Origin of the sequence: Methanobacterium sp., from assembly GCF_016217785.1 — an archaeon.
Taxonomy (GTDB): Archaea; Methanobacteriota; Methanobacteria; order Methanobacteriales; family Methanobacteriaceae; genus Methanobacterium.
Window position 1 is genome coordinate 1 of sequence record NZ_JACRGA010000009.1, and the last position, 57,671, is coordinate 57,671.

General features: G+C 36.1%; 49 protein-coding genes. 27 read left to right on the forward strand and 22 right to left on the reverse strand.

Features of this window, described 5'->3' with window-relative positions:
* From mer to HY987_RS04265, 7 genes are all read left to right on the forward strand, one after another.
* The coding region (mer, locus tag HY987_RS04235; RefSeq protein WP_292755831.1) for a 5,10-methylenetetrahydromethanopterin reductase at positions 1-757 on the forward strand (757 nt) is incomplete at its 5' end.
* A gap of 346 nt (positions 758-1,103) precedes the next feature.
* Positions 1,104-1,250 (forward strand): ribbon-helix-helix protein, CopG family, encoded by a 147-nt coding sequence (locus HY987_RS04240; RefSeq protein ID WP_292755977.1) that lies wholly within the window; start codon positions 1,104-1,106, stop codon positions 1,248-1,250.
* A 155-nt stretch (positions 1,251-1,405) separates the two neighbouring features.
* On the forward strand, positions 1,406-3,133 hold the full coding sequence (locus HY987_RS04245) for an NAD-dependent malic enzyme (protein ID WP_292755978.1): 1,728 nt from the start codon (positions 1,406-1,408) through the stop codon (positions 3,131-3,133).
* A 228-nt stretch (positions 3,134-3,361) separates the two neighbouring features.
* A complete protein-coding gene (locus tag HY987_RS04250) occupies positions 3,362-3,583 on the forward strand; it encodes a TRAM domain-containing protein (protein ID WP_048200383.1) in 222 nt (73 codons plus the stop codon).
* Positions 3,584-3,968: 385 nt separating this feature from the next.
* Entirely contained in the window at positions 3,969-4,283 is a 315-nt protein-coding gene (locus HY987_RS04255; RefSeq protein WP_292755979.1) for a DUF2769 domain-containing protein, read from the forward strand.
* 69 nt (positions 4,284-4,352) lie between these two features.
* Complete coding sequence (locus HY987_RS04260) at positions 4,353-4,889, forward strand: DUF1697 domain-containing protein (RefSeq protein ID WP_292755980.1); 537 nt, start codon at positions 4,353-4,355, stop codon at positions 4,887-4,889.
* 264 nt (positions 4,890-5,153) lie between these two features.
* Entirely contained in the window at positions 5,154-6,491 is a 1,338-nt protein-coding gene (locus HY987_RS04265) for an ATP-binding protein (RefSeq protein WP_292755981.1), read from the forward strand.
* 639 nt (positions 6,492-7,130) lie between these two features.
* Here HY987_RS04265 and HY987_RS04270 read toward each other — a convergent pair.
* From HY987_RS04270 to HY987_RS04300, 7 genes are all read right to left on the reverse strand, one after another.
* Positions 7,131-7,934, reverse strand: a complete 804-nt coding sequence (locus tag HY987_RS04270; protein WP_292755982.1) for a hypothetical protein — start codon at positions 7,932-7,934, stop codon at positions 7,131-7,133.
* A 482-nt stretch (positions 7,935-8,416) separates the two neighbouring features.
* Positions 8,417-12,187: a hypothetical protein gene (locus HY987_RS04275; protein WP_292755983.1), complete on the reverse strand. Its 3,771-nt coding sequence runs from the start codon at positions 12,185-12,187 to the stop codon at positions 8,417-8,419.
* 23 nt (positions 12,188-12,210) lie between these two features.
* Positions 12,211-15,270 (reverse strand): type I restriction endonuclease subunit R, encoded by a 3,060-nt coding sequence (locus HY987_RS04280; protein WP_292755984.1) that lies wholly within the window; start codon positions 15,268-15,270, stop codon positions 12,211-12,213.
* A complete protein-coding gene (locus HY987_RS04285; RefSeq protein WP_292755985.1) occupies positions 15,263-16,348 on the reverse strand; it encodes a DUF3644 domain-containing protein in 1,086 nt (361 codons plus the stop codon). Before HY987_RS04285 ends, HY987_RS04280 begins: the two co-directional genes overlap by 8 nt.
* Before the next feature lie 7 nt (positions 16,349-16,355).
* Entirely contained in the window at positions 16,356-17,594 is a 1,239-nt protein-coding gene (locus HY987_RS04290) for a restriction endonuclease subunit S (RefSeq protein ID WP_292755986.1), read from the reverse strand.
* Position 17,595: 1 nt separating this feature from the next.
* Positions 17,596-18,462 (reverse strand): hypothetical protein, encoded by an 867-nt coding sequence (locus tag HY987_RS04295; RefSeq protein ID WP_292755987.1) that lies wholly within the window; start codon positions 18,460-18,462, stop codon positions 17,596-17,598.
* A complete protein-coding gene (locus HY987_RS04300; RefSeq protein ID WP_292755988.1) occupies positions 18,452-19,972 on the reverse strand; it encodes a class I SAM-dependent DNA methyltransferase in 1,521 nt (506 codons plus the stop codon). Before HY987_RS04300 ends, HY987_RS04295 begins: the two co-directional genes overlap by 11 nt.
* A 767-nt stretch (positions 19,973-20,739) precedes the next feature.
* Here HY987_RS04300 and HY987_RS04305 point away from each other — a divergent pair.
* The 4 genes from HY987_RS04305 to HY987_RS04320 all read left to right on the forward strand — a co-directional run bounded on the left by HY987_RS04305 (position 20,740) and on the right by HY987_RS04320 (position 23,537).
* Positions 20,740-20,952 (forward strand): hypothetical protein, encoded by a 213-nt coding sequence (locus HY987_RS04305; protein ID WP_292755989.1) that lies wholly within the window; start codon positions 20,740-20,742, stop codon positions 20,950-20,952.
* A 4-nt stretch (positions 20,953-20,956) separates the two neighbouring features.
* Positions 20,957-21,154 carry a hypothetical protein gene (locus HY987_RS04310; protein ID WP_292755990.1) on the forward strand — a complete coding sequence of 66 codons (198 nt, stop codon included), beginning with the start codon at positions 20,957-20,959 and terminating at the stop codon, positions 21,152-21,154.
* Positions 21,155-21,313: 159 nt separating this feature from the next.
* Entirely contained in the window at positions 21,314-21,526 is a 213-nt protein-coding gene (locus HY987_RS04315) for a hypothetical protein (protein WP_292755991.1), read from the forward strand.
* Entirely contained in the window at positions 21,471-23,537 is a 2,067-nt protein-coding gene (locus tag HY987_RS04320; protein WP_292755992.1) for a hypothetical protein, read from the forward strand. The genes HY987_RS04315 and HY987_RS04320 overlap by 56 nt, the downstream gene beginning before the upstream one ends.
* 458 nt (positions 23,538-23,995) lie before the next feature.
* On the opposite strand, the gene HY987_RS04325 is transcribed toward HY987_RS04320, so the two are convergent.
* The 5 genes from HY987_RS04325 to HY987_RS04345 form a co-directional block, all read right to left on the reverse strand.
* Entirely contained in the window at positions 23,996-24,721 is a 726-nt protein-coding gene (locus tag HY987_RS04325) for a hypothetical protein (RefSeq protein ID WP_292755994.1), read from the reverse strand.
* A gap of 25 nt (positions 24,722-24,746) precedes the next feature.
* A complete protein-coding gene (locus HY987_RS04330; RefSeq protein ID WP_292755996.1) occupies positions 24,747-25,172 on the reverse strand; it encodes an SHOCT domain-containing protein in 426 nt (141 codons plus the stop codon).
* 36 nt (positions 25,173-25,208) lie between these two features.
* Positions 25,209-25,529 (reverse strand): B-box zinc finger protein, encoded by a 321-nt coding sequence (locus HY987_RS04335; protein ID WP_292755997.1) that lies wholly within the window; start codon positions 25,527-25,529, stop codon positions 25,209-25,211.
* 277 nt (positions 25,530-25,806) lie between these two features.
* The gene (locus HY987_RS04340) at positions 25,807-26,631 is read right to left on the reverse strand and encodes an ArdC family protein (protein WP_292755999.1); all 825 of its coding nucleotides are present in this window, start codon (positions 26,629-26,631) and stop codon (positions 25,807-25,809) included.
* A 446-nt stretch (positions 26,632-27,077) separates the two neighbouring features.
* A complete protein-coding gene (locus HY987_RS04345; RefSeq protein WP_292756001.1) occupies positions 27,078-28,376 on the reverse strand; it encodes a tyrosine-type recombinase/integrase in 1,299 nt (432 codons plus the stop codon).
* A gap of 232 nt (positions 28,377-28,608) precedes the next feature.
* On the opposite strand from HY987_RS04345, the gene uppS reads away from it, so the two are divergent.
* From uppS to HY987_RS04385, 8 genes are all read left to right on the forward strand, one after another.
* On the forward strand, positions 28,609-29,376 hold the full coding sequence (gene uppS, locus HY987_RS04350) for a polyprenyl diphosphate synthase (protein ID WP_292756003.1): 768 nt from the start codon (positions 28,609-28,611) through the stop codon (positions 29,374-29,376).
* Between the two features lie 177 nt (positions 29,377-29,553).
* A complete protein-coding gene (rnc, locus tag HY987_RS04355; RefSeq protein WP_292756004.1) occupies positions 29,554-30,207 on the forward strand; it encodes a ribonuclease III in 654 nt (217 codons plus the stop codon).
* Between the two features lie 228 nt (positions 30,208-30,435).
* Positions 30,436-31,068 (forward strand): hypothetical protein, encoded by a 633-nt coding sequence (locus HY987_RS04360; RefSeq protein ID WP_292756006.1) that lies wholly within the window; start codon positions 30,436-30,438, stop codon positions 31,066-31,068.
* Positions 31,069-31,082: 14 nt separating this feature from the next.
* Entirely contained in the window at positions 31,083-31,475 is a 393-nt protein-coding gene (locus tag HY987_RS04365) for a hypothetical protein (protein WP_292756008.1), read from the forward strand.
* Positions 31,476-31,983: 508 nt separating this feature from the next.
* Entirely contained in the window at positions 31,984-32,472 is a 489-nt protein-coding gene (locus HY987_RS04370; protein ID WP_292756009.1) for a DUF2115 family protein, read from the forward strand.
* A 258-nt stretch (positions 32,473-32,730) separates the two neighbouring features.
* Complete coding sequence (locus HY987_RS04375; RefSeq protein WP_292756011.1) at positions 32,731-34,179, forward strand: glutamate decarboxylase; 1,449 nt, start codon at positions 32,731-32,733, stop codon at positions 34,177-34,179.
* Positions 34,180-34,853: 674 nt separating this feature from the next.
* Positions 34,854-34,976 (forward strand): hypothetical protein, encoded by a 123-nt coding sequence (locus tag HY987_RS04380; RefSeq protein ID WP_292756013.1) that lies wholly within the window; start codon positions 34,854-34,856, stop codon positions 34,974-34,976.
* Positions 34,977-35,000: 24 nt separating this feature from the next.
* The gene (locus HY987_RS04385; RefSeq protein ID WP_292756015.1) at positions 35,001-35,195 is read left to right on the forward strand and encodes a hypothetical protein; all 195 of its coding nucleotides are present in this window, start codon (positions 35,001-35,003) and stop codon (positions 35,193-35,195) included.
* Positions 35,196-35,302: 107 nt separating this feature from the next.
* On the opposite strand, the gene HY987_RS04390 is transcribed toward HY987_RS04385, so the two are convergent.
* Positions 35,303-36,298 (reverse strand): magnesium transporter, encoded by a 996-nt coding sequence (locus tag HY987_RS04390; RefSeq protein ID WP_292756016.1) that lies wholly within the window; start codon positions 36,296-36,298, stop codon positions 35,303-35,305.
* 467 nt (positions 36,299-36,765) lie between these two features.
* Between HY987_RS04390 and HY987_RS04395 the strand changes: the two genes are divergently transcribed.
* On the forward strand, positions 36,766-37,191 hold the full coding sequence (locus HY987_RS04395) for a hypothetical protein (RefSeq protein ID WP_292756018.1): 426 nt from the start codon (positions 36,766-36,768) through the stop codon (positions 37,189-37,191).
* 81 nt (positions 37,192-37,272) lie between these two features.
* Here HY987_RS04395 and HY987_RS04400 read toward each other — a convergent pair whose 3' ends face one another.
* The 6 genes from HY987_RS04400 to HY987_RS04425 all read right to left on the reverse strand — a co-directional run bounded on the left by HY987_RS04400 (position 37,273) and on the right by HY987_RS04425 (position 44,231).
* Entirely contained in the window at positions 37,273-40,089 is a 2,817-nt protein-coding gene (locus HY987_RS04400) for a DEAD/DEAH box helicase (protein WP_292756019.1), read from the reverse strand.
* A gap of 116 nt (positions 40,090-40,205) precedes the next feature.
* On the reverse strand, positions 40,206-40,688 hold the full coding sequence (locus HY987_RS04405) for a DUF488 family protein (RefSeq protein ID WP_292756020.1): 483 nt from the start codon (positions 40,686-40,688) through the stop codon (positions 40,206-40,208).
* 124 nt (positions 40,689-40,812) lie between these two features.
* On the reverse strand, positions 40,813-41,127 hold the full coding sequence (locus HY987_RS04410; protein ID WP_292756022.1) for a hypothetical protein: 315 nt from the start codon (positions 41,125-41,127) through the stop codon (positions 40,813-40,815).
* 421 nt (positions 41,128-41,548) lie between these two features.
* The gene (locus HY987_RS04415) at positions 41,549-42,229 is read right to left on the reverse strand and encodes an ABC transporter ATP-binding protein (RefSeq protein ID WP_292756024.1); all 681 of its coding nucleotides are present in this window, start codon (positions 42,227-42,229) and stop codon (positions 41,549-41,551) included.
* Between the two features lie 42 nt (positions 42,230-42,271).
* Positions 42,272-43,411, reverse strand: a complete 1,140-nt coding sequence (locus HY987_RS04420) for an FtsX-like permease family protein (protein ID WP_292756026.1) — start codon at positions 43,409-43,411, stop codon at positions 42,272-42,274.
* A 295-nt stretch (positions 43,412-43,706) separates the two neighbouring features.
* Positions 43,707-44,231, reverse strand: a complete 525-nt coding sequence (locus HY987_RS04425) for a phospholipase D-like domain-containing protein (protein WP_292756028.1) — start codon at positions 44,229-44,231, stop codon at positions 43,707-43,709.
* 469 nt (positions 44,232-44,700) lie between these two features.
* Here HY987_RS04425 and HY987_RS04430 point away from each other — a divergent pair, with 469 nt between their 5' ends.
* Positions 44,701-46,137: an MFS transporter gene (locus HY987_RS04430; protein WP_292756030.1), complete on the forward strand. Its 1,437-nt coding sequence runs from the start codon at positions 44,701-44,703 to the stop codon at positions 46,135-46,137.
* Positions 46,138-46,256: 119 nt separating this feature from the next.
* Here HY987_RS04430 and HY987_RS04435 read toward each other — a convergent pair whose 3' ends face one another.
* Complete coding sequence (locus HY987_RS04435) at positions 46,257-47,444, reverse strand: ATP-binding protein (RefSeq protein ID WP_292756032.1); 1,188 nt, start codon at positions 47,442-47,444, stop codon at positions 46,257-46,259.
* Positions 47,445-47,770: 326 nt separating this feature from the next.
* Between HY987_RS04435 and HY987_RS04440 the strand changes: the two genes are divergently transcribed.
* Positions 47,771-48,133, forward strand: a complete 363-nt coding sequence (locus HY987_RS04440; RefSeq protein ID WP_292756034.1) for a DUF2085 domain-containing protein — start codon at positions 47,771-47,773, stop codon at positions 48,131-48,133.
* A gap of 51 nt (positions 48,134-48,184) precedes the next feature.
* Positions 48,185-48,373, forward strand: a complete 189-nt coding sequence (locus HY987_RS04445) for a zinc-ribbon domain-containing protein (protein ID WP_292756036.1) — start codon at positions 48,185-48,187, stop codon at positions 48,371-48,373.
* A gap of 298 nt (positions 48,374-48,671) precedes the next feature.
* Here the strand turns inward: HY987_RS04445 and HY987_RS04450 are convergent, their stop codons facing one another.
* A complete protein-coding gene (locus HY987_RS04450; RefSeq protein ID WP_292756037.1) occupies positions 48,672-49,112 on the reverse strand; it encodes an Hsp20/alpha crystallin family protein in 441 nt (146 codons plus the stop codon).
* Between the two features lie 221 nt (positions 49,113-49,333).
* On the opposite strand from HY987_RS04450, the gene HY987_RS04455 reads away from it, so the two are divergent.
* The 3 genes from HY987_RS04455 to HY987_RS04465 all read left to right on the forward strand — a co-directional run bounded on the left by HY987_RS04455 (position 49,334) and on the right by HY987_RS04465 (position 52,986).
* On the forward strand, positions 49,334-49,684 hold the full coding sequence (locus HY987_RS04455) for a hypothetical protein (protein WP_292756039.1): 351 nt from the start codon (positions 49,334-49,336) through the stop codon (positions 49,682-49,684).
* Between the two features lie 207 nt (positions 49,685-49,891).
* The gene (locus HY987_RS04460; protein WP_292756041.1) at positions 49,892-51,676 is read left to right on the forward strand and encodes a UvrD-helicase domain-containing protein; all 1,785 of its coding nucleotides are present in this window, start codon (positions 49,892-49,894) and stop codon (positions 51,674-51,676) included.
* A gap of 545 nt (positions 51,677-52,221) precedes the next feature.
* The gene (locus HY987_RS04465) at positions 52,222-52,986 is read left to right on the forward strand and encodes a peptidoglycan-binding domain-containing protein (protein ID WP_292756043.1); all 765 of its coding nucleotides are present in this window, start codon (positions 52,222-52,224) and stop codon (positions 52,984-52,986) included.
* 219 nt (positions 52,987-53,205) lie between these two features.
* On the opposite strand, the gene HY987_RS04470 is transcribed toward HY987_RS04465, so the two are convergent.
* Complete coding sequence (locus tag HY987_RS04470; protein WP_292756045.1) at positions 53,206-53,781, reverse strand: PsbP-related protein; 576 nt, start codon at positions 53,779-53,781, stop codon at positions 53,206-53,208.
* Positions 53,782-54,173: 392 nt separating this feature from the next.
* Here HY987_RS04470 and HY987_RS04475 point away from each other — a divergent pair, with 392 nt between their 5' ends.
* Entirely contained in the window at positions 54,174-57,224 is a 3,051-nt protein-coding gene (locus HY987_RS04475; RefSeq protein ID WP_292756047.1) for a carboxypeptidase regulatory-like domain-containing protein, read from the forward strand.
* The last annotated feature ends 447 nt before the right edge of the window (positions 57,225-57,671 follow it).

Here is a 57,671-nt window from a genome sequence, read left to right on the forward strand (position 1 = left end):
AGCTATAACTGCTTCCGCAATCACAACCTTAGATGAACTATCCAACGGAAGAGCAACCCTAGGTATTGGCCCTGGAGACAAGGCAACCTTCGATGCTTTAGGAATTGAATGGACCAAACCTGTGTCCACCATCAAAGACGCAATCACTATGATGAGTACCTTAATGTCCGGCGGAAAAACTGAAAGCGGCGCAAACCTAATGGGTACCAAAGCAGTCCAGGAAAAAATCCCAATCTACATGGGAGCACAAGGACCAATGATGCTCAAAACCGCCGGAGGATTCTCAGACGGAGCATTAATTAACGCATCAAACCCCAAAGACTTTGAAGCAGCTGTACCTCTCATAAAAGAAGGAGCAGCAGCAGAAGGTAAATCCATCTCTGACGTGGACGTTGCAGCATACACTTGCTGTTCCATAGATGATGACGCTGGTAAAGCATTAGGCGCAGCAAAAATCGTTGTAGCCTTCATCGCAGCCGGATCACCACCACCAGTCTTCGAAAGACACGGACTAGCACCTGACACAGGAGCTAAATTCGGTGCATTTTTAGGTAAAGGTGACTTCGGTGGAGCAATCGGAGCTGTTACCGACGAACTCATGGACGCATTCTCTGTCGTAGGAACACCCGCAGACTTCGTACCCAAAATCGAAGCTCTCGGAGAAATGGGCGTAACCCAATACGTAGCAGGTTCCCCAATCGGACCAGACAAAGAAAAATCCATCAAACTGTTAGGAGAAGTCATAGACAACTTCTAAACACACTTTTTTCTTTTTATTGACAAGGTTTCACTAATTAGAGTCTAATTACTATTTTAAGATCCATTTATCTTCAATATAAAAAGAGGTTTTTACATGGAAACTTACTATTACTTGTTTTTCATGAGTTTAACAGTAGCTGCCATTGTTGGTGGTTTATTATTCCAAATTTATCGATCAAGTGATTATCATCAGGTATGTGTATTAAAATGAGGATTTCCCAACTGGCAGTTTATTATCTAAATCTTGAATAAACCAATTTGTTTTTAAAAGCTATATTTAGTATAACATTATAGAACATTTTATATACTATGAGTTACATATAATTATTAAGTGTGATGTTCTTATGTCTAAAAAAATTCCCATCGGTTTAAAATTAGATGAAAAACAACTAGAACACCTTAGGGAGTATGCTAAGCGTAAAGGCGGAAGCCCTATTAGTCACCATATAAGAATAGCTATTGCTGAATATCTTGAGAAATACGACCAATAATAGCTTAGCGGATAGATCTATAGAAAATACAAACTATTAATGTGTTTATTGTCTTTATTTGCATTCTAAGATTTGATTAATTTTATTATTTTATTTAGTATTCCATTTGCATCCAAATTTTTACACATATTTTTAGTTTTAGGGGGTAGTTTCTTGTGTTTAGATCTAAAGAATTTAGAGTTGAAAATGGGGAGAAATACATTGAAACAGACCTTAATGGGATCGAACTTCTGGAATCAGCCCAGCTTAATAAAGGAACTGCATTTAACACTGAAGAAAGGGAAAAATTTTCTTTGAAGGGACTTCTACCTCCATCAGTAGAAACCATCGAGGATCAATTGCTAAGAGTTTACAGACAGTACTCCTTAAACTGTGATCCTTTGCAAAAGAACATATTTCTTAATAACCTGTACAACACCAACGAAACACTCTTTTTCAGGCTCATTTCAGACCATGTCAAAGAAATGATGCCTATAATTTACACTCCCACTGCGGGGCTAGCGATCCAGGAGTATAGTAACGAGTTTCGACGACCACGCGGGATTTACATTGCTTATCCAGACCTAGATAATGTTAGTGAGATTTTAGACAACCGGATTAACCCGGAAATTGATCTTATAGTTCTGACAGATTCAGAGCAGATACTGGGAATAGGTGACCAGGGAGCCAATGGAATCGGAATTTCAGTGGCTAAATTAGTGATTTATACCATTGGTGCTGGTATTAATCCCCGTAGAATGCTCCCCATCATGATTGATGTGGGCACCAACAACACTAAACTTCTCAACGACCCCCTGTACATTGGCTGGCGCCATCAAAGGATCAGCAGGAAAGAATACGACCACTTTGTAAGTAAAGTGATTGAGGTAATTAAGCAAAAGTTTCCAGGTGTGTTCCTGCAGTGGGAGGACTTTGGAAAGGAAAAGGCCAGATGTAACCTAGATCATTACCAAAATAAAATTTGCACATTCAATGATGATATACAGGGCACTGGGGCCGTTACAATGGCTGCAATTCTTAATGCATCAAAATTGACCCGGACTAAAATATCTGATCATCGAGTGGTGATTTTTGGTGCCGGAACAGCAGGCTGTGGAATTGCTGATGAGATCAGAGACTGGATGATAAAAGACGGACTCACTCCACAGGAAGCGCGTTCCCGTTTCTGGCTTATGGATAGTGAAGGGCTGATAACAGAAGATAGAACGAACTTAGATTATTCCAAAAACACTTACGCTCGACCTTCTGATGAAATAGATCACTGGGACATAGTCAGTATGCATGTAAGCCTTTTAGATGTAGTACGCAACGCAAAGCCCACTATTCTAATTGGAACATCCGCTGTAAAAGGTGCCTTTTCCAGAGAAGTAGTAAAAACTATGGCTTCGGGTGTGGAGAGGCCAATAATTTTCCCCCTATCCAATCCCATTAGCATGGCTGAGGCCAGTCCTAAAGATATACTTAACTGGACAGGTGGAATGGCACTGGTTGCCGCCGGAAGTCCCTACGATAATGTTATTATCAATGGGGAAAAAATATCAGTCGCTCAATGTAACAATGCTTTCATCTTCCCGGGATTAGGGTTGGGTATAATTTGTTCGGAAGCTGAGAAAGTGACCTCAGGAATGATTGACATTAGTATTGAAGTATTAAGTCGTTCTGTTAAGATTGGGGATGATCCCCATGCACGTTTACTTCCGGAAGTTTCTCAGATGCAGCAAGTGAGCAAAAATATAGCAATCGCTGTATCCAAACAGGCAGTGAAAGAGAAAATTGCAAGAATCGGGCAGGAAGAAGATATTGAGAAACTGGTTAACTCCAACATCTGGAAGCCTGTTTATAGACCCTACAAAAGAGTTGATCATCTACAAGTTAATGTATAACTTAATCAAACAGGCTATTTAAGAAAACTAGAAAAGAAGAAAATTAATATATTTTGGGAATAAAAAAGCACCAACAGGATGTGGGATATTTTAACTTGTTTGAAGCAGCAAAATCTGAAAATTTCAATGATGAAAATCAATAAAATAAAAATTGGTTTTAAATAACTTTATATGCTCTTAAACTCAATAGTAAATTGCCTAATTGGCAAAAAATTGGAAGTGATAAGTTTGTTTGGAAGTAGTAACAGTAATGATAGAGGAAATTCGTCTCCTATTACAGAAGGCGGAGAATACGATGTGAAGATTGAAGATACAGGTAGGGACGGAGACGGAATTGCCCGTATTGAAGGATTTGTAGTTTTTGTTTCAGGCGCCAAAGTCGGCGAAGAAGTTAAAATTCGAGTTAATTCTACCAGAAGAAATTTCGCTTTTGCTGAAGTAGTAGAATAAATATTATTTGATAAAATAAAGGGATATTATTAACCAATTGGTTAAAACATCCAATTTATCTTTTAATCTTTTATAACTTTAGAGTTTATACCTCCCAATTTCACATACATCCTGCATAATAAAATTAAATCAATTTAAAAATTAATTATCTCTTTTTTATTATTACCACTTTAACTAAAGAAATTATTACCAATAACTAAATAATTTACCCATAACTAAACAATTATTTTTATTGTACTCATTTTTCTAATTCAATTCATTAAAAATCCAAAGTTATGATTATGGGCATGGATATAGAATATAAACACAGATTTAAAAATTCAAGAATTTATTTTAACACGCATCATCTTTTTTTTTTAATCGAGTTTATGGAAATGTTGGTAACATGAGTAAAATCGACTTTTCAATGGAAAACATTAACCATTGTCTTTGTAGTAAGTGTGCTGTACAAATAGAAAGTCAATGTGTTAAAGATAAACAAAAGATCATGTTGTTGATAACCCAACAAGATCTGGACAGTCCCATGCGGATGGATGCTGAACGTGTTCCAGGAGTTTATTGTACTACTGGAAAAGCTATTTGTAAAGATATTGACACTAAAAAGGTCTGTAAATGTAATGAATGTTATATTTGGAAAGAATATGGATTAAAAGACTCTTCTCCCGGACGGTATTTTTGCAAAGATGGTGAAGCAATATAAATCATTTAATATAATCTATATATTCCATGATTGAAATAAACAAATGAAGAATTGATAGGAGGGAGTTACATGACCACTTATGTGGCTTTACTCCGTGGGATTACCCCTTCAAATCCCAATATGCGTAATGAAATGTTGCGAGGTGTCTTTGAAGATATTGGGTTTGAAAATGTGCAATCGGTAATTTCCAGCGGTAACATCCTGTTTGAAACTGGATCCCGAAACTTGGAGGAACTGGAATCCACTATCGAAAAAGCACTTCTAAAACAACTGGATTTTAAAAGTACTACCATTGTTTACAGCAAAGACGAACTGCAGTCTTTTATTAATGAAAAGCCTTTTAAAAATCTGAAAGACACACCCCAAAGTAAATTGAATGTTACTTTCCTAAAAAACAAACCGAATACTGATGTTGAATTTCCTTATCAATCAGAAAATAAAGGATTTACCGTAGTAGGGATCTATAACCGTGCTATCTGCAGCGTAGTTGATTTATCAAAGGGAAAAACACCTGATCTAATGCGCTGGATGGAAAAAGAATTTGGAAAGAATTTAACCACCAGAACATGGAAAACAGTGGATAGAATCATGAAACGTCTAGATTGACTCTAGTTATAACTCTTTTTTTATAGGCAGATTATAGGGGATTAAGATAATCATATTCCTGGCGTAAACTCCTTAAAATAATAATTGTTCCATTTAAGTATTTGAGGAAACTTATACTCCTTTAAGGTAACTTCCTATTCTCTGGTCTAATAATGGTATTTGCGTTTCTAGTAACATGCCCCAGAAATTTTGAAGAGATTATAATTATCAACAAAAGCATAAATAAGATCTTGAATAATATATAAAGAAAATTGGAGCTTTCAAATGAATTTTATCAGAATATTAAAAGAAGGAGAAGGAACCACAGTAGAATTTAATGAATCTATGGGTGAAAATGGATTCAAAACTGTATCAGCATTTTCCAACACTCAGGGTGGTACCTTGTTCTGTGGGGTCTCCAATACTCGCGATATCGTCGGTTTCAATAGTAGTGAGGAACCAGTCCACACCATCACCAATAAAATAATTAATAAAATGGGGATTAACCCGTCTATTTCCTGCTTTGACTGGGATGGGAAGAAGATTTTAAGGATAGATGTTGAAAAAAGCCCCAATCCAATTTCATACAATGGAAAATATTATAAAAAAGTAGGAAGCACAACTACCGTAATATTAGGGGATGAACTACGGGATTTCTTTTTAAAGGGAAGTAACTGGGATGGCCTGGTCAATGATTACAGTCTGGAGGAAATAGATGAGGAATCTCTTAGGAAATTCACTCAAAGAGCTGTAAAAAAAGGCAGACTGGTTGCAGATGATACGGATGACATATCGGAAATACTCCTTAAACTGAACCTTTTAGTTGATGGCAAGCTCACCAATGCTGCTATTATTTTATTTGGTCGGGATCCTCAGAAGTATTTCACCAATGCCTTAGTTAGGGTGTTAAGATTCAAAGACGAAGTCAGTGTTTCTGATAGGCGAGTTACCGGTAACCTGTTCCAACAAGTTGAAGAAGCTGGTGAAGCTATAAAAAATTCTATAAATGTGAAATTTGAAATAAAAGGTAAATTAACCCGGGATGAAGTATGGGATTATCCTCTTAAAGCCATACGTGAAGCTCTTATAAACTCCATTGTCCACAGGGATTATTTCAAATACGGAATTCAGACTCAGATTAAGATATTTGACGATAAGATATGGTTCTTTAACCCTGGCGAACTCTTCGGGGGAATGACCATTCAAAAACTCAAACAATTACATCCTTCATCAACCCGAAATCCACTAATTGCAGAAATGTTTTTCAAGGCTGGTTTGGTTGAAGTCCATGGATCAGGCATACACCAGATAATGAAATCTTTAAAAAATGCAGGACTCCCTGAACCTGAATTCAAAGAAGAGTTCGCTGGATTTTCAGTTTACATGATGAAAAACGTATATGATAAGGAATATCTGAAAGTTTTAGGTCTTAATCGTAGCCAAATCCAGGCAGTATCATTTATGCAGGAACATGGTTCTTTAACCATGTCTGATTTCATGCGTATTTCTTCAGGGATAAATGAACGCACACTTCGGCGATATTTGGCAGATTTAGTTGATAAAAAACTTATCATAGCAATCGGAGAGAAAAAAGGAAGAAGATATAAACTTTCAGGGTATTAAAACATAAACTGATAACGGACATATAACGGACATATCGGACATTATTAAAAGAAACGTTCTAAAACATCAGTATCAATACTACTATTTTGTTATGAATTCTAAAGAATCAATTTTGTAATGAATTCTAAAGAATCAAACAATGAGTATGAATGTGGGATACACTGGATAGGAATATCTTTGAGGTAGACATGAAGTACACCAGTGTATCCTATCTTAATATTCATCCCTTTCTATTATATAATGTTGGTATCTTTGGTATCACAGGATTCTAAATATCTATATAAAATGCATGTCTGTTAGCCCAACTCTTTTGCAACCAATCTATAAAATTCACTGTACAAATTTGTGGTGTGATAACTCCACAGACAAGTAACATATTAGTGGAATTGTGGAGAATGGCCACCTGTTTATGGACACAAAATGATACTCCCAACTAACCGAAAATAAAAAATTGAGAAAACTGTGTAAATGATCCACAACATATAGCCTCAACAACCTAAATAAGGTAATTTCAATGATTTTTGTTTTAGTAGTATACAAAATAGGATTATTAACTAATAGTATAAAGTTTAATAAATTTACTTCGTTAAACCCTGATATATTTAGCCATAAGTTCGATATATAGGATAGCTAGAAATCCTAATATAATCTAATCTTAATGTCATTTCCCACCATAAATTTTCCAGCAATTGTTGCTTTACGATGCTTAAATTTTTTAGGAGTAAATATCAGTTCACCACCTAACATTTTCCCGAAAATTTCTACTACTGTTATTGGGAATATAACCCTATTATCCCAACAGTTATTATGTACATCTACATGAGGAAATTTTCTTTTTAATTCTTGTTTGTTTTTAAATTCTCGAAATTGTATTTTAAGATTATCTCCATTTTTATATTTTATATTTAATAGTTTTCCTGATGGAGGAGACTCAATATCCACAGGAGGATAATTATTCGTACACCAATAATTATCTTTAACTATTACTTGTGGTTCACCTGATTCTTTAAGCATTGAAACATTAAGAAGCATATATCCATTTTCATCACGATTGTACCAAATAAGGGGTCTTCCATTAAATTTAAAAAGAATATTTTGATCATAAAATACTAAACCACCAACAACTGCCAAAATATGATTTCTCATCCAATCGAATCGGCCAATAATTTTTTTATTTTGCATAGTTCCTAATAATTTTAATTTTCTAAGCTGTTTTTTTGTATATGCTCCATTGTCTGCCTTATTATGATGTTCAGCACATAATGCAATCATTCCTTCTGGATTATGGTGATGTCTTTCACTCCAAGGTGGATCAAAGTGATGCCAGGATAAATATGGATTTCCACAATCTTTTATTGGGCAACCAAATCCTACTTCTTTTCTTAATTGGCGACGAACAGAAGCAGGGGGATTTCTATTGAGTTCACCATTTTTTTCTTTCATAATATATCATTATATATTTATTATCAATAAAATTATTTGTAGGATTAAAGTGAACTTCGTAATAGACAGGTATAGTCAAGGGATCGTTTTTATGTCAAATTTTTGTCTACTTCGTAATATAACGGTTTAGCGAAGTAAATTTATTAAACTTTTTATCTTTTTTAATAACAACATTTCTGTGTATCACTATAACAAAACCATGACAAATTAGCGTATTTCAATGGATTAGGGTATATGTGACGATCCTTTTGTACTGGTTTTGTAAATTTAGGTTTATTAATCCCATATATTAGGGCCCTGTTGCTGCAAATATATGACTAGATGCATTCTTTAAGTTCAATGATAGTTTTTTGTAATTGTTTGTTTCGTTTAATTAGTTGATGAGTTCGATGAATGTTTAAAGAAAAATGGGTTTACATCTAGAAGTAAAGGAATGTATGAAACTATGAATGAATATATTGAGCGACATAAGTAGCTTTGATTTATTGGTCAGTTTTATATCTTAAATTACGGAACTTAATATTAAGTAAACGCACTGAAAATCGGATGATTTCTGTGAGAAGTTGATTTCCATCTTCTTTTAGGGATATTAAATAAAATAAATTATGTATTAGGACATTATTTTTTTCAGTAGATATTGATTCTTGGTTCAATTTCCTTAAAAAGTCTACCAAAACTCTAGCTACGGAAGATTGATCATAATTTATCAAAGTTTCAATAACTGAGATATAAGGTTGTGAAAGCAACCAATTAGATTCCTTTAAAGCCTCTAAAACAGTATCTGCATCAATAGTCATGGACTTATAGTTGAAACGTATCAATCTAATAATAGCTTTATTATAATCCGATTTTTCCAAGTTATTCCTTTCCAAACATTCGTCTAAAACAGCCTGTGTCCAAACTCCATGGAGATTGAACTCAGAATAAGCTAAACGGCGGAATGGAGCATCATCAGAGAAAAGTAGGTTACCTTCTTTAGTAGCAATTAAAATCGTGTCAACAAATGATTTACATAACAGGTCATTGTATTTAAATCTCTTTTTTCGATTGATTTTTAATGCAGCCTCACAAGGAAGAATTTCACAGTTAGATCTTACCAATTTAATTATATTTTCAACATACTCAATCCTTCTTTCAGTATCTTCAGGAGTAACATCTTGGTATACGGGTTCACCATTATTCCAAGAGGTTGTGATATATTCTCTACCTTTATTAGCCAAAGATTCGTATAAAATTTGATTTAAAACATCCACTGAAGATTGTGCAATACCTAGCTTTCCAAAGGTATTGACTATTACTTCACCAATCCCCAACTCTTTAATAGTTAACAAAGAAACAAGATCCACTATTAACCTAACATCATTCTTTAGAAGTACACGAGAAGATTTTTCAACTCTACTCCCAGTATAACACTTCAATGACAAATTAAATTTGTTCACAATATTAAGCCATACATCTAACACATTTGAATTCATAATTTTAGAATAGGTTCCTAGGGGAATCCATTTCTTCATAAATAAATTTTCTATGTTTTGATCTCTTTCCGCTTTATCTTTTAAGATCTTGAATAATGGTTCAAATTTATTCTCTTCGTCTTCTTCCAGTGTAAACGAACTCATACCTAAATTTTCAGGAGAATAATCAATTTTATGCATACTCTCATGGAGAGCGTGAACATATTTATTTTTGATTTCAATAATCTTTCCTTTAATAGGGGCTACAGAATTTTCATTTATTACAATTTCATCATCAACCTCTTTATCCTTCAATTTTTCAAAAAGGGGATGTGTGGAATTGATTTCATTAATTTTCAAGTTAATATCTTCATTTCTTTCTAAAACAAACCATTCATTCTGACCACGGATTTCAAGACAAACGGCAGTTCCTAAATCTACTTTTTGAGGATTAGTTTCTATATTTTTTTCTTTAGAGAAAAAATTTTGGATGTATTCTGCATGGGCTTGATATTCATCAAAATATTTTCTTCTCATCTCGTATAACAAATCAAGTAGAACTTCTTCATTGTAATCTCTAATGTTACAAAGCCTTATCAATGCACTAAATTGTTGCAGAGTCATCGCATTTGATGATATATGGGAATCGATAAATGAATCAACCATTTCTAAGTTATTAGAACGTAGATCAACAAAAGCTTGGTTGATTTTCATTTCAAGATTATTTGAGTAGATTTTAAGATAATCATCAATCAGATTTTTAGCTGAATCCAAATCATCTATCTCATTGTAAATTGAAATTTCTATCTCTGAAAAGAATTTTAGGGGTTTATTATACACTTCCCTTAATTTTTTGCATATTGTGAACGCTTTGCCGATCTCGCCAGACCGGTAATAACAATCAACTAATTTACAAGTTAAATCTGTATTTATTTCTTTATCAACAAACCTTTCATAGACTGAAGCGGCTTCTTTTAGCCTTTCGAGGTTGAAAAGTTCATCAGCAAGAAGAAGTAACTCACGAATTGAAGTGTCGTTATCTAATCTTTCTATAGCTTCATCTAAATAAGAATTTGATTCTGGTTCTTCACTTAATGTTGAGATGCGGGAAGCATATATTAAGGATGAAATATCATTTCCAGCTTTTAGTAGTGGTTTGATAACTCTTCTGGCATTTTTAAGATCCTCATTGGCAATATATAATTGTGCTAATAGATCTCGCGCGTCGTGAGTTAATTTAGCATCATGTCCTGTTTCTAAAAAGGTTTCTAAGATTTGAATTGCCTTAGTGTAATCTTCATTATCACTAATAACTTTTGCCAAAAATATAGGTTTTTCAGGAACTTCTTTTTCATCTAAATTCTCTAATAATATTTTAGCATCGGTATATAGGCCAATTTCATCTAATATAAATGATTTTTTAACAATTAAGTCTGGAGAATTATCTAATTCTAAAGCAAGGTTAATATCATTCAAAGCACCATCCAAATCTCCTAAAATACGTTTAGTTGTACTTTTATTCACGATCCATGATAATCTTGATTTTTTAGCATCTGAAGAAGATAGTTCGTCCCAAGCTTCTTGTAATAAACTACAAACTTCTTTCAATTTTTTGCTTTCTTCGATACTAACCTGATTAGAGTATACTAACAAAGGGTTTATCAGATTTTCGAGAATAACTTCACCCAGATTAGCTTTAAAATCAGGGGAACATTTAGAGCTATTTTTAGCTGCGATTCTAAGCCATTTTTCAGATTCTTTAAATTGTTTTCTTTCTCTTGAAATAATTCCAAGAGAATAAGCAATATCTTTGGAGTCTAATATATGATCAGGAATTTTAGATATTATCTCATTTAGATCTTGATCAGAAGAAAATATGAATATCTGATTAGCAGTAATATCTTCAGGGTTATCGTTTAAGATTTCTTCAGCTATTTCTTCAGCTTCTTCTGATTTATTTAAAAATAAATGACCCCATCCTTTATTATACTTAGCATTTATATCATCCTTGTTATATTCATACGCCTGAACTAGCAAGTTCCCTGCTTCTTCATTTTTCAACAATCTATGCTTTGCCAATCCTTTAAACTTTAGGAATTCATATTTAGCAATCTTCGGTGTCTGATCATCAAGTATATTATTCTCAATGTTATCCAAGAAAATTAGGGCCTCTTTGGGTTTGAAATTTTCCAATAATGACTTGACATAATTAAAGTTACTCTGATAGATTTCGGGTAAATCTTCAGAAATTTCAGATGATGAGATTAAATTCTGTTCTATCCTTGAATTAGATGCTAATAATTTATCAATTTTTGATTCTAAGACTTCAGTTTTGTTTATGGTTAATCCGAGTTCATAATACTCTACTAACTCCGGAAACTTCTTCAATTCGTGGCTAATATCTTCCCAAAAAAATACAGTTACAGAAAACAAACCTTTCTTTTGATGTTCTTTTGTTATTTTTCTTGCTAGTTTCTGGATTTCTGGATCTCTGAGTGCAGTAGTAGCAATAATATATTTTGCAAGCGGTGGTTCGAAGGATTTAGCTTCTTCTACTTCTTTTAATACTTCTCTTTCCATCAGTCGATTCTTTACAAGCAAGTCTTTCTTTTTTGCTTGTATCCCAATTAAATTGCCTTTTTCATCGTGCCCATAGATATCTACACCGTTCTGCTTATGTCCTCGTCTTCCGTTCCTTTGAGCTTCTGAATCTCCAAGTAATTTCTTCCATAAATCTAAACAGATGTCTTCAAAAATATCATCATTTTTAGGAAAATTCAAGTCTGTACCCGTTGACATAAAACCCCTTCAGTTTGTTTAATTTAAGTTGCAACCCACTCTTCACAAACACGGTTAGCTTGTTCCAATACTGTTTTAACTGCTAATTTTTGTTTGTCTGGCGGATAACCATATTGTTTAAGTATTCTCTTAACTGCAACCCTCATTTTGGCCTGTACACTTTCTCTTAATGTCCAATCAATGGTTATATTACTTTTTATAGCTTTGACTAATTCCATAGCTATTTCACGTAGTGTATCATCTCCAAGGACATGCACGGCACTATCATTCACTCCGAGAGCATCATAAAAAGCTAATTCATATTCAGTTAATCCTAAATCGTCTCCTCTATTCTGTGCTTCCTTCATTTTCTTTGCAAGCGCGATGAGTTCCTCAATAACTGCTACAGCTTCGATATTTCGATTGTGGTATTGATTTATGGTTTTTTCTAACATATCCGCAAATGAACGCGCTTCGATAACATTTTTACGAGAAATACTATTTATTTCATCATTAAGAAGTCGTTTAAGAAGTTCAGCAGCAGTATTCTTGTGTTCCATGTCCTTAACTTCCAGAAGGAACTCATCGGATAATATGGATATGTCTGGTTTTTTTAGTCCAGCTAATTGGAAGAGATCCAATACTTCATCTGATATTAATGCCGTGGATAAGATCTGTTGGATAGCTAAATCCACATCTTCTACTTCTCCTCCGGGTGGATTTGTAATCTTTACGATGTAGTTTTTCACGGCTTTGAAGAATGCTAAATCGTCCCTAATTCGCATAGCCTGAGGGTGAGGTACTGCTAAGGAGAAAGCTTTAGAAAGTTCATTTACATATTTTAGGCAGCGTTTTTTACCGTCCTCTTGACCTAAAACAAAGTCCGCCCCATCCCGCATGAGCTTTAATTTCTCGCTAGTGTTTGCTTTATGGAAACCTTGGTATCGGAATCCATAGAAGAGACCTATCACTATCTCATATTTTTCCATCAATATTGCAACAGCCTGCTCTTGGTCAAATGCAATCTCTCCACGCCCACCACCATCAGTGTACTGAGACAAAGCCTTTTTTAGTTCGGTAGCGATTCCAAGATAATCAACAATGAGTCCACCTTCTTTGTCCTTGTAGACTCGGTTTACACGAGCTATTGTCTGCATTAATCCATGGCCTTGCATAGGTTTGTCAATGTACATGGTATTTAAACTGGGAACATCAAATCCAGTGAGCCACATGTCTCTAACAATTACCAATTTAATTGGTGAGTTGGGATCCCTGAAAGTATCTCCTAATTGCTTTCTTCGTGGCTTGTTGCGAATATGTGGTTGCCAGTCTAATGGATCAGTGGCACTCCCTGTCATGACCACTTTTAAAAAGCCGTGCATATCGTCATCGTTGTGCCATTCAGGTCTGAGCTTGACAATTTCTTTGTATAATTCTATGCATATGCGTCGACTCATGCACACAACCATACCTTTACCATCCATGGCATCGAGTCTTTCTTCAAAATGGCGTATTAAATCCTTAGCTACTCGTTTTATTCGTGTTTGACTACCAACAACGGCTTCCATTCTAGCCCATTTACTTTTGAGCTTTTCTTGCCTTTCCATCTCTTGTCCTTCGGTAATGAAATCAAATTGAGGATCAATATGTTGTTTCTCCTCTTCCTTAAGATCCAACTTAACCAGACGGTTCTCATAATAGATGCGGACTGTTGCTCCATCTTCTACGGCCTGTTCAATATCATAAATGTCTATGTAGTTACCAAATACTGCAACTGTATTTTTATCCCCACGTTCAAGTGGGGTGCCTGTAAAACCAATAAATGAGGCATTTGGTAGAGCATCTCGCATGTGCCTGGCGAATCCATCGATGAAGTCATATTGTGAACGGTGGGCCTCATCAGCAATAACTACAATATTTCTCCTTTCGGAAAGAGTAGGATATTCAGTCCCTTTTTCTGGAAGGAATTTTTGAATAGTTGTAAATACAATTCCACCACTAGAAACTTGCAATAGTTCCTGAAGGTGGTCCCGGTTTTCTGCCTGCACTGGTTCCTGCCTTAATATATTTTGAGAAGCTTTGAAAGTGCCAAATAATTGGTCATCCAAATCGTTACGATCAGTTAAAACAACTAAAGTGGGATTATCCATTTCTAGTACTAACTTTCCAGCATAAAATGCCATAATTAGGCTCTTACCTGATCCTTGAGTATGCCAAACAACACCGCACCTATGATCCCCTTCAGGACCAGCTGCCTCTATCGTGGCATCTACAGCTTTATTCACGGCATGGTACTGATGATAAGCTGCAAGTTTTTTCTTTATTATAGCATCTGAATCATCGTAGACAATAAAATGATGAATTAAATCCAATAAGACTTTTTTATTGAACATGCCTCTTATGAGAACTTCCATCTCCAACATAGTAAGCAATGCATCCTTTTCTCCACTGATGGTTTTCCATGGCATAAAACGTTGATAATCACTGGTTAAGGTACCTGCACGAGCTTCCATACCATCTGAAATCATTAAAATCTCATTAAAATGGAATAGAGACGGAATCTGAGATTTGTATGTTTGCAGTTGTTGGTATGCTTTATTGAGTGTAGCTTTTTCATCTGCGGGATTTTTAAGCTCAATAACAACTAAAGGTAGACCATTAACAAAAAGAATTATATCTGGACGGCGATTATTGTCATTTTCTATGATTGTAAACTGGTTAATAGCTGTAAAGATGTTGTTTTCAGGTTTTTGGAAGTCAAAAAGCCATACTTTATCATATACTATTCTACCATCTTGACGGTATTCAACAGTGATTCCATCCGTTAAAAACTGATGGAATTGAAGGTTGTTAGTTATAATGTCAGGACTGTTAGAACGAATTACTTTTTTCACAGCTTCTTCCTTGGCTGTGGGGGGAATATCTGGATTCAAAAGATAAATAGCATCTCTCAGCCTTTCAGTTATAACCACATCACTGTAGAGCTCCCGCATGGGGGTGGGGCTATCAGGCGAGATGTCAGGGCCATGGAGGATTTCGTATCCCATTTCAGAGAGGATATTAAGGGCCATTTGTTCAATTGAATCCTCGTTGAGATTATTCATATTTTCTCCGTTTGCTCATGTCATTATAACATTCTGGTCGGTTTTTTAACCAAATTTCATCCATATCTACATTTAATAATTCTTCCTTTATTTTTTTGATAGCCTTATGAGAATATTGTGGATGTTTTGCTTTTCCAAAAGTAAATTCTTTATAACATTCTGGGTCCTTTTTTAAGTTCATATGTTTTAGAAGAGCTGTTAATTTAGGTGATGTGAGTCCTACCCGCTTTGCAAGCTTTTTATGGGGTAAATTATAGAATCCGGAATGATCGACTGTCTTTAAAGCTACTGTTGTAGCTCCGGGTGTTCCTTCAGGGACTACTTGTACCGGAATACCTTCTTTTTTGGTGAATCTCAACGAAATGTTGTGACCAGTACCATCTGTTGTAAAATTTATAGCTGCAGCTCCTGGAAATAAATCTTTCCAGCTAATGCCGTCTTTTAGTTGATCAGCCATTTTATTTAAATAACTTTCACTAGGTTGGAGAGTTTCACCCCTTAATGTTTTATCGAAAATCGTTAGTGCTCTTAATTTAACAGTTGCTTCCGTTTTTCTCCTAGAGCCCGGATACAGAAGTTTTTTCACTTCTTCTAGTTCTGTTTCAAAAAAAGTATCAATATCAAGAGGAGGGGTAGTTGAGATGGGTAAAACTCTTTCAGGTAGTTCTTCTGTAAGATCTTTTTGAAAAACATCATTTAAAATGTCCTTAAACAGAGTTAAACCGGCCTGAGAGTGTAAATATAGTTGTTGTTCCGATACTTCTATCATATAATGTTGAGCTGCATCTCTTAAAGCGTTGATAGCTTGAATGGTAAGAGCTTGTTCATCTGTAATGATTTTATTGGATATACTTGTTCTCACGCATTTATCAAAACCATATGTCTCTCTTTGCCTCTTTTTTCGTATTTTACCTCCTTTATGAAGAATAGAAGCTTTCATTAAAAGTTCAAAAGAATGATCAAGTAAAATTAAGACAGCTTCGACTCTACCTCTATCCCATGGCCTATTAAAATGATCTATACTTAGAATTAATGAATTTATGGCCCTTTCTAGAAGTAAACGGACTTCTTTTTTCATATTTTATTCATCTCACAACTCTAATTTTTCCTGTCATTAATTTAGGTAGGAGTGAATCACGGATTTTTGTTAGATTATCATTTTCTAATATTAAATTTTCAATTTTTTTTTCCATAGGGCTAACAAAATCATTGAACTGTTTATCAACCTCTTCGTTAGGAACTAAAACTTTTAAATCATCTAAATCTTTACGAGTTATGGCATTAAATACCGTTCCACTACCCATAGAATCTTCTTCGGTGAAAATATTCTTTAATTGATATAATAAAAATGATTGAAAGTCCTTTTCATGCCTGATTGCACTGAGACCCCTCCCGATTACTATTTTGGACTTAGCAATATTTATTCTACCTACAGGAGCTCTTACACTAAATAAAATATCTCCATATTCTGCAATTTTATTTTCAACTGTACAGAACATCTTGTCAGTTGGAAATCTTTTTCCAAAATTGGTAACTCCTTGGTGGAATGGCAAACCTTTTCCTTCTTCATTGTAGAATTCAGATTTAGGAGATTGGCCCATTGTGATATTACAAATATTTTTCAACTTTTTTACTTTCCATCCCACAGGAATTTCACCCACCTCAGAATCTACCATTTCCCCATCGCTGGACTTGTAGGGTTGTCCGTTCTTATCGGGAAATTCGAAGTGGATGAACCAGTGCCGGAAGAGAGTTTGTGCGATTTCTTCGAGAGTTCTGTTCATCTCATGGTTGAGTTCAATTTTTTGGTCAAGAGCAGCAAGGAAGTTACTGATGGCTTTTTGTTCATTTAAATTTGGAAAAGAAAATTCTAGATCAGAAAGGTAATTCCAAGAGGCCCTTGGCATTCTAGTGCCTTCTGAAGACTGTGTAGCTATATCAATGATAATAGGATTAGCAAAGAAGTAAAATAAAAACCCATTATCATTATTGTCCTTTTTGTCAATCACAAAAATGTCGGTGGAACATACACCATCAAAATTAGGTCTATAAACTTTTCTAAAATATGGTCTTAATTTCCCAAATAAAATTTGCCCTTTATTAAAAACTAACTTACCACTTTTAACATCAGATGAACTGCCTATTCCATTTAGTTTGAGTATTCCTTCGGCGATATGTTCTAAACCTAAGTAGGGCCTAACATCATTTTCATTAGGGTAAAAAGATTTTCTTACCAGTTTGCACACATCTTTAATCCTTTTTACTTCCCAATCTTCAGGAATCAATCCTATTTCGGTTTTTTTAAAATTATGTAGGTACATCATTTCACATACCATTAATCGTTTGGAAATGATTCAAAAGTGCTTCTTCATAAATTTCAAATAAATCATAGAGATTTAAACTGTAACTAATCCCCACAAGTTTTTTTTGAGCACTATAACAGCACACATCACCAATACTACCATTAACTGGGTGAGAGTATATTCTACCATCATGAACAAAATTGCTTCTTTTCTGATATAAATAATCTAAAACAAAATTTAATTGATCATTGATTTTATCTGGGTTTGATTTTAAATAACATCCATGTTTAGGGTAGCATTTACCGGTATCCAAAAAACATTGCTTTAATTTATAACAAGATGGAACAATAGAGTTCCCTTTAGTCTTTCTTAAACTAGTTTTTCCAGCTTTATATAGTAAAAGATTTTGACTTTTGACGGTGTTTATAACATTTTTACTTTTAAAATGAGATATCATTCTTAGTTTAGTATCTTCTGCCAAGTTTTCTTTGAAAAATGCTTTGAAAAGGCGGTTTTTTTCTTTGCCTCGATTTGATTTAAATTGCATTGCAGCTTCTATGGAAATGCAAAGATAAAGAAATTTATCTGGTGGGTCATTGAAATTTTCTGTTCTCATATAAATTAAAACTGATGCTAAAAAACGGTGATATGCCTCTAAGTCCTCGAAATTTTCAATTAAATTTACAAACTCTTGTTCATATGTATCATTTTGCAAAAAATCCAAAAAATTTTGTAAAACTTCTTTATCTCCATCTATTTCCTGTTTAGGATCTAAAAATGGACTTAAAATTCGTATTTGGGATGGACTAAGTTTCTTCTTTCTTTCTTTATAATCATCCTCAATTTTGGTGCGTATTACCTCTGGAAATATTAAATTATTAGACATCATATCCCAACCCTTTGAGATTAATTTTAATAGATTTTTCTAGTTCTTCAGATTTCTTAAACTGATTAGATAACTCTGAAGTCAATTTTCGCATTTTTTCCTCAAACTTTTCAGGATCTTCCACTTCCTCAGCAAAACCAACATATCGTCCTGGTGTGAGTATATAGTCATGTTTTTTTACTTCGTCTAAGTTAACACTCTTGCAAAAACCACGGATGTCTTCGTATTCAACACCTTCACCTCGCCAGCTATGATATACTTGTGCGATCTGTTTCACATCTTCGTCATTTAATTCTCTGTGAGAACGATCTACCATAAAACCCATCTTTCGAGCATCAATAAATAGAATTTCACCTTGACGGTTACGGAAGTTACTATTGGTTTTGTCTCTGCTCAAAAACCATAAGCAGGCAGGTATTCCTGTGTTATAGAAAAGTTGGGAAGGTAAGGCAACCATACAGTCCACAAGATCTGCTTTAACTATTTTTTCACGTATTTTGCTTTCCTGTCCACCCGCAGACATAGATCCATTAGCCAAGACAAAGCCTGCTATTCCAGTAGGTGCTAAATGATTGATGAAGTGTTGAACCCATGCAAAGTTGGCATTCCTTTTTGGAGGAACACCGTATTTCCATCGTTGGTCATCTTCTAAAAGTTCTGCTTTCCAATCTTTATCGTTGAATGGTGGATTAGCAAGGATGTAATCTGATTTTAGGTCTCTGTGTTTGTCTTCAGTGAAAGTGTCGCCCCATTGGATGTTGGAATCAATACCTCTAATTGCCAGATTAATTTTACACAATCGCCAAGTGGTCTGATTTGATTCTTGTCCATATATGGCTATATCTCCAAGTTTACCCTCATGAGCTTCTACAAACTTTTCAGATTGGACAAACATGCCTCCGCTCCCGCAACAAGGGTCATAAATTCTTCCAGAGTATGGTTCGATCATTTCAACTAGGATTTTTACTATACTTCGTGGAGTATAGAACTGTCCTCCCTTTTTACCTTCTGCATTAGCAAATTGTCCTAGGAAGTACTCATATACTCTACCCAAAATGTCTTTAGATTTACTTTCCCGGTCTCCTAGACCTATTGTTCCGATGAGATCTATTATTCCACCAAGGCTTTTTTTATCTAGAGCTTCTCTCGCATAGTCTTTGGGTAGAACTCCTTTGAGGTTGGGGTTGTCCTTTTCAATTGCATCCATGGCATCATCAATGAGTTTGCCTATGTCTGGTTGCTTGGCATGGTTTTGTAAGTAGTCCCATCTGGCTTCTGGTGGTACCCAGAATACATTGAGTGCTATGTATTCATCTTTGTCTTCAGGATCGGCATATTCATCAGCTTCTAATCCTTCGTGTACTTCTAAAAAGGCGTCGGAGATGTATTTTAAGAAAATAAGTCCGAGCACTACGTGTTTGTATTCAGCGGCATCCATGTTATTTCGTAGTTTGTCTGCTGATTGCCAGAGTTTTTGTTCAAACCCTAAATTTGCACCATTGTTTTTAGCCATGATTATTACAACCCTATGATAATACTGAACTTCTATTTTTCATTATAAACAATAAATTTTTCTATTTCATCATTACCACGGCTACCACTACAGTTGGGAGTAACTCAAATGAAATAATGTACTAAACATTGTTATATTTACTTACTTTCTTATTTACAAATACTAAAAGCCACATATGCATATTTTAAAGGTCATCGATGGTGCGACTCATTTATGATAAGTTTTAACATTTAAATTTAAATTAACACAAAAATGTAGCGAAAAATACGTTGCTAAAGATTTGGAAGGTTTTAGATTTTAAAATTTGCCAAGTATTTGCGTTGGACATAGACATCAACTTCTCCTTATGTGGTCCTTTATATTGATCGGTTAAATTATCGATGTATCGATCGATAATTATGTATGTTTATGGATTTATCTTTATTTTAATTGCACCTTAATTCATTATGATGATAGGTTGATGTCATTGTCAAGATCTAGATTTGTACTATCAGATCAAATGAAATAAGAAAGGCACTCTTTAGCGCCATAATCACCAACCGACACATATACCGATTTAGAAATCGATAAAAAGAGTGTTACAACTGTCATGTATTTGCAGCGTATGGGATAGGGTCAATGGATGATTTATGGTACATTTGTATAGTTTGTTTTTGTTAATTCATAGATTTATGTCTGATTTGCTTAGTTAACATTAACTATGAGCTTATTGGCATCGGTATGTTTATATTAACCCAAATATTAGTGAATGTATAGGAGGTTAGATAATGACCGGAAAGAATAATGTAGCTAAATTAGTTTATATTAGCGATGAACAGAAGGAAAAACTTATGGAAATTAAAAATATGGTTACAGAAATTGGTGGAAACACTTCATTAAATGAATTAATCCGTGATGCAATTGATGTTGCAATTTACTTCCATAAAAATGAGATTGTAGAACAACACAAGCCAAGAAGTATAATAGATAAATGGAGTTGATATTATGGGAAATTTAGAGGATAGAATTTTTGAATTGGAAAAAATTATGAGAAGACTGGATGCAACTTTTGAAATGTACTATGGTTGTCCTAATTCAAGTCATGATGAACGTCGATACGAAGCATGTAAAGATGAGTTGGTGGATGCATTATATTGTACTAATGAATTATGTGCAATTGTTAAACCTTCAGAGAATACATAAGACAGATTTTTAGGGATATAAGTTTCAGCATTCACAAGGTTTCCCTCTATTTTATGATTTGAGGCAAATTATAATGGATATGAAGATATGATAGTTAAGATTGGACATAAAAAAGCGGGTTCCTATATAGATTTCATTAAGCATAACCATAGTGCTTTATTGGAGATCCTGTCTAAAGGATCTAATAATTCTAAGGCAGTTTATGTTGCTGCGGTGATGGTTGAAGAGGGGTATGGAATAACTGACTTTGATATTTGTGCTGAAGATATTGGTAGTAAAGAGCCGTTAGCTGTTTTGAAGATTGTGATGAGGGCTAATGATGGTAGCGAAGATAATAATAGACGATCAGCTAGAAATAATAATTTACCCTGAATTAGGTAGGGATCTAGATGAGATCAGGTTGGCACTACCAGCTATGGGTTACAATCATGAAGGGATTCATATTTTAGATCTTCAGCCAGGAATCGGGAAAACTCATGCTGTAATTGATTTTTTAGGATCCCAAAACAGTTTCCTGGTTGTTACAGGTACTCATAAGCTTCTTGAGAGTGAGTATGAGAAGTTGGGTGTAATGCATTGGGAGAGCTTTCCTAAAATGTGTGAGGAATACTCTAAAGTTAAGAATATGCATTCTTTAGGAGTTCCTATCCATGTTATCTGTGAGTTTCAATGTTGTGAGAAGCATAAATGTCCTTATTGGACACAGTTTGACCATCCTAAAGCAATAGCTCCTTATCATTTTTTGGATACAAATCGAGTAAGAGAAGGTCATCATTTCAAATATGATATGTTAGTGGTCGACGAAGCAATGACCGGCTACAAAAGCATCACTGTAGATCTAAATGAATTAAAAGGGACAAAGGAGATAATTTCTAAATATATTTCCACATCTGAATTAGATGCATTAGTTGAATTAATGGATAAAGGTGAAGATACTTTTGATTTTATCCAAAGAAACATCAAGGATATTAATAAAGCTAAATATGCATCCCTTAAAAGTGCGCTTGCACAGGAAGAATGGGATGATGTTAAGAAGATAAGTTCTTTAAATGTTTCTGATTTACGTAAATTTGCTTATTATAGGAGTATTCATGAGGAAATTACAACTTATGATGAACCTAGATTTTATGAGATATTTGACCTTGCAAGACAAGGAGTTCCCATTATACTTATAGATGCTAGTTTTGATATGGATTTATTCCTTCTTTTGTATGGTAGATATGCATATGAGGATAGTAAAAAATCTCGGTCGCTATTAACCGGTAAAGAACTTAAACCCCTCCAAGATATCAAAATTAGTGTTTATGAAAGCCATATCCAGCAAAAAGAAAGAAAGATATATCGTATGGACAAAGATAACTTCTATTACAAAAAAGGTCTTTTAAACCAAGATAAAGAGCTCACGGAAAACGGAAAACGAACAATTGAACAATTAAAGTCATTTATCTTGAGAACCAAGAGGAAATATCCTAATGTGGGAATAATAACCTATAAAGAATTAATTCCTCATTTCTCCGTTTTGGGACCCACTGAGTATTTTTTCAATCTAAGAGGATCTAATGCATTGGAAAGTTGTGATGTTGTCTTTATTATAGGCACACCGCAGGCTAACCCTATAGAAACTGTCAAGGAGTACAATAAACTAGCCATGACTCACATTGGCCCTAAAGAGACTTATCGACGTACGTACACAAAGAAAGATGGTGAATTTCTCCTTAAAGATCCGGAGACTGGTAAATTAGAGTATCATCCATGGGGTGGTGGTGTAGAAAAAATACCTGACGCTTTACGGCCTAAAGGAGATGTTGGTTCGCATCGTATAGATGCAAGAGAGTATCAGATTCTTGATAGTGGCGAGGTTGATTTGGATATTTATTATCCTTTGCCTTATCTGGACCAGCTCAAATCAGATAGTGAACAATATCAAGCCATACATAGGGCTAGACCATTCTTAAATCAAAAAGAAATTTATGTATTTGGAAATGTACCTCGACAGATAAGAGAAGAATTTAATGTTATTTCATTGGACAAGGATCAGACGACTGCCTATTTCATGGGTACTGGCACACATGGAGTATATCCTTTAAGTTTATGGAGCTCAATAACCAGCTTATATCAAAAAAATGAATTAAACTCCTTAGAAATTGCTAAAGAGCTAAGATTATACAAACAGGATAAAAAAAGTTACAATACGCCATTTATCACAGCAATTATCAAGGGAGTCTTAAGTCCAAGGGATGTTAAGAAAATTGACAGATTGATTAAAGCAAATCCTGAAATTACTGCAAAGGGCATAAGGAGAGGATATAAGTTTGAGGGACCTGATAAATTTTTAGAAGATTGCATTTTTTATGCAAAAGAAGGTAATTTCATCAATATGTGAAATTTCTTAAGAAAACAAAAATAGCTAATTAACCTTTAAAGTTAGAAAGAAGATTAAATGCGCCCTTATTTCATGATGATTTTTGAGGCAATGTGAAAAATATTAAGACGGCCAAAATCATCATCTTCAAACAGAGCTTCTGGAGCTGTTATTTAGCTGTATTGGGGCTATGTGAGGTTTTTATTTTTGCGTCTACCCTCTAATATATTATACTTGTACATATTATTACATTTGATGTGTATTATAAGCAGTATCTGGGCCCATCGATAAGCTGCAATATAAAGTCCCTCCTCACCAACCGACTCTCACATATCCCCCAAATCTTATCTATGCATCGATATACACATTTATATATAAATATGTCCTTTAAATGATAAGAATAATAGAATCCGGTTGAGATAAAATTAAAAAACGTAAACAAACAAAGTCTATTAAGCAACTTTAGTGACAATGATCATTTAAAACTGTGGATCTATTATAAAAATTAAAAATTCACTCCCTAGTTCTGTAGTTCTAGGAGATAACATTCCATGTCCCGTCATTATAGTATTAAAACTATCATCAGATGTATTTAGTAAACCATGATTATAAAGATCTTTGAATATTTGAGTATAAAATTCTCTTTTTCCGTTCAATTCAGGAAACACATGTCTAACAACTCCAGATAGTTGTCCACTAGACCAATTTGGGAAATTTATATCATTTTGGCTTGCATATTCTTCAGGATCGTCAAATAAAAGCAATATTTTTAGATGCCATGATGTAAATGAATCAATGAAATCAAGGAACATTAGTTGTTTGTCTTCATCAGGAGCATTTGGTAGGGTTGAATTCAACACAACATTTTTTAAAGCTGTGATTTTTTCTATTTGATGATTTTTCACTGCTATAGGCAATGCATGAGTCAATGATGTGATGAAAATTTCATTTTCTACTAGTTCTTCAATGTTAAATTCTTCAACTTTTTCACTTATGCTCTGTAATTCTTCATAAATGGAGATTATGAATTCATCACGCCTTTTAGATATGGGAGCCTCTAGGATTAATGAAAAAATTTCAGCAGCTGATCCTCCAACAAGTGGTATTGTTGACAATGCACCTTTAGTTATTGCATGCCCCACATCACTTTTTGTAGGTTTTAGTTGTTTTTCCAAATCATCTCTATTCATTTGTTCATCCCTCATAATCCCCTGTAGAAAAATCCTTCTCTTACATCTGCTCAAGATACTTATGTTTAATTTCTTCAAATTCTTTTTCAGTTATTGCTCCCATATCTAATAGTTCTTTTGCTTTCTTAATTTCCTCTAAAGGCTTTCGAACTGTTATAATTCGTTTTTTACCTCCTCTACTGTCATTTATATTTTTAGATATGGATTTAAACATCTCAGAACTCTTCTTTTTAAATTTATCAACTTCTTCATGAACACCCTTCTCCTTTAGATAATCATCAGCTCTACCAGCAGCTTTAACAACATCATGGGGAAAATTCTCTAAGTCTTTGAGTTCCTTATCTATTTTAAAACCAGGTTTTTCAGCACATTCAGCACAAAAATTGCGCTCATTAACTTTTACACGGCAAGATTCACATAGAGGCTTATGGCATTTTACACAAGCTGCTATTGCTTCAACTTCCATATGATTAGAACATTTCATCAAAAAACACCTCATCCACTATGGGCCAAACATTCCTTGTGAATACATATAATCCGGTGTCTGAGCGGGGTTCAAAGCTAATACAATTATAATTATTAAAATCAATACAATAAATCCTATAACAACCAACAAAAAGATTTTATTCCTGAATAACGATGCAAATTCATTAACAATAGATTCAATTTGATTATTAGAGTTATAGGTCTTTCTTTTTTTAGTATAACAACTTTTACAATAACTGGTGCCATCAGCATTTACCAAGCAATCCTCACAAATAGCACTGCCGCATGACCCACAGAACTTCACAGCTTCTTTATCTGGATGTACTTCACATCTCATCATATTCCCCCCTATAATTAATATTAAGTGATTAGAACAATGATAATAATACTAATTTAACTTACTTAAATATATTTTTGTTTTATTCCCCCCAAACAAAAGGATAAATATTAATAGATATTCACATCGCTCACGCGCGCGCTTTATTCATTTTTCCATCACACAGAGCACACACGCCATTATCGGCTTGGCTTTCAGCCGATTATACTTCTAAAAAAAGGCCCCCCACTAATATATGCAAAACTAGTAAGCTACTTTGAGGGCTCTATTTATACTTTTATGTCTCGGATAGTTTACGGATGATTGATTCAGCTACGCTAATTAGATGTTTCCCATTAGATTGTAGCTCTTCTCTGTTACCCTCCCAACTACCAATATACAACCTGCTTTTATTATTTAGGATACCTATTGCACTACAGACAATAAAGCTTACAGTCTCCGCTGCAACCTCCTTAGCAGATCGATCTTCTGTTTCAAATAAGACTACTCCTGTATTTTCACAGTGTCCTAAAGCTACATGGGCCCATTCATGTATTAGTGTGGCACACATAGCAGCTTTATTCTTCTTTGGTGTGATGTTTATGGTTTTCCCATCTGTATTCCCATTTGATAGTCCTAGATCTTTAATGTTTACGGGTACTGGGGATGCATTGGCTATTCTTTCGAAGTCTACGTATCCTGAGATCAGATCTGAACACCCAAGATTCTCTATTGGTTCTCCACTTGTTTGGGAGATGTGAAATACTGAGACTGGGAAGTATCCAGTGACAATGTATGTTAAATCTCCGTTGTCTTCTTCTATTTTCTTAGTCATTGGTGCAAGTATTCTTATACTTCGCTCGCCTTTATTCACTTGACGTCCTTTTCCCTGCCATGCTTTGTAACCTGCTATTAGAGGATTTTCTATTGCTTCTGGTTTTTGTAGCCAGATTAAGATTGTGTTGTTAATGGAATATGTGTGGAAGCCATCATTCCATTTTTTAACAAACTTTTCCAATTCATCTGGGTCCTGACAGATGTTGTCTGCTATTTCATCCAGTTTATCACTCAGGTATTTGCCTAATTCTTTTCCTTTCAGTTCTTTTGGTATTTCCAATTTCATTTAAATCACCTTCTCTCATCCAATTGCGTTCCTCCTGCCAGTTACCTATCTCCTAATTCATTTGCTTTCAAACGCTCATTTCAATCACCTCATACTCTTAAAATAAGTAAAAGACCAAACACGGTCTAAAAAATTGATTAACACACTCATCGAATTAAACATCGAGAGCTATCGCTAGGGGTGTAATTCATTTAAAAACGGAAAGGAAGCAAGGAAACTTCGTCCATTGCTAGTTTAAGAGATGTAAAAACAGAGTAGATATCATTTCTGCAGTTAACATTAACTTTGAAAAATCGTTTGCAAGATTAAATCAAATAGATTGTATGGATTTCAACCTATTTTTAGAAGAGAGCTATCGCTAATGGGATTAAAATTATTAAAAAATTAAGACATCAACTAAGAGACTGATGCACAAGTTAATTCATCTTTTAATTGGAAAAAAGCATTTAGTCAGTATTTTTTCTATATTGAGTTTTAACAATATTTTTGTCTTCAAAAGCACTGCTAGATAAAATTGGGAGTAATTTGGCGATTGCATTTGGATCTGAAGGGTTCAAATTCTCTAAAAGTTCTTTAAACGACTTTTGAGTATCATCTTGAACCGACTTTATCTGATCTTTTAATTGGGCCATCTCTTCATTTTGCATTTTTAGTTTTTCATTTAGATCTTTATTCTTCTCTTTTATTTCTCTAAACTCTTCAGTTTCATAATCTCGTACGTTTGCTTTATCTAGTGAAAGTGTAGGTAATGCATCGGCATACATTTTTTTTAAATCTTCAGGATTGGCCTTCCAATATGCTCTATCCATATCACTTATTTTATGTCCTGCCATGAAATCAGCAATAACTTTTTCTCCTTTCTTATTTATGAAGGTAGAAATAAAATATTTACGAAGTGCATGGCTTCTCCAAAAGCTGTAGCTATTTTTGTCACGTTTAAAACCAGCAAGTTCACCTATACGGCGGAAATTTGTAACAATACTATCTCTTGATAGTTGTCCGCCATTTTTACTTGCAAATATATAATCAGAGTTATTATCAACCCTAACTTTCTCATTTCTCCCATTACACCGTTCCTTAAGATAGTGTATAATTTCTCGAGAAGCTTCTGGAGGAATAAACGTTATATGACTATACCTAGTTTTTTGACGAGTAATATGTAAAGTTAAAATCTCTTTAAGAATTTCATCTTCAAATTTGAATAGATCATTTACATCATCTAAAGGTTTTCCAATAGCCGAACTTGCTACATCAAGGTATTTCTTAATGGTTAAATCTCTTGCCTCTTGTTGACCCATCCCTGATAATGCCATGAGATAAATTAATGCACGTTCACGTGAAGATGCTGCATTCACTAGTTTACGAATGTCAGCTCGTTTTAATAGCCTGCCCTCATTTTTTTCTAAACCTATGTCTCCACTATCTAACTTAATATCGGGTAGAGTGATATCAAATGACATGTAAAAAGATCTAACAGTAGAAAAGTATAATTTTACAGTTTTTTTAGATTTACCTGATTCAATGAGATGTTTTTTATATTTGAGTAGATAATGATAAACTTTGGATTTTATTGGCCTAACACCTCTTTCTTCTTCTAAATCAGCTTCTTCAAATAATTCACTAGGTGTTTTACCAATAAGATCACAATAATCTTTAAAAGCAATACTATACGATTTTTGAGTTCCTTTAGCAATATTTCGCCTTAAAAACCAATTTTCAATAATTTCATCATCTTCCCCTTTCATGATTCTTTGTATGTAACATATGATATATAAATATATCCGACGTTGTGGTCAAATATACCCTGATATAACGAAGTTGCAAATATTCTGGATTTTTTTCATCACATTTACAATAATTTCGCTCCCAAATTTACACAATTTAATTTATTTATTTCAAAGATAAAAGTAAGAACATAACTTTATTTGTGAAAGAGGATACCCTACTCGATGGGGGTCAATTGAAAGGAAATATAAAATGTCTATTTTAAAACCACTTTACAGTGCATACGAATGGTATATATCCAGAGATCTCCGGCCGGAGGATATGCCCAAGCACGTAGCCATTACCATGGATGGTAACCGGAGATATGCAAGAATTCAAAGGAATATGAGTCCGCTGGATGGTCATAAACACGGAAAAAATACCCTTGAAGACTTTTTAGGATGGTGTGTTGATCTGGGAATAGAGATTATCACCGTGTACGCATTCTCAAGTAAGAACTTTAACCGGCCACAGGATGAGGTTCAAGGCTTGATGAAGCTTTTTAAAGAAAACTTTGAAGGAATAGCCAAAAATAAGAAAATTCACAAGAATGAAGTTCGGGTGAAAGCAGTTGGTCAGCTGGATTTACTTCCAGAGGATGTGAGAGAAGCCATAGATATTGCGGAAGCATCAACCGCTTCCTATAACAATATGCTTTTGAATATAGCCATTGGTTATGATGGGCGTTTAGAAATAGTGGACACCATTAAAAAGATTTCAGGAAAAGTTAAGGAAGGAAAACTGGATCCTGAAGACATTAATGAAGAAGTAGTAAATGAAAACCTTTATACTGCAGGATTAGATGATCCCAACCTTATCATAAGAACCAGTGGTGAGGAACGGTTTAGCGGATTTTTACTATGGCAGGCATCCTATTCAGAACTCTATTTCTGCGATAGTTACTGGCCTGCATTCCGAAAGGTAGACTTTTTAAGGGCTTTAAGATCATATCAGCAGAGAGAAAGGAGATTTGGGGTCTAAATCTTCCATTGTTATTTAATAAATATTTTAGTAAAATCATGAACCTCTAAAATAGTAGGGAATCTTAAAATTGGGATGTAATTTAAAATATATACGCTAACACTTTTTTATAAAAACACTAAACACTTTTTTATAAACATTAATAAGACTATTAACCCAACAATTATACTGATAGTTATGCAGCTACTGGAAAAATTTTCAATAAACCCTAAAAATATTCATCTTTATGATATAGCCTTTTTGCACGAGTCCTATTCCTATGAAAACGACCTCAATGAGTGTTATGAAAGATTGGAATTTTTAGGTGATGCAGTCCTGGATCTGGTGGTGTCTGAATTTTTATATGAAAAGGATCGGGATTTAGATGAGGGTGAATTAACCCGTATGCGTGCAAATTATGTGTGTAAAAAAGCTCTTTATACCTATTCCATGGATATAGGTCTGGATAAGTATGTAAAGTTAGGTGCTGGTGCTGAATTATCCAGAAGAGAATTTTATTCAGTTACTGGTGATGTATTTGAATCATTTATCGGGGCATTGTATCTTGATTTAGGTCTGGGTTCTGTTAAAAAATTTCTTTCAAAAACAGTCATGCCACATATAGATAATGGAGATGTCTTTTTTTATGATTATAAATCAGAATTACAACAATTATCGAATCAAGATGGTTTCAGCATAGTCTATGACTTACTTAACGAAGAAGGAGAACCACATAAGAAAACATTCACCATGGCTGCCATGATCAATGGTAAAAATTATGGAACTGGAGTTGGTGGGAATAAAAAAGAAGCACAGCAAAATGCGGCTAAAGAAGCTTTGAAAAATCTTTAAATCAATCACCCGGGTTTATTATTATTCTTAGGGTTTTCTTATTATTATATCAATGCAGTTTACATAATTTTATCTGATTAATAGTGTTGATTTTAAATTCTTAATGGTTATTATTAATAGTCATTTTTTTATTATAATTTAAATTTGTAATCATGGCAGGATTTATATACCAGTAAGACATACACTTCAAGTGTAACACATGACACTAAAAGTGATTTTACTGAGGGGTTGTCCAAAATTCCAGTTGACCATGTTCTGATACTGGCCATTATAATCATATCATCCTTACTGGCAGTTTTCATCCTGTTTAAATTAGTATACAAGCATAATCCTATTTGTGATGAATATTATGGTGCTGAAATTGTTCTTTTTCACAGTGATGAGCGTTATAAAAAGAGAGTTTGGAGATTTAACCTCATTGAGGACTTCAAAAATAAAAAATCCAATGGGAAAATAAATGAGAGGCTAGAACTTAAGGTTATCGTGGGTGAATTCAGTGAAAACACCCAGGAAATTGTTAAACACGCAGCCAACCACAATTTTGAGTCTATTATTATCATTGCAGGGCCTAATGTATTTTGTGAGGACAGAACGGAAATTTACACTTTACTTGATAAATATAATGATGTAAAGTATTTTATTTTACCAGAAAGACCCACCAAACATTTCATGATTTTCAACAACACACATCTGTACGTTGAAAAGCCTCACCGCCACACAGAAACTAGAGGCTCAGTAGGGATAAAAAAATGCAACCGTAAATTATTAAATATTTACAATATAGCCTTCAATAAAATTTTAACTCATGCAAAACCATTAACCAAAGAAGACGTGTTAAATCAGCAGTGTTATAAAGAATAAAAGGAAGTTAAAGAATGGATTTAACCCACTTAATACCAGAATTTCTGGTTTTCAGCCTGGCAGGATCCTCATTATCCATAGCCGCCTACTCCGCCTTCCGTGATAAGAACGATGACCAGAAACTCTTACTGGTTGTTGCCAGCTGTTTCACCTTCGCCTTTTTAGTACTTTTCACCTTAACCTTCCTCACACAGGACAACCTGACCGGGTTGCAGTACCTTTTTGCCTCTATTTTTTATTTTCTAATATTCATGGCTGTACTGGGAATAATGGGGTTCATCATCCGCAGATTAATAGTTGACCAGAGATCAAAAGATGATGAACTTGACTCTGCAATTGATATCATTGATTCTGGTAAAGATGGACTGGATAGTTTCATAAATTTACTGGAATCCCAAAAAAAGTAAACATAGGATGATCATAGTCTAATGTTATTAATTTCAACAATTAAAACACCAGAAACCTGGAAAAAATATAATGAATATAAATTCAAGCTCCCTCCTCAATACAAAAAAATGTATAAAAAAATAAAAATCTCCGAAATACCCCTATTTCAACCGTTTAGTATACATGGGCTGATCATTTTACTGGTATTTTGAGGAATTTAATATTCGGGATTATTTTAAAGAAAAATTTAGGAATACTGGATAAAAAAAATCAGATGATATATTTTGAAAAAATGATATATTTTGAAACTTTTCATTTTACGCAGAATTCACTTAAAATCTATGATAACCTGGTGTATATATTATCATCTATAATTTAATACTTTATCCTTTTTCATACTTTCATCCACTATCTAAAATTTTTTAATGATAACATATTACAATGGAATTGGTATTAATATGCAAAATTATACTGAAGGATGAAATTATTTTTTAGGTATGATTTCATGAATTTGATTATGAGGTGTACATGAAAACTTCACAATTACTGGAAAAAATAAAGAAGGACCTGGAAAAATATCAGGAAATAATGAAGAAGGAACCTGCTGATTTTAAACTTAATAAACTTCCCGGTGAAGTTAAGGATATCCATAAAACCATGTCCCAGTACAACCAGGATAACTTCCCGGAAATAATGAACTCAGCAAGTGAAGATTACAACGGAGAGGTTGATGTGGAAGATTTAAAAGACATGGAGGCTAGAATAGATCACTACTTCCAGTTGCATGGATCAGGTGATGATGAGTTTAAAGAATTTATTAAAGGAATCTCAATTTACTTAACTTTCATTGCCCGTAAACCTTTACATCCTCCCGGCATTACTTTCTCCAATAAAACCACTGTTTATGAAACCGATGGAGTTTTCTACTGCACCGGGAAAAAAATGTTCATTAGAGATGAACTTTCACTGTGCAAATACTGCATATGCCAATCCAGCCCTGCAGATACACCACCATAACCTTGAATGATTTTTTGTGTATTACTATAACAAAAATGCTTTATTGACAGTTTTTATTTAGTTATCAGGTTATAAATCTTTAAACTTTTTCTATTTATTAATTACTCTTAAAATCGTCTCTTAAATGAAATTTCAGGAATTATTTTACCTTTTTATTCATTAAAATTGGATTAACTAACTCTCTTTTTTTAAAAAACTATAATACTGAATGTTAACAAAATAATGTATAATAGTTTTTATAAAATGGGGGGTGGAATTGTGTTATCTTATTCTTTAACTGATGAAGAGATTGAGGAATTTATAAGGGAATCTGAAGAACTCTCTGGTGATGAGACGTTAAAAGCTTTGATGGCCTACTATGCCAAGGAGTCTCCTAAGTATGAAATACCAGAAGACCCAATAGCAACTGACGTGGTTTACCACATGATCCGGAATGAACTGAAACTGGATGGTAACCCGTCACTGAATCTGGCCAGTTTTGTAACCACTGAAATGGATGAACACGCAGAGAAATTGTTCATGGAAAATGCTGGTAAAAACTTCGTGGATCAGGATGAATATCCCTACTCCAGTTTAATACAGGACAGGGTTATCAGCATCCTTGCTCGTCTTTACAACGCACCAGAAGATAGCAAACCCATCGGCACTAGTGTTATTGGTTCTTCAGAAGCTATAATGTTAGGATTACTGGCCCATAAATGGAACTGGAAGAAGAAACGCGAAAACGAAGGTAAATCCACGGATAAACCCAACATCATATTTGGTGAGGATGTACATGTAGTGTGGAAGAAGTTCGCACGTTACTTCGATGTAGAACCCCGTATAATACCCATGGAAGAGGATAACTACGTGATGAATGTGGATCTGGTGAGAAAGAGTATTGATGAGAACACTATATGCGTTGGCACAGTACTGGGAACCACCTTCACTGGAGAAATGGACCCCATAAGTAAAATCAACGACATGCTAATTGAAATCAACAAAGAAAAGGGATGGAACATCCCCATACACGTGGATGCTGCCAGTGGAGGATTTGTGGTCCCCTTCATCTACCCCGAAATGAAATGGGACTTCAGACTTTCCCATGTTCGCAGTATCAATGTTTCCGGCCATAAATACGGTCTTGTATTTCCAGGTGTTGGTTTCCTGATATTCCGGAACGAATCGGACCTACCCAATGATCTGATATTCGAGGTGAACTACTTGGGGGGTGTGATGCCTACCTACAGCCTTAACTTCTCCAAAGGGGCCAGTACAATTATTGCCCAGTATTTCAACCTTCTAGCAATTGGAAGAAATGGATACACGGCTATTATGGGACTACTATTTAATAATGCAGAATACCTGGCCCGGAAGATGGATTCCAGTGGAAAATTCAAGGTAATCAACAACGAAACCCGAATCTTGCCACTGGTGGCATTTGAGCTGGATGAAAAATGTAATTTTGATGTTTTCAACTTTTCTGAGAGAATAAGACAGAAAGGATGGATAATCCCCGCCTACACACTACCTAAAAATGCTGAGGATAAAGCCATACTGCGCATTGTAATCAGACTCACCATGAGCCGGGAACAGGTAAACATCCTTTACAATGACCTGTTGGATGCCTATGATAGCCTGGAAAAAGACATTGATGAAGTTCTAAGATATGCAAAGCATCAGGAAAATATACAGGCTTCCAGAGACCATCATGATACTATCTGCTGAGAGTTTACCTACCTTATTTTTTTAGAACTAACTTTGAGAGTGAATTTATTATAATTTCATTAAAGAGGATTCTATCTCCAATAAATGATTAATATTCCCAATTACGATAAAGAATCTTAATAAAGATTATTTCTCCATAATATGAATAATTGTCTTAATAAAGGATTAATTATCTTATAATATGATTTCTACCCCATTCTCTAATAATAATTATCCATTTGATTATAGAACTGCATTCTGATTCAAGTTGTGTTGTTAAAATAAAGAAGTTTAGTTACACGCGACACATTACCAGTCCTATTAGTAAAACTATGGAAAATATTCCAACAATAGTGATGGTTTCTCTGTTATTCATTCAAACACCTCCTTATAGATATTAGTGCCTAACATTATTATGGGGTTCAATCATTATAATCTTATTTTAATATTATAAATATATTCCAACATTATTCTATAATAACAACAATTAGTATTATGCAGTTGATATAATAAAATCAGATGGGCCTAAGAATAAACAGGGGACTGTTTAAGGAATAACCAAAACAGGGGACATGGTTTAAAAGATAATCAAGCTAGTAATCTTAAAGCGGCCTGGTTTGGGAAGAAGAAATAGGACGCTCTGGTGAGTAGATACTGGACTATTTAGTGAAGTCGAAACAGGTCTTTCAGGATAGATGGAAAGGGTTCGAGTCGGTGAAGATGAAACCGGTCTAGCTGGAGATGCAGAAAGCAAACGCTCTGGTGAAGATGAAAGTATTCTGGTTGGAGATGAGGATAAAAGGCGGAGGCGAATTTAAAATGAACATACTGAGATCAAGGACTTGGCATTTTCCCAGGAAAATGAAGCAGCAATAACATTAACATTGGAATTAGTGGATGAATCCGGAGAATATGCAGAAGTAATACTTCCACCCAACATTACTGAAGATGATAAAAGGATTGTTAAAACTGTTAAGATGAACTTACTGCCCATAACAATCTCCCCCCTCCCAAAAGAATTTCATACTCCCCTTTAATATAATCTGAAAATATTCTAGATAGAATTCTAGATTAGATCTATATTTTTAACTTAAAATTTTCCCCATAAATGTATTAAAAAATTATTGAATATTTTTAGGTTAGATCATGACCAACCAAGTAAGATTATGGCCACTGCCAGGTAAATGGCCAGGGTGGCAATGTCACTGAAGATAGTGGCCAGTGGACCGGTAGCCAGTGCGGGGTCGTAGTTAAATTTTCGTAAAATCAGGGGTGCTAAGGTGTTGATGGTTACCGAAGCAATTATGCTAAAAAACAGTGCCAGGAAAATTATAACCCCCAATATCAGGTTTTGGCGGGTGAGATAGGCCAGTAAAGCTGCAAAAGCACCGGATGCAAGTGCCAGTACGGTGGCTACCAGTATTTCCCTGGTTAAATATTTTCGAACATCTAAATGTGTGTCCAGGGCCATACTTCGAATAATCAAGGCTTCAGTCTGGGCCCCGGCAGCATCACTCATATACACCATCACCGGTATGAAACTAGCCAGGGCAATGAAACTGGCCAGAAGCTCCTCAAACTGGGCAATTAATGATGCGGCCAGTGTACCACCAATAACTCCAATAATGAGCCATGGCAGACGTGAACGGATCATATGGATGGCTGATGAATGTATGGATATGTATTCATCCCCAACACGGTGAAATATACCTCCAAAGTTAAAAACATCACTCTGCACTTCCAGGTTGAAAATCTGGAGTATGGTATCATAGGGCACCACACCCATGAACCTGCCTTCCTCATTTACCACGGGTATGGACTTCAAACCATGAGACAATGCCAGATAAACCAGTCTTCCCTGATCAGTGGTGACATCGGCGGTTACCAGATCACGGACCATGATCTCGGAGGCCTTAACAGTTTTATCCACGGTAACCAGGATATCTTTAATTGAAATAACCCCAACCAGGGTGTTAATTTTATCAGTGAGGTATATGTAATCTAGACTATTGAATTGGGATGATTTATCAACTAAGACCTCTTTAATTTTCCCAATGGTATCATCTGCACTGAAAACAGGGACCTCTGTTACCATGTTGTATCCGGCAGTTTTCTCAGGATATTCAAGTGTGGCTTCCATTTTACTGTCACTTCTCCAGGATAATTAATAATCGTAGTAAATCTATAGCACGGGCTTTGTTAAAAAAGCTACTATTAATGCACTGGTGAAAACTTCCCATGCAAATCACATCTTCCTAGATTTTCACATCACTTAAAATGTTTAATAAAACCTTTAAAATTTATTTTTTAAAAAACCACCCAAGCCCCCTATAGATCATTTTATAGGTACCAAAAATCAATATATAAATACTGAATTTTAAGTGAATTTTAAGCCGCTTTTTTTTAGTATTAATTTAAAAATAAATTTACGGAGCTGATTTTACGTTAAATAATATTACAGGATATATTCCTATAATTTCCACTGTTTTAGGAGTGATTATGGGATTGGCCTCTAGTGAGATAAGCAACTTACGAAGGGATAGAAGGTCAAAGAGAAGGAAAATAAACTCTACTCGAACGTTAATTTCCCTTGAAAATGATAAAAATATGGAATTACTTAAGGATTTCTGGTATAAATTAAACAAAGATGCCGAAAGTGAAGTTGTGGGGGATGAGTTGAAGATCCTCCTGGCCCATCGGCTGATTAAAATGCCTATGCCTTCATGGAATGAGATAATGTGGAGAAACCAGGCATCACTACTGGCAATAACCTTCACTGATAAAGAAATAATCTCCATATCCTCTTTTAATAACTGTCTGGAACTTCTTAAATCTATTTATTCTAAATTAATAGATCTGGATACTAAAGACAGGGAATATAACAGCACATATGCTTCCAGTGGAGTTAAATTATCTTCATTTCCACGTTCAAAACGTTTTAAAGAGGAAGCGCCTGGTTTGTGGGATGAGTTTGAGGAGATAACCCTCAACCTAATAGAAAAAGGCAATCCTCTCACCAGAACTAAAAAATGAATAATCTTCAGTACTAAAAAATGAATGATCTTCAAATAATTTTTTCACATACTGCAGGATATGTTTCTAAGTTATGATAAATCAATCTTCTAAAATACCATTTAAATTATTCGTAGCATCTTCATTCAAAGGATTAATAACCAAAGCCTTCCTATAGGCAGTTATAGCTCCTTCTTTATCACCTAGTGCCTCAAGCGCCATGCCCAGTATACACCAGGCATCATCCCAATCAGACCTGATTTTAATGAGATTATTCGAGGCATCTTTACTTTCAGGATAGCTACCAGTTTTATGCAAGGAAACTGCCATATAATAAAGAGCTTCAGCATCTTCTTCTTGATTCTTAAGGACTTTCTGAAAGGATTCAATAGCTTCTTCATGTTTTTCCTGTTTTGCCAGGATCATACCCTTATACTTCAATGCAGAAAGGTTACCTTCATCCATTTCCAGAACTTTCTGGAAGCATTCCAGTGATTCTTTAAGGTTTCCGTTAAGATAGAATGATTCACCCTTCAGGGTAAGATTTTCAGGGTTTTCAAATTCTTGATAACCTTCTGCACCCACCATTGGAGGTTTAAAAGGCGAAGTGGTGGTTTCCATATGATCATAAGTTATATTAGTGGGTAGATCTACACTTTCACCATTCATCATCTTCAGAATAGATTCTAAGATGAAAATAGTTCCCTTTTTATGTAATGGTTTATTATCATTACCACACTTAGGGGAATAAATACAGGTAGGGCATCCTTTACGGCACTGACAGCTTTTCACCATGTCCCGGGTTACTTCAACCAGTTTTTCCATTACCTCAACTGCTTTCTCTGCCAGGCCAATACCACCCTCATAGGCATCATAGATGAAAATAGTTGCCTTACCTGTCTCAGGATGGTAATTGGTGGATAAACCCCCAATATCGAAACGGTCACAGAGTACTAGTAAGGGGAACATGGAGATAAGGGCATGTTCTGCGCCGTGCAGGCTACCAGGGTAGGCATCCTTTTTGGTGAAAATATTTTCCAATGTATCCTGGACTAATCCCGGGACAGTGAACCATAAACCACGCGTATGATACTTTAATGGGGGTAACTCCAGGTTATGAGTGGATAGGGTTTTCCCGTAAATCATTGTCTTGTATTTATAGAAATCCTGGGTAACCTTAACCTCACCAAAGGAAACACTGAAATTACCTATCCGTCTGGAGCTAATCTCCTTTTCAATGGAAACATCCACATTTTTAAGGGCCTGGGTATGGTATTCCACATCCATCTTCTTAACATTGATGGTTCTTTTGACCAGGTCGAAACTGTCCACGGTGTAGGTTTCACCCTGGTTGATGAGTACTGCTCCTTCGTGGGCTTCACTGTAGGCATGCTGACGGTCCATGGTCTCCATTAGTCGTTTATTATGGAAAACCTTAAAGTGGTCACTGGATATCTGATCCAGGCTGATGTTCATGGCCGGACTTTTAAGCCCTATATAGGTTAACCCAATTAGGGTTTCCTTTACCAGTCCGCCCTGACGAATAGCCTCCAGAGTATCATAATCTGCTTCAAAATATTTTTCAAAATCATCCACTGTTAATGGTAATTCTTTAACCGCACACATAAGATGTCCCTGGGTTATTTTCTTGTTCTGAAGGTCGATGACTGCATTCTCATGACTTTTGTGGAAAAGGAATTCAGGGTGCTTCATGAGGTACTGGTCAAGGGCGTTTTCAAAGGCCACCATAATGACCAGTGACTCATTTTCTGCACGTCCTGCACGTCCTGCCTGCTGCCAGGTGCTGATCATGGTTCCAGGGTAGCCGCTGATAATCACACTATCTAAACTACCAATATCCAATCCCAGCTCCAGGGCATTGGTGCAGGTCACACCCACCAGACTACCGGTTTTAAGTCCCTTCTCAATTTTACGTCTCTCTTGGGCCAGATAACCAGACCTGTAGGCGGTTATACGGTTGACCAGGTCTGGTTTTGTTTCGTTTAACTCTCTTTTAGTCCACATGGCAATGATTTCTGCCATTTTACGGCTGACAGTGAAACATAAAGTCTGGAGATCGTTAGTGACCATGAGCTGGAACAGGTTCTTGGTCTCCTGGTGGGTGGAAAGATCACCCCACTTGGCAAAGGGGTTATAAAGAATGAAATGTTTCTTCCCACTGGGAGAAGTATCCTGGTTAACCTCCTGGAAACTCATACCCACCAGGTTACGGCTGAACTCATCAGGGTTGGCCAGGGTGGCTGATGAGAGAATGAACTGAGGGTAACTGCCGTAATGGTTACAGATTCGTCTTAATCTACGGATGAGGAATGCTACATTGGATCCGAAAACACCACGGTAATGATGGGCCTCATCAATTACCACGTACTTCAGGTTCTTGTAAAAACGTGACCACTGGTGATGCCAATCCATTATAAGGTGTAACATGTAAGGGTTGGTGAGAATTAAACGTGAGTTTTCCTTAATCCAGGGACGGATATTCTTGGGAGTGTCACCATCGTAGATATTGGGTTTAAAATCCAATCCACAGGATGATTCCAGGTGTTTTAAGACATTTAACTGGTCATTAGCCAGTGCCTTGGCTGGGTAAATGTAAAGGGCAGTGGCCTCTTCCTCACGGCTTAAAGTTTCAACAATAGCCAGGTTAAATGCAAGGGTTTTACCAGAAGCAGTGGGAGTGGTTATAAGAACATTTTCACCTTCCCTGATGAGCTCGGTGGCTTCAACCTGGTGTTGGTAGAGTTTTATACGACTGTCCTGGAGATATTTCTGCAAGGATAAAGGGAGTTCTTTCACTTCACCGTACTGTGCCTGGCGTTCATTGAGGGTTTCAATGTGTTCCACCTTCCTGCGGAAGATTCTATTTTTTTCCAGGGTTTCAAGGACGTTTTTAAGCATTTAAATCAGGGTTAATAAATAGGGGTTTATACAAAACTATTTTAAAACAATTCTATTATAATTTCCCCCTTAATTAATTAAAACCTATTAATTAATTTAAAATAATAATCCTTTAATTAAAATAATCTGGTCTGGTAATCGCTTCTAACCTTTTCCAGATCACCATTTCCCTTTATATGGGTTATCTGGAAGTTATGTTTGAGTAAGGATTGACTGATGAGGTGGTGGCGGTGGCAGTGGGATGGATCCTCTTCACTGCACATAATAACAATCTTATTATCCCTGGCAAGTTCCAGGAGTATCCTGAGCCCTTCCTGGTACTTATCATCCTCTTCCAGGAGGTGGTAGAGGAGTTCCCCTTCATGGTAGAACTTCGCATCATCTGGTTTTCCACCAATCTTATTCCCCAGATAAACGTACTCTATCTGGTATTCTTTTAATCCTTCTTCCAGGGGTTTTTTACTGAAGTAGGGTGTGTATTTACTGTAGGGCCTGGTTCGAACATCCACCACCATCTGGATATCCTGTTTCTGGATTAACTCCATGAATCTGGAGAAGGGATGGTTGCTGTGGCCGATGGTGAAAATTATAGTTGACATAATCACTTATTTGTTTGTTTTGTTTAATTTATAGGTGTAAGTGGAAAAACAGTTTTTCAGTGGTATTTTTTATATTCCATGGAGTTTATATTCCATGGATGAGTCTGATCCCTTTAAAAATTTGTTATTCCTTATATTCAACTTTGAAATCCTTCCATGGGTTTTTACCACTTTTCGAGGGTTGTTTGCCATTGAAAGTTATGCGGACTTCGTTACCCATGTCCACTTTTTTCATTAACTCATCCAGGACTGTGGAACCCCACACCTTCATTTCACCTTCAGAGGTTCTGAAAGTGTAAAGGTTGCTCTTGAACTGGCCCACATTTTCTTCCAGGTCAATGTATTTCCCCTGTAATGCTTCTCCTATGGCTGCGGGTTCCCAAAAAACAGGTTTTTCAATCTCCTCTTCATCTCTTTTAACTTCTTTCCACTGGCTCATTTTTTATTCCTCTTTTATTTAGTAATATCAATAACAATTAAACTTTGTATTATATCTTAAATTTTCTTCTATTTCTCTTAATCTCTGGCATCTCCTTTATTATTTTAACCATAAGGGGATTTATACTTACTTCTTGACCATAATGAGTTGGTTAAAGGATAAGATAATCGTCATTTTAACCTTTCTTCAAAGCCTTTTTTAGCATTTTTTTAGTTCATTTCGTTTGAATTTTTGATATTAAAACCAATGATCTTCAAATCCTGCATATTATAAATTAATATAATAGTAATAATATAAATTTGATGGTAATTACAATCTTTACATTCTTCCCCAATTTGGGCTTAAAAAATTAATAATGGATTTATCTTAGATTTGTCTGAATAATGTGAATTTATTTTAAAAAATAAAAGAAAAATGGGATTTAGCTTTCAATAACCCCATCTCTGATTCGCATTACCCGTGTATCCTTGGTGGTGTCCACGTCATGTGTAACCATAATCACGGTGGTGCCTTCATCGTTAACCTGGTGTAAAAGGTTGATTATGTTCTCGGTGGCCTCGGTGTCCAGGTTTCCGGTGGGTTCATCTGCCAGGATGAATTTAGGATTGTTAACCAGGGCCCGGGCAATGGCCACCCTTTGCCTTTCTCCCCCGGAAAGTTTGGATGGAAGATAGTTCATCCGGGGACCCAGACCAACAATCTCCACGCACTCTTCTGCCCTTCGAGTTCTGGAAGATTTATCCATCTTCTTATCTCCACTCAGGTTCCTCATGGGGAACCCTACATTATCACGGACAGTTAACGCTGGTAGGAGGTTAAATGTCTGGAATATATATCCAATATTTTCTGCACGCATTTTAGTAAGTTCCCCATCCTTCATGGAGGAAATTTCCTTCTCACCAATGAAGAGATCGCCCCTGGTAGGGGTGTCCAGACCTCCGATCATGTTGAGGAGGGTTGATTTACCAGACCCAGATGGGCCCATTATGGACACAAATTCACCCTCATCAACGGTTATATTCAATCCTCTTAGAGCGTGGACCTCTGTGCTGTCCAGTTTATAAGTTTTCCAGAGTCCCTCTCCCTTAACTAAACCTTTCATATTAAACACACCTTCTAATTTGATATTTTTTCATGATAATCTTTATTCATATCTTAAAGCATCTATGGGGCTGATACGGGTGGCCATATAGGCTGGTAGGAGTCCACTGAATGTTCCAATGACAAAGACAATCACCAGCACCTGGAAGACTATTGGCATGGGTATGTTGAAACTCAGGAAGTTTACATCAGCTTCACCCATTAAAAGTCCCAGCATGTTATAGGTGGGTGACATGAGTATGATTCCAATAATACCACCTATCAAACTCAGGATGAGTGATTCATAGATTATCAATGCCAAAATTGATCTTTTCCTGGTTCCAATGGCCCGCATAGTACCTATTTCCTTGGTTTTTTCCTTAACTGACATCATCATAACGATCATGATGATGATCACTGAAACCACGAAGATGAATGCACTGATCATGTTCATGAATATCCTGATCTGACTTAAGTTATCATCCAGTGTTTTCTGGGTGTCCTTTTCAGAGTAAATGCTGTAACTGGGATATGCATCCTGCAGGCTGGTCTCAGCAGTGTCTATGGATCCGCTGGGTACGATTATAACGGTGGATATGAGACTGGGCATTTCCATGACAGATTGTGCATGGGATAGGGACATGACCATGGAGCTATCAATGGTCAGAGGCCATCCTGTGCCCACCTGCTTCATAATACCAATCACCTGATACTGGTTGCCCTGAACAGTTATGGTGCTGCCCACACTTGCATTGTAAGTTTTTGCAGTCTCAGATCCCAGAATAACTGCATTGTCACTTTCCCCCACCAGAGAACTTTTACCAGTTACCGTGGTATTTTCAATGAAAGCCTGCTCCTTACCTGGTGCCAGACCCACGATCATGGTGTAGCGGGTATCATTACTACCCTGTATAGGTGCAAAGAGTGCTTTGGTGCTCTTATCCGGGTTAACTTCGCTGCGGGTTAAGACTTCATTTCCCAGACTTTCAGGGAGTATACTGGCATAGGGTGGGAAGCTGGTTCCATTTTTTTCAAAGTAAAGTTTTCCATTGACTGTTCCCAGGTCTCCTTTAAGACCGGATTCCATTTCGTATAATACCAGGTTAACAGTGCCGATGAGTAAAACGCATACCATGACTCCTATGATGCACATGGCAGCGCGGCCTTTTTTGGCCTTAAAATCTTTAAAAGCGATATCTAACATTATAATTCACCTTTCTTTAACTAGTTATAATCATTTTAATGGTTTTAGATTAAATTATTAGAAGAGATAGTTTGATTGTTCTAAATATAAATTTTACTATTTTTTTATGACTATTAATCATGTTAGATTAGCATAAAATGCTAATGGGGTTTTATACTTACCAGTTGGCGGTATATAATTCATTATTCCATTATTTAATTCATTTATTCCGTTATATCTAATTTATTTAATTTTACGTAGTATCTTAATCTAGGGTATCCGTAAAAATATTATTTACGTGTTGTCCGTAAAAATATCAATGAATATCCTTCTTAATTGGTTCAAAATCATTGTAGTCCTTCAGGTCATCCATAGTTAAAGGAGTGGCCTTCTCCCAGTAACTATCCATTTCTGAAATGATATCTGTTATAAGGGATGTTTTCCCGGTTACAGTAACTTCCAATGATTCATGGAGACTGTACCAGTACCAGTTGGTGCTGCCCAGGTAAAATATATCCTTATCTAGTAGGATGATCTTAGAGTGGAGGTTCTTGAGGGTTCTGGCCTGGAATTTTTTTATGTTTTTTCTTGCTAAGTTCAACGCTGATAGTGTTTTTGAATCAATAACATCGTCGTCCTCTATACGGACAATGAAAGAAACCCCTATATTTTGGTCAGCCATTGAATCAATGATTTTGCCTACAAAATAAGCATCAAGCCAGGGGCCAACTATCAGAATACTATCAGTTGCTTGGGAGATACTCGTCTGGAGGTGGGGGAGTATCTGACCCCTGCCCAGGAGTTTCAACTTTGAATTTAGAGACAACTTTTCTAGGTTCATTTGCTTTACTCCAGGATACAATAAAAAATATATTAGGGCACAATAAATTATTAAATATTAAAAATATTCCTATTAATGATAATGTATTGTCAGTACAATATAAAATATGTTTATTGTAAAAAGCATTAATATGCAGATTTAGGCGGGATATGGTTACAGATTTAAGGGGGATGTAGAGATCTTAATAACATTTATAAAGGATGATCAACTTAATTTATAGTGTACTAATAATTTGTTATGAAGGTGTAATTTTAATTGAGATTTACAGGTAAATTTATTTCTAAAAATATCAAAACGCAACCAAATCTTTTAAATTCTTTTAACAGGTTTTTTTTAACTGTGAAAATGCTATTACTAAGTGGATATAAGGGATTATCTGCTCATTATTTAAATCCCTCTCCTGGGTCATGGTAAAATCACAGGTTACGACAAGAAATGGCAGATCCTGCTAGCACTAGCTCTGGGAACCATGATGGTTCCTATAAATGCCAGCATAATCAACGTATCCCTACCAACAATATCAGTCTATTTTGGAGTAGGTTTAGCCACAGCCCAGTGGGTTCTAACCAGTTACCTCATCACCCTCCTGGGATTTGTGCTGTTTTTCTCACGTGCCGGAGACTTCTGGGGACAGGAACGGGTATATCTAGCCGGTTTGGCCGGGTTCGTGGTCACATCCCTGCTTTGTAGTTTATCACCGTCAATAGAATCACTGATTATTTTCAGGGGATTACAGGGCCTGGCAGCAGCTATGATGATCAGTGTTTCCATGGCCCTGGTGAGAAAATCATTCCCCTCCCACCAACTGGGAAGGGCCCTGGGAATATATGCCGTGGCCATAGCCGCAGGTCTGGCACTGGGGCCCGCCATCGGGGGGATAATGTCCGGATTTATGGGCTGGAGATCCATATTCCTGGTGAACCTGCCAGTGGGAATCCTGGACTTTGCCTTCTGTTACCTGATCTTAAAACGCAGCCAGAAGAGTCCGGTTAAATGGGACATAGCCGGGACCGTACTCCAGTTCATATGCCTGTTTTTAACAGTGTACACCCTGACCATGGTGGAAAATGCCAGCTACACCACCGCAATCATCACTGGAATCATGGCCCTGGGCAGCCTGGTTTTATTCATTTATCAGGAGCTCAGGACTGAAAATCCGGTGTTGAAGTTGAAACTCTTCAAAAACAGGAAGTTCAGTGCATTCAACCTCAGCCTGCACTTTAACTATTTATGTATGTATATGATGTTCTTTGCAGTGCCCTTCTATCTGCAGAAGGTGCTGCACCTTGATCAGTTCACCACTGGACTGGTATTAACCGCATCACCCGTCTTAATGATGACTGTATCCCCCATTAGTGGGATGATATCCGATAAATTCGGTTCAAGGTTCCCGGCATTCCTGGGTGGAGTGGTATCAGCAGTGGCCCTGCTTTCCATGACCCAACTATCAGTGAACTCCAATGCCTGGGATGTTTTCTTCAGACTTGGTCTCCTGGGATTGGGGGCAGCACTCTTCCAGTCACCCATTAATAAGGCTATTATGTCAGAGTTACCCTCAGATAAAGCAGGTATGGCCTCTGGTATCCTAGCCACCACCCGAAACCTGGGTATGGTCTTTGCTGTGTGTTATGCCGGGCTGATACTCCACTCTGCCATCTCACCAGAATTAATGCAGTCCAGTGAACTTTACGGACCAGCAGCAGCTAGTCTCACCAGTGGACTGCACCTGGTGGTGATCTTCGGAGCACTATTGAGCATGGGCATGGCATTCTTATCCATTGCCGGAATTAAAAATAAGAAGGAATCAATAGTCAAATATGAAAAGGTGGCTATGGCCAAAACCATCCGTGTGGAAAAGAAGGTTGCAGGCACTATAAGTAACATAATGGTTATTATTAATGGATAAAATCTATTTGATTGATGATTCCATTGATTTATAAAGCTATTGATTGGCAATCTATTAATGGGGAAATCTATTGATTGGATGAATCTATTGATTGGATAACCCATTGAAGGGTAAATCTATTAAGGGGGATAATAACCATCAAGCTCTTCTCTATGTTGCAGCCATGTTTCCAGCATTAAATCACCTATTTTATAATTTTTTGCCTCGATATTGATTATTCCTTTGTTTTTAAGGATATCCAGATATTTGGCCAGGGTTCCCCTGGATAGATCCGTGGTTTCCATGAGTTCCGTCCACCTTTGGGGTCCGGATTGAGCAAGATTTATCAGAATCTCCTTCTCATGATTAGAAAGACTTCCCCAAATTCGGATCCACATGATGATGATCTGATCCATTTTCTCAAAGAACGTTTCCTTAATCATATTTTCATCGTAAACTTCCCCTGCTGAAAGTGTATTGCAGAAACTATTAATATAAGCCGGTATTCCCCTGGTACATTGATAGAAACGTGCAAAACCATCACTGGTGAAATTTATTTCCGGTACCTTTTCCGATAGGTACCTCCTGGTTTCATCAGAGGAGAAGGGATCCACATTGAACTGGATCATTCGCCCCCCATAGGCTCCATTATTTCCATTAATCATCTCCACAATATCACTGGTTTTGGATGTGGAACCAGTGAAGATGTAGGTTACATTATCCTGCTCCTGGGTGTAGCTGCGGATCATCCAGAAAAATGCAGTGGGGTTATCCAGTTCCCCAATGAGCTGGAATTCATCAATGATTACCAGAACCCCTTTCAGGTTTCCGGATGATGAATCCACTAATTTTTGGGGAAACTGCATGATAAAGTGGCTTAGTTTATCGTAATCATCACTAACGTGGGGTATGTCAACTCCCATAATTCCCCCTGCTTCTTTAAAATCATATTTCTTCCAGTTGATTTTATGGAGGGTAGTTGTAAGCGATCTTTTTATTTTAGAGGGGTAGCTTTCTTTTTTTGTGAGAGATTGATTCAGCGAGGTTAAAATCTCCTTCATTATCAGTTCTTCAGTGATCTTGCCCTTCTGCACACCATAAATTCGTGAGATGTCCACGTAGGACACCAGTATGTTATCTGGAAGATCACTGGCCAGCTTCTTTAAGAGGTAGGTTTTACCAACACCTCTAAAGCCGGTTACCAGTATCTGTTCGGCAACATCTAAATTTAAAGCATTGATATAATTTTTTAATTTTTTAAGGTCTTTTTCCCGGTTATAGAAGAATTTATCCACATCCTGAGGGATCCCCATGGGTAAAATAGGCATGATATCACATCTAATTTTAGTTCATTTTGTTATACTACAAGGTTTAAGTATTTTTTAATATACTAATCTATTTTATTATACCTGATAGTATAAGTATTTTATTTTTGACTAGTTCAAATTATTAGACTAGGTTTACTATTTTAACTATTACCCGAACTTTCAACTAGAAATCGTTTTATATTTTCTAGAGCAAAAAATTCTTATTAACAATAATGTTAACTATGCGCCTTATTCGTTTTCATGGAACATTTATATTGCATCCAGTTAATTGATTATTAGAACGAGAAATTGTTTTATACCATATTTAATATAGGGGGTGGGTTTCTATGAAACAGGATTCAATGGTTTCAGATGAGTTTAAGGCTTTAAATTTAATATGTCACCGGATTCCTCAAAGAACATTTAAGATCAGAGGAAAGTATTTCCCAGTTTGTGCTCGATGCACCGGGTTTTATATTGGTGCTTTTTCCTATTTTATCGGGGCTTATTTTGTCTATGTTGAATACACCCTATACCTGATTTTTATAGCATTTTTAATGATGATACCTGCATTTTTAGATGGTTTCACTCAACTGTTAGGATCCAGGGAGAGTGATAATAAATTACGCTTATTAACTGGACTGGTAGGGGGTGTTGGACTTGCAATTTTAGTTAAAGCTGTTAAATGGATGATTTTAATAAGTTTTTAATATTTATGGGATTCCGCTTTAATGATTATAATTTTAAAAATGGTGATTTAAATGACAAAGATTTGTCCTAACTGTAAGACAGAAAATATTGATTCGGCTGATTTCTGCCAGAATTGTGGTGCAGAATTACCGAAATTTACCTATAATGTACCTCCAAGTGGAGAAACCCCTGGAACTAAAAAAGGTGGATGGTGGGGTAAACAGACCACTCCGGTTAAGATACTCAATCCCTATACGTAATTACTGGTAAAGATGGGCAGGTTGCCTACTATCTACAATTTGTAGATGATCCTGGTGACTTCAATAGTGACCAGGAATTGATGAACAGTATTGTAAACACCATTAAAATACAATAACAGTATTGTAAACACTGCAAAAATACAATAATAAACTTAAGGGATAAAAAAAAATTAAATTTAGGGGTTGATATTCACCCCCTATTAACACTTTTTTAGGTAAATAGCCGATTTTTTAGCATTTACAACTTTTTTTAGGAAATAGATATTCCATTGGTAATGATATTTTGCGTAATGAATTTTTAATCAATTTTAACATTGAAGGTTTCTTTCTTCTCCAGTTTGGGCATGGTGACAGTGAGGACTCCGTCTTTAAAGCTGGCGGTGACATCATCGATTTTTACCTTAGCGGGTAATATGTAAGTCCGGGCAGCTGATCCGAATCGTCTTTCTTTCCTGTGGAAGGTTAATCCCTCTTCTTCACCTTCTTCCTCAGTTTCTTTGGAGAATTCTGCATTAATTTCCAGGGTGTCCTCGGTGAGATCGATTTTTATGTCTTCACGTTTAAAACCAGGCAGGTCAGTTTTGACCACCACTTCTTCTTCGTTTTCCATGACATCCATTGCTGGTTTAACTGGTCCCCCAGTGTACTCGGCTATGGCATTGTCCAGATCCACCTGTTTTTCCTTAATGGTCTTAATCATGTCATTAAACATGTTATCGACACCTTTTTTCTCATCCATTTAAAATCCCCCTTTTATTTTAATTAGATTTCCATACTACCAGTAAATATGGCAATTTCACCATGTTCTTGTGAGTTTTTATTATGTAATTTAAGGTACATATTTTTTTTATTTACTGCACGTTTTAGTTTTTATTAACACACAGTTTTAAGATAAAATAAATCACAGACCTGGAACAAATAAAAAAAATATACAGGGAAGTCTTTTATGTTAGGAGGATTATGACTGGTGATCTATTAACACCCCCGGAGGAGTTTCAGGAGGAAACCCTGGATAATGTACTGGTAAGGTATTCAGGTTTCGGAAAGGATCTGTACCGGTTACTCCAGGAGAAACTCCCCCAAGTTTTCTCCAATCTCAGGTTTTACCAGTGGACCACCCACCAGTCAGAAGACAGTTACGCAGTGTACCTGGACCCTGATAATCCCCGGGAATCCTTTGCAATTCAACTGGACCCTCTTTGTGAAGTTATTGTAATATGGAACCTGAATATCCATACCGAAATAGGAACATGGTCCCAAGATCCAGAATTAGAATCCATTGTATTTATCCAAGAGGAATTTAAAGTTTAATCAAAGTCCATAAAACATTTAATATCATACATAACCTCTATTTTTTTTGTATCTCAAATTTCTTTAATACTCATTTTACTCTCCAAATTAAAATAATAATTTTTATATAAAAGTTATGCAATATTAATGTTTATACAATTAATTGCCGGCAATGCTGATAAAAATATCACTAAGTAAATATTTGGAGGTTTTAAGTTGGAGGGAAGGTTGTTTCCATCAAGGGAAAAACTAGAAACATTCCATGATTTAAGTGAAGGAGAGCTTACATTTATTAATTTTTTAGATGATTACTTACCTGGTTACTGGAAGATTTACTGGCGACCTTTTTTTAATGGATCTCACCCTGATCTGGTTCTTTTAAACCCAGAAGGAGGTCTCATGATCTACAAGATCATTGATGGATCTTGCCAGAACAACACCCCCAAAGCCAATAAAAAGCAGCTTGATTACTATCGCAATAAATTAATACAGGAGTTAGTGCCCGAAATCAGTGAAAAAATAGACCAGGACCCCAAAAGTTTTGTAATATTCAAAACTGGTATATACCTGCACCATATGGAAAGTTACCCTGCACAGATACAGTATGAAGAGTACCCTTACCTTACAGTTGCCGGATGTGATGATTTAGATGAGGATAGTCTTTATCTGGTTGTTCCAGGTTATGACTTCAGGAAAGACAGATTCATGAATCCGGAATGGGCTCATAAACTGGAAAAATGGTTGCATCCACCCTATCACCGTGATAGGAGAACTGGTATTGAACTGACCACACAACAGAAACAGCTCACCATACCTAAACCAGGACACCGCAGACTCCGTGGCGCCGCGGGTAGTGGTAAAACACTAGTTCTTGCCCAAAGGGCAGCTAAACTGGCTACGGGAAATCAAAAAGTCCTGGTGATAACCTACAACCGCAACTTATGGTATTTCATTAAAGAAATGATAGAAGCAAGTCCTTACAACTTTGACTGGTCCAACATCACCTTCAGACATTTCCATGGATTCTGCAGGGACCTGTTAAATGAATTTTTTCTACCCACACCTTCCAGGTTCGATGATATTCTTCCGGTACTGGAAGAAGCACTTAAAAAAATACTGGAAGAATCAAATAACAAAGTACAGGAAGAATCAAATAACGAAGTACAGGAAGAATCAAATAACGATGTACGGGAAGAGTCAATTGAGACTAAAACCCTTGAAAAATTCAAATATGATGCCATACTAATCGATGAAGGACAGGATTACAGTTGGGAATGGTATAACTTCCTATCAAAGTTCTTAAATAACAGGAATGAACTTTTCCTGGTTTGTGATGAGAAACAGAATATATACGACCGTGAATTATCCTGGATTGATGGTGAGATGAAAAATGTCCAGTTCCGTGGTCGGTGGGCAGAACTAGACACCATCCACCGTCTGCCTAAAGAAATATCCCAACTGGCCAATGAATTCAGTGAAAAGTTTGGATTATCATCATCTGTTGAATTTGATTCTGCTCAAACCTTACTCTTTAATGATAGGCCATCTTTTTTCAGATGGGATAATATTCAGGGTGAAAACTGGCTTGTTAAGGTTTATGAAGCATATAAAACATTCAGCCGGGAGGAAATATCTTCTAAAAAGAGGTTTAAACCTTCTGAAATTGTTATACTTCTTCCAAAAAATCAAATGGGAACAGAACTGGTGGAATTTTTTGACAATCACAACATTCCCTGTGACCATGTATTTCTTACCAAAAATAGTTCCAAATGGCGTAATAAAAAAATCTCATCCATAACAGATAAACGTCTGAAAATAAGTACAATACACCAGTTTAAAGGTTGGGAATCTCCCAATGTCATTCTATTAATCCCAGAACACTGGAATGGGGGTAATAAAAACCTGGACTCAGTGGTTTACACCGCTGTGACGCGAACACTACAGAATTTGATTGTTTTAAACTGTAATGATCGATATCGAGGATTTGGAGAGGACCTTAAAACTAGTTATTAAAATATATGCCACTCTTTCACTAAAATATTTATAGAAAGTGATTCATGAGAATCTAAAAGTCTAAAATTTATTAAAAAAAATTAATATAACTTCTTTTGATAAAAAAGACCTTAAAATTCCCCAAATTACATTAACTTATATTATCAGTTATTTTGACTAAAATAGTTGATTTAGAGTTCTTTATAGATATAACGCCCCATTTATTCCTTTTAAGATAGGATAAGGAGGAGTATTTCACGGATAGAAACGATTCGAATAAGTCCATTTATGGGAAACAAGCTATAAATTGAGCTCATTTACTAAGAATACCAACGCAGCCAGCTTATCCTTACATAGTTGATACGATAAGCCTAAAATGGGTCTTAAATTTAAAAAAAGGGTCTGTACATCCCCTTTTATAGTAAAAAATTCCATACCTTTATAAGACAAGTTGGTTCCATGTAGTGTAAGTCAAGAGAAGTCCTATAAAAAATTCTAATTTTTCGGGGCGTGGAGGCGATATAATTAATAGATATTCTAGCTATGCTATTGTATGCATGTTAAGCATGGTTATCGCAGTAGTCCCTATTGTGGGAGCTGTGGGTGACCAAAATTCAAATTCAAATTATGGAATTTCTTATGATGGTTTCCAAATTGGAGTTACTGGTGCTGATGTAAAAGCAACAGAAAATATGCTTCAGAACAACAAACCCTTCGGGGAGAACACTTCAAAAGTTCTGGGAGATAATGGAAATAATTCCACTAACCAATCACAGATAATGCAACTTGGAGCCAATGGTGACAAGGTCAAAGAAATCCAGCAATGGTTAACTGATTACGGATATTACTCTGGAGATATAGACGGTGAATTCGGTGCAAGCACTGATAAAGCTGTTAGGGATTTCCAAACAGAATCCGGTTTAATAGTTGACGGTGTTGTAGGTAATGACACTGAAAAAGCTATGGAAACCTGGGATCAACATGTAGCTGAAGTTCAGGCCGCATCTGATGAAGATACCAGTACTGACACTACAACAAGCTCAAAAACTTCAACATCTTCCAAGAAGACCTATGCAACTACTGTTCGAAGTTACAGTAGCAGTGGTTACAGTGGAGATTGTTGGGATGTTAGTAATGCAATGTACAGTCAATTAACTTCATCCGGTCAAAAAGCTCGGATTGTTCAGTACGCAAACAGCTACGTTAACAACCACAGATCTGTTGAGGTCTGGAATGGTAATAGCTGGGTTGATGCTGACTACTCTGGCCAGGCTTGGGTAGGTCAACCTACTGCTCACAGCAGCTCAGCACAAGTGATAGCAAGTAGTTAAGCGCATATCACAACATTAGAATAGACCTATATTCTAATATAAACCTGTATTCAACAGTTTCACTCGGAAACTGTTGGACCTTTACATATTTTTTTTTATTATTTTTTTAAAAAATTTAGTCTTATTTTATGGTATCTTACTTTTTGTGATACGAATATGACCACATGGTCCCATATTTTTGGTAAAAAAAAATAAAGAAAGGTTCTTTTAGTCTATCCCTTAGTTTATGGTTACACTATTTAAGATATTCTGGAACGTGTTTTGATGTGATTCAAAACCTCCCCTTGGTGTGGCGAACTGTATATAATAGGCTGTTTTATTGTCTTTGGTAAATATGTAGGTTTTACAATCTAAAACTTTACCAGAAGATGCCCCTGTACCACCATAAATGTATTCATATCCACTGTAACCATTCTTCAGTGTAACGTTAGTTGTGTTCAGATAGTCCCCTGCTTCTGCAGTGATATAGTACTTGAATAATCGGTCTGCGGCTTCAGTAAGGTTTCCAGCGGTCATGTTGCTTTTGCCGATACCCATGTACACCGTGTAATCATTCATATCATTTCCTTCCAGTAAAATGGTTAACATTTTAAAACCCGACTGGGTGGTCAGATTCACGTCAGTGGCAGGTATGGCTTTCTCACTCCAGTTTCCAGGATACTGGAATGATATTCCATCCTGGGCAAAGGTTTTATTGCTGCTGGTGTTGTTCCCGGTGGACTGGGTGGTGCAACCGGAAATAACCACCACTGCCAGTAACAGGGATGCTATACTAAATAATGTAACTTTTTTCAAAATAGCCCTCCTCTTGATTTACTCCCCTCAAATTAATATTCCAATTATGGCTTATTGTCACATTAAAATAAGTTTTACACAGGTTATTGTGATGTTTTTCACCAAGATTGTTAGAGAGTGTAAAATTGGATTGGTTGAGGAAATACAATGAAAGAAATCTACACATTTTTCAGTGGTTATAGTGTTAAGGTAAGGTTCCACACAGGACGTTCTAATTCCAGGGCGATTCTTTCCATTAAGTCCTTTAATTTCTTTTTAACCATTCATTATGTACATCGGGGCTTGGATACCCATCATCATTTTTTTTTAGATTCAATCTACTGTTTGTTAGTAAAATATATTGTTAAGTTAGAACAATTTAATTATAATCAATTTTATCAGGCATAAAGGAGGTGAAAAAGATCAAAAAACAAATAAATAAAAAAATCATCATTCCCCTGTTTTTCATTTTATTAGTATTGTGTATGGGTGCTGTTTCAGCAGCAGATGTTAATACAAGTGATAATTCAGCAGATTCTGCTTCTAATGAACTGGCTTTAATAAAAATTTCAGGCCAGGTTGAACAATGTTCTGATGGTGAACCTTTCCAGGGAGCAACGGTAACTGTACATGATAACGGAACGCAAGTTGCCAGTACCACTACTGGTGCTGATGGAACCTACTCTACCAGCTTCCAGAGCGTGAATAGAGTTTTCACGGTAACTGCCAGTGCCAATGGACACAAACCATCCACCCAAATAGTCACAGTAAACAACAACCAGGAAACCTATACCGGTACAGCGAACTTACATTTAGGTAATAACGATGCATATGTCTATCAAGGATGGACCATCAATCCAGATGAGAATTATACCTTCTCTGACGGAACAACCATACATCTTACCGGAGCCAGCAATGCTTTTACCACAATCAATGAGGGTATAACTTATGCTACAGGTAACCCTGGAGTTAACACTGTATACATCGCCCCGGGAACTTACAATGAGTACAGTATGAGTATTGACACTTCAGTTAACCTGCATGGTGAAAACCAGGATACTACCATTATTGATGCTGATGATAATGCCAGAATATTAACTATCTGGAACGGAGCAACTGTCAACATAGAACAACTGACATTCAGGGATGGTTCATCTGAATATGGTGGCGCTCTTCGTGTTGAAAGTGGAACTGTAACCCTCACTGACTGTACCTTCGATTCCAACACTGTTCTTGATCATGGTGGTGCTATCTACGTGGATCTCGGTGCAACCGCTATTATAGCCGGCTCTACATTTACTGACAACCCCTCAGGATATGCTGGTGGTGCAATTAGTAATAGGGGTACTTTGGATATTGCTGACTGTACATTCACTGGCAACTCAGCTGGTAACTTTGGTGGAGCCATCTACAATGGCGGTACCTTAACAGTTACTGATAGTACTTTCACCAGTAACACTGGACCTTATGCTGGAGCTATTCGTAATCAAAATGGTAATGCTACAATTACTGATTGTGTTTTCGTTAGTAACACTGCAAGTTCTAATGGTGGTGCTATCAACAGTATGGGTTATATTAACATCATGGGTAGTACGGCTAATGCTACTATTTCCGGTTGCGCTTTCACCGGTAACACCGCACAAATTGGTGGAGCAATCGTTAATTGGAATGCTCTAATGGATGTTTTTGGCTGTAGTTTGACAGATAACACCGCAATTTCTATTGGAGGTGCTATCTATAATACGGGATTTAATTTAACAGCTAATTATAACCGATTCTACAATAACTCTGCAAATCAGGGAAGTGCTATTTGCAACGATTCTGGTTCAGTAAATGCAGAAAATAACTGGTGGGGTTCTAACAATCCTATTCCAGATTTCCCTAATTTGATTTCTGGTGCAGCAGCACCTACGCAATGGTTGTTCATGACAGTTAGTGCTGATCCAACTACTATTAATAATGGTGGAACCAGTTTGATTACAGTTAGTTTCAACAACTACTCATCTGATGGAACTACCTACACCGAATTTGACCCATCCCTGGGCCATATACCCGATGGTACTCAGGTAACATTCGCAACCACTCTGGGAAGCATCCCTGGAACTGTTGTAGAAACTGCAGGTGGTATTGCCACTGCTACTTTCACAGCCAGTCAAACTCCAGGAATAGCCTATATTTCTGGTTTGATTGACAGTTATCAAACACCTTACGACCCCAATAATCCAAACACAACACCATACACCACAGTAACTATCAATCCAGCAGCGAACCTGACTATCACCAAAACAGGACCCAACACTGTTATTGCAGGTGAATCACTAACATACAATATTACCATTACCAATAACGGCCCAGATATTGCTGAAGGTGTGACATTACAGGATGTAATGGTGGGTGCTGATGCTTTCAACACAGGAACTCTTGAATATCGTTACCAAACCAATAGTGGCGCTTGGAGTGACTGGATAAGCTTCTCTAACCCTTTAAATATCAACCTGGGAACCATAAACAATGGTAACACTGCAGTAATCCAAATAAGGGGCACGGTCAAATCATCTGCAAACTCTGGAACACAAATAACCAACACTGCAACTACCGAAACGACCACTACACCCGGCTCTAAAACAGCCACAATAACCACAACTGTTAATAGAGTCTCAGATATTGTTTTAACGAAAACTGTAGACAAAACACGACCAAATGTAGGTGAAACAGTCACATATACTGTAACTGCACACAACAACGGACCATCAGATGCCAGTAACATTCAGATAAATGATATAATGCCATCCGGTTTTAGTGATGTTACCATAACACCTTCTAAAGGAACATACAATAATGGAATCTGGACACTGGACCTGGCAAGTGGTGAAACAGCAACTTTAACCTTAACCGGTAAAGTAACAGCTACCATGGCAGGTAAAACCGCAAACAACACCGCAACCATACAAGGAACAGCAACTTCAGCCAGTTCAACTATTTACGTGCCTAAAAGTGACCTGTACGTCACCATAACCAGCAGCAAACAGAACCCTGGAGTAGGTGAGAAGTTCACTTTAACCTACAAGCTCGGGAACAATGGACCAGACACTGCAGAGAACGTGACCATAACCATACCTGTACCAGAAGGTTTTGTGGTTGATAAAATTGAAGGCGACGGAACCTGGACTTATGATCCAACTACCAGGACCATTACCTGGACCATGGCCAACGTTACAGTGGGTGATCCTTACCTGCACATCACTGGCTGGTTTACCAGAGCGGGTTCATACGTTTTCACGGCATCAATAAATTCAAACACCTACAACATAAACACCCAGGGCGTATCAGACCTCACAGTTAACGCACAGAACGTGGCAGAAGCAAAAACTATCAGCATGCAGGAAACAGGAGCACCAATTGCACCTATCCTACTGGCAATATTACTGGTAATTGGTGGACTACTGTTACCATCCAGAAAATAACCCCTTTCTCCCTTTTTTTCTTTTTTTAGGATTTTTGTAATGGAAGATTTAGAAGATTAATTTCCCTATTCCAGCTATTTAAGTATTGTTCTATTTGGAAATAGGCATAATCAAAATTTAGGGGTTAAAATTAAGATTAAATGCAATAATAAACTTACAATTATAGGTTTTCTAAACTTGTTATCTAGATCTCCTAAAACCTTAAATTATAATAAAATTTAATATATTTTTATGAATATTTCAGTTGATCAGGCGCTGAATTATATTAAAGAATGCTCCAGGGGAGATATAATAATACTCCCTCATGCTTATGATTCCATGTATGATTTTGATCGAAACATTGAAGAAGAATTTTATATGATTGTCTGTTAAAACAGAATGTTGATGGGATAATCAAACAAAGAAGTAATAGATTCAGGCTTTACTATAAACAGGGCGGCCTTAGAA

What these genes read in the sequence shown, in the direction of transcription:
- HY987_RS04240 (WP_292755977.1), top strand. Translation starts at nt 1,104, where the DNA reads ATGTCTAAAAAAATTCCCATCGGTTTAAAATTAGATGAAAAACAACTA.
- HY987_RS04255 (WP_292755979.1), top strand. Translation starts at nt 3,969, where the DNA reads ATGAGTAAAATCGACTTTTCAATGGAAAACATTAACCATTGTCTTTGT.
- HY987_RS04260 (WP_292755980.1), top strand. Translation starts at nt 4,353, where the DNA reads ATGACCACTTATGTGGCTTTACTCCGTGGGATTACCCCTTCAAATCCC.
- HY987_RS04265 (WP_292755981.1), top strand. Translation starts at nt 5,154, where the DNA reads ATGAATTTTATCAGAATATTAAAAGAAGGAGAAGGAACCACAGTAGAA.
- HY987_RS04270 (WP_292755982.1), bottom strand. Translation starts at nt 7,934, where the DNA reads ATGAAAGAAAAAAATGGTGAACTCAATAGAAATCCCCCTGCTTCTGTT.
- HY987_RS04275 (WP_292755983.1), bottom strand. Translation starts at nt 12,187, where the DNA reads ATGTCAACGGGTACAGACTTGAATTTTCCTAAAAATGATGATATTTTT.
- HY987_RS04280 (WP_292755984.1), bottom strand. Translation starts at nt 15,270, where the DNA reads ATGAATAATCTCAACGAGGATTCAATTGAACAAATGGCCCTTAATATC.
- HY987_RS04285 (WP_292755985.1), bottom strand. Translation starts at nt 16,348, where the DNA reads ATGAAAAAAGAAGTCCGTTTACTTCTAGAAAGGGCCATAAATTCATTA.
- HY987_RS04290 (WP_292755986.1), bottom strand. Translation starts at nt 17,594, where the DNA reads ATGATGTACCTACATAATTTTAAAAAAACCGAAATAGGATTGATTCCT.
- HY987_RS04295 (WP_292755987.1), bottom strand. Translation starts at nt 18,462, where the DNA reads ATGATGTCTAATAATTTAATATTTCCAGAGGTAATACGCACCAAAATT.
- HY987_RS04300 (WP_292755988.1), bottom strand. Translation starts at nt 19,972, where the DNA reads ATGGCTAAAAACAATGGTGCAAATTTAGGGTTTGAACAAAAACTCTGG.
- HY987_RS04305 (WP_292755989.1), top strand. Translation starts at nt 20,740, where the DNA reads ATGACCGGAAAGAATAATGTAGCTAAATTAGTTTATATTAGCGATGAA.
- HY987_RS04310 (WP_292755990.1), top strand. Translation starts at nt 20,957, where the DNA reads ATGGGAAATTTAGAGGATAGAATTTTTGAATTGGAAAAAATTATGAGA.
- HY987_RS04320 (WP_292755992.1), top strand. Translation starts at nt 21,471, where the DNA reads ATGATGGTAGCGAAGATAATAATAGACGATCAGCTAGAAATAATAATT.
- HY987_RS04325 (WP_292755994.1), bottom strand. Translation starts at nt 24,721, where the DNA reads ATGAGGGATGAACAAATGAATAGAGATGATTTGGAAAAACAACTAAAA.
- HY987_RS04330 (WP_292755996.1), bottom strand. Translation starts at nt 25,172, where the DNA reads ATGGAAGTTGAAGCAATAGCAGCTTGTGTAAAATGCCATAAGCCTCTA.
- HY987_RS04335 (WP_292755997.1), bottom strand. Translation starts at nt 25,529, where the DNA reads ATGAGATGTGAAGTACATCCAGATAAAGAAGCTGTGAAGTTCTGTGGG.
- HY987_RS04340 (WP_292755999.1), bottom strand. Translation starts at nt 26,631, where the DNA reads ATGAAATTGGAAATACCAAAAGAACTGAAAGGAAAAGAATTAGGCAAA.
- HY987_RS04345 (WP_292756001.1), bottom strand. Translation starts at nt 28,376, where the DNA reads ATGAAAGGGGAAGATGATGAAATTATTGAAAATTGGTTTTTAAGGCGA.
- uppS (WP_292756003.1), top strand. Translation starts at nt 28,609, where the DNA reads ATGTCTATTTTAAAACCACTTTACAGTGCATACGAATGGTATATATCC.
- rnc (WP_292756004.1), top strand. Translation starts at nt 29,554, where the DNA reads ATGCAGCTACTGGAAAAATTTTCAATAAACCCTAAAAATATTCATCTT.
- HY987_RS04365 (WP_292756008.1), top strand. Translation starts at nt 31,083, where the DNA reads ATGGATTTAACCCACTTAATACCAGAATTTCTGGTTTTCAGCCTGGCA.
- HY987_RS04370 (WP_292756009.1), top strand. Translation starts at nt 31,984, where the DNA reads ATGAAAACTTCACAATTACTGGAAAAAATAAAGAAGGACCTGGAAAAA.
- HY987_RS04380 (WP_292756013.1), top strand. Translation starts at nt 34,854, where the DNA reads ATGGAAAGGGTTCGAGTCGGTGAAGATGAAACCGGTCTAGCTGGAGAT.
- HY987_RS04390 (WP_292756016.1), bottom strand. Translation starts at nt 36,298, where the DNA reads ATGGAAGCCACACTTGAATATCCTGAGAAAACTGCCGGATACAACATG.
- HY987_RS04395 (WP_292756018.1), top strand. Translation starts at nt 36,766, where the DNA reads ATGGAATTACTTAAGGATTTCTGGTATAAATTAAACAAAGATGCCGAA.
- HY987_RS04400 (WP_292756019.1), bottom strand. Translation starts at nt 40,089, where the DNA reads ATGCTTAAAAACGTCCTTGAAACCCTGGAAAAAAATAGAATCTTCCGC.
- HY987_RS04405 (WP_292756020.1), bottom strand. Translation starts at nt 40,688, where the DNA reads ATGTCAACTATAATTTTCACCATCGGCCACAGCAACCATCCCTTCTCC.
- HY987_RS04410 (WP_292756022.1), bottom strand. Translation starts at nt 41,127, where the DNA reads ATGAGCCAGTGGAAAGAAGTTAAAAGAGATGAAGAGGAGATTGAAAAA.
- HY987_RS04415 (WP_292756024.1), bottom strand. Translation starts at nt 42,229, where the DNA reads ATGAAAGGTTTAGTTAAGGGAGAGGGACTCTGGAAAACTTATAAACTG.
- HY987_RS04420 (WP_292756026.1), bottom strand. Translation starts at nt 43,411, where the DNA reads ATGTTAGATATCGCTTTTAAAGATTTTAAGGCCAAAAAAGGCCGCGCT.
- HY987_RS04425 (WP_292756028.1), bottom strand. Translation starts at nt 44,231, where the DNA reads ATGAACCTAGAAAAGTTGTCTCTAAATTCAAAGTTGAAACTCCTGGGC.
- HY987_RS04430 (WP_292756030.1), top strand. Translation starts at nt 44,701, where the DNA reads ATGATGGTTCCTATAAATGCCAGCATAATCAACGTATCCCTACCAACA.
- HY987_RS04435 (WP_292756032.1), bottom strand. Translation starts at nt 47,444, where the DNA reads ATGCCTATTTTACCCATGGGGATCCCTCAGGATGTGGATAAATTCTTC.
- HY987_RS04440 (WP_292756034.1), top strand. Translation starts at nt 47,771, where the DNA reads ATGAAACAGGATTCAATGGTTTCAGATGAGTTTAAGGCTTTAAATTTA.
- HY987_RS04445 (WP_292756036.1), top strand. Translation starts at nt 48,185, where the DNA reads ATGACAAAGATTTGTCCTAACTGTAAGACAGAAAATATTGATTCGGCT.
- HY987_RS04450 (WP_292756037.1), bottom strand. Translation starts at nt 49,112, where the DNA reads ATGGATGAGAAAAAAGGTGTCGATAACATGTTTAATGACATGATTAAG.
- HY987_RS04455 (WP_292756039.1), top strand. Translation starts at nt 49,334, where the DNA reads ATGACTGGTGATCTATTAACACCCCCGGAGGAGTTTCAGGAGGAAACC.
- HY987_RS04465 (WP_292756043.1), top strand. Translation starts at nt 52,222, where the DNA reads ATGGTTATCGCAGTAGTCCCTATTGTGGGAGCTGTGGGTGACCAAAAT.